Source organism: Parasphingorhabdus sp., assembly GCF_048269865.1.
In the GTDB taxonomy this organism is placed as follows: Bacteria; Pseudomonadota; Alphaproteobacteria; order Sphingomonadales; family Sphingomonadaceae; genus Parasphingorhabdus.
The window spans coordinates 1-57671 of record NZ_JBLWUA010000009.1; the positions used below are offsets into that span (position 1 = coordinate 1).

Genomic DNA, 57671 nt, shown 5'->3' on the forward strand with positions numbered 1-57671 from the left:
CGAGATATTCCAGCGTCTTTTCGTCGATCGGGAAATAGCCGCAGGTCGCGCCATATTCCGGCGCCATATTGGCGATGGTCGCGCGATCGGCGAGCGACAGTTCCTTCAGGCCGGGGCCGTAAAATTCGACAAAGGTGCCGACCACGCCAACTTCGCGCAGCATCTGCACGCAGGTCAGCACCAGATCGGTCGCGGTGATACCCTCGGACAGCGTGCCGGTCAGCTTGAAGCCAACCACCTGCGGGATCAGCATCGAGACCGGCTGGCCGAGCATCGCGGCTTCCGCCTCGATCCCGCCGACGCCCCAGCCGAGCACGCCGAGACCGTTGATCATCGTCGTATGGCTGTCGGTGCCGACGCAAGTGTCGGGATAGGCGACCATCTGGCCATTTTCGTCCGCCGAGGACCAGACCGCCTTGGCGATATTTTCCAGATTGACCTGGTGGCAGATGCCGGTTCCGGGAGGCACGACCTGAAAATTGTCAAACGCCTTCGACCCCCATTTCAGAAATTCGTAGCGCTCCATATTGCGCTGATATTCCAGCTCGACATTATGCTCGAACGCCTTGGGCGTGCCGAATTCGTCGACCATCACCGAATGGTCGATGACCAGATGTACTGGCACCTGCGGGTTAATCTGCTCGGCATTGCCGCCGAGCGCCTTGATGCCGTCGCGCATCGCCGCGAGATCGACCACCGCGGGCACGCCGGTAAAATCCTGCATCAGCACGCGGGCCGGGCGATATTGAATCTCCGCCGGGCTCTTCGCTTCCTTCTGCCAGTCGACCACCGCCTGCGCATCCTTGGCATCGACGGTAAAGCCGCCGTCCTCAAAGCGCAGCATATTCTCCAGCAGCACTTTCAGCGTGTAGGGCAGCTTGTCGATATTGCCGAGCTTCTCCGCCGCCTTGGCGAGCGAATAATAAGCGTAATCGGTGCCGTTGACGGTGAGCGTCGAGCGGGTGCCGAGTGAGTCTTTGCCGGTGGTGGTCATGGTGGAGTGTGGCCTTTCGTTTATGTTTTTTTGAAACCCACACTACGGGGAGTACCTTGCCGGTTGGGGCCATGGCGGAGGTGGGATTCGGTTGTTCGGGTGGGCTTTAGCGCAGGGGGGTGGGAGAGGCAATGGGTGGGTGAACACCCAATCCTAATCGCAACCTATGAAAAACCCGAAAAGTCAGGTAAACTGCCAATTTCACCGAGTATTTCGCCAGCTTGAACGTACAGATCAGAGGTGGCATCTATCCCATCCCGCACACCTTTGATGAATTCCAATAGGCGTCGCCATGCCGGTTTGTCATCCGGCTTTTTTGCAATCTCGGCGACAAGTGCCTCACCTTGCTTCGTCGTCTTTTTTGAATCGAGTTGAACGAGCAGAGCAAGCACTTTTTCCATCACTTGTCTCGTATCACTGGAGTCCATTCCTTGAATGACTTTGATAACATCGGCATCAATGTTGCCGTTATTCGCAAAAGCTCCGATCGTGCTATTGTTGAAATTATTGTTCGTGATGGACACTGTGGGCCTCCCAATTAACCTAGATTCTTGATCGTTGTCATTGGAGTAGAGGTCGAGCCCCTCTTGTTCCCATGAAATTTTTTTGAGTTCTCTATATATTTCGGTTTGGGCGGATGCCGCCTCTAGCCTCATTCTCACCGGGGATTTTTTTGCAGCTCGCTTATAAAGTTCCACCACTAAAGCCGCATAGTGTCCATCCATATATGCATATGAAGCCATATGATCTTGCAAAGCAGCACGAATTTCGGAATCAGTTTCTCTCATCATCCAATGGCGCACAATCTTTGAAATCTCCGGGACATAATTATCCCTCAATTCCAATGCAATTTCTAACCTAACATTTTCATCATCGTCGCCCACACAAGTATCGAAAAAATCGAGTTCGCGTCGAAGATTGTACTCGTCTGTGACTAATAACCGAGCCATCCATTTCCTAACCTGAGGTTCACTAGATTCATACATTGAAGTTGGAACCTGTAACGACGAGAAACCCAGCTTGAGGCGTGCCTGAGCCCAAATCGAATATTTGCTAACAGAGGGCGCATCGTGGAGATTCAATTGACTTAAAGCGGTAAAATTAGTGTGCCTTTCATGAAAAAGATGCTCTGGCGCTTTTCCAAGTCCGGTCAATACAACAGCCGCTCTGAATTCGGCCGCTGAACCGTTTTCTAAGGGAATTCTGGTTTCAACAAGGCGCTTCTTTTGCTTTTGACTAAATTGAGAAGCGGCAATCAGCAAAGTACCATCAATTTCGAGACCGCTGCTGTTAATCTTTTCATTTGCCACTTTGTCAGTATTTGATGCAAATACGTATGCCACAATTGAGGCTAAAAGGTCTGGATCCTCATCAGCATCTTTCACCATTCCCAACACCACATCAACACAGTCTTTGGCGCCTAAATCGGTCAAGGCGTTCACAGCCCATCGCCTACAGGTTGCAGACGGCCGATAAAGGCAAAGCCGAACCGTAGACTTGACTGCAGTCATTTCCACGAACACGAAACCATCAGTTAATTTTTTGCAGAGCCATTGAAGTGCTTTAACAGCAATGCGATCATCCGAGTTGTTCAGTTGAGCGACAAGGTACGCTTCTTCTTCCGAAGAGAAAAAGAGGGGTTTCTGGCTGCTCACCGTCTCTTCTTCTCTTGGAGCCAATTCAAAAATTGTTCCGTCCAAGGATCAAAATTGTGCTTAGGTATGTTACACGAATCCACCCAACCCAGTTCATTAATTGCGAGGCGTTTTGTCTCCGGATAAAAGAACTCTGGACTTGTAATTTTTACAATGCCCAACAAGGCATGATGATTTGGGCGTTCGTAGAAAAGGCATCCCGAAAATTTCGAGTTATTTTCAAAATATGGCAAATCTCTGGAAAATTCTAAATCTAAGTCAATCGCTGCCGCTGTTAGTCCGGCATTGATCACTCCGTGATTGTCAAACTCGAAAAGAGTCATATCGTCATGTTCGACCGGCACTGTAAAACCCAGCGATCTCTTATGTATAAAATCACTCCGCTGTTCGCGAAAAGATCCTCTATCGAAACCCAAGAAACCATTTTTCCGTTGAAAATATGTAAATGAATAAAACGGGATCAGAGAGTTATCGGGTTCGGCAGTGAGATCGCGATAGACGAAATCTCCGCGCTTTATAATTCTTTTTAGTTGGGCTGGGGAAATGAAACCACTTCGGTTTTTACCTGCAATGGACCAAATCAGTTCCCTCTGAAAATGGACTATATTTCTATTTTTTAATTCCAGCTTTCTTCGGCGAGCAACAATCGGCTTTCGAAATTCTTGAGGGATGCTCCGATCAGTCATAAACTTACGAAGGAAAAACCTGCCCGGTCGATTTCTATAAAATCTACTTTTGTCCCGGAATTGAAGAATATCTTCACTAAGCCTTGCACCTAGAGTTTTGTGCTGGGTTTTTCCATGAAGATGAGTAGGCACGAGATAACGAAGATATGCTTCACGCATTATCTCTTGGGTAGACATCGGAACACGACAAGAATCTAAAACTTTCTCAGCTATTTGCAGGTAAGAGTCACTGTTGTTTGACATAGAATCACCCAACTATATCAATACTTGAAAGTCTACTAAAATTATTCGGATTTTTTCCACCCCCACTCACTGGGAACGGTCATGGATTACGGTGACAGTTTACTAAATGCACCAATTAAAGATGGGACGGGACCGTTCTGGGCGCTTGGCCTTATGGCTGCGGGCTTGGATATTGTGATTATCGCCTTGGGATGACGGTACAGGTATATTTTCCTCCCAAGGAAGCTTTCAGCCGGGTCGGGAAAAAACAAAAGTCGGATTCATAATAGTTTGCCTTTCGGTCATAGCGGACATTGTAGCGTTTATAATGGACCGTCATGTCAGACATCGCGTATCTGTTGAACAGCATCGGATAACCCAGCTCTTTCGATCCGGAGCTTTGAATCTGTCGGAAGCCTTGTTTGCCGATATATCTAAGCAGGCCAGCGTCAAACTCGTTAGACGGGAACAGCCCCCCGACGATTACTCCGCCTGCCACGTAAAGGCAGGATTCCCGCCTCGGGTTCGCGCGATATTTCGGGAAATATTCCCAGCAATGCAGCTTTACCTTGCCATCACGGGTCGTCGTCACGCTGGATTTTGCTACGCCCTTTGGATAGGCAACGGTGAATTGCGACTTATCATGATAGATCATGTCGCGGTAGGTCGGCACACCCGTGTCTGCCGGTGTTTGCCCAAATATAAAACCGTAAAATGTTGCTTTCCCAGGCACCAGAAAATCATCTTTGCCGGATAAATCCGGAATGATGCCGGTTGCCTTCACCTTCTCCCCATAGATACCGACAAGTTTGCCGAAAGCCTCAAGCCCGGAGATGTTGCGCCCACTCTCTTGCTTTGCCCGTTGGGCGGCGACGACCGGACTGGCGTTGGTACGGGCATCGTCCCCTGATTCTAGATTGTCTAGACGGGCCTGAATTGCCGGAACGGGAACGTTACCCCCCCGATAGGGCCAGCCAAGATATGACTGTGTATAAAGTGAAAATTGCTGCCATGCTTTTGGGTATCGCGCGTGGTCTATGCTCGGCTGTTCGCGCAAGAAAACGGCAGAGAATGATTTCTGGAAATGACGGATCACCACATTTTTCCAGTCGTTATTGAATAGGTTGTCAAAATTGTTGATTTCTCGCCGCGCGTGATTCCCGAATGGCAAGGCTGACTTATATTCGAAAATATGGGAATCCACATTACAGGCCTCGGCTGGACCCGATTTCCAACGCTGAAGATCGCTTTCCGTATCCTTGAACGAATTTTCTAGCCATTTAGAACAGAAGAAAATGATGGCATTGAGTTCCTTATAGCCCTGCTTGGTAAAGTCGGAGGAAATAGTTTCCTTGCTACAGGTCTTGCGGCTCTGGCAGCTGTTGTAAGATTGCGCCCGCTTCCAAGCCTGGGCATTCAAAGCCTGCATCTGCTTCAGGCCTGCTGCGGAATAGACGGCATAAAGGTCTTTTTCCTGCGCCATCGCCGGGCAGATACAAGCCATGGCGGCAACTGCCGACAGCAGGCGGAGAATCATTCCGACGGTCTTGCAATATCGTCCAATGATCTTGCCCATGCCTTATATCCCCTCATCCACTTGCATCGGCACAGTAAGAACTAAGAAGAGGAATTGCAAAAATTGAATTATGGTGACAATTTACTAGAATTACGGTGACAGCGCACCAATTACCCAACCCGACAAATGACATCAGCGGTGCTGGCGTTTTTTGTTCGCTGGATCGCTCGGTGAGTCCCCGGCCTCGCTTCGCCCTTCGCGGGGATGGCAAGGGCCTGCGGATGGGGTGGTGGCCGTTAGTGGTGAGCCTGTCGAAGTGCACCTCTCGTCGCAAAGCGCCCTTCGACAAGCTCAGGGCTGACGGCAGTTCGCTGGCAGGGTGTCTCGACTTTGCTCGACACGAACGGTTGTTATTCGTCATCCTGAACTTGTTTCAGGATCTCGGGCGGCGGTGCGTGATCTCGAGGGGTCCTGAAACGAGTTCAGGATGACGACTTGTGCTACAGGGTGATGCGCGGTGGCCGGGTGTCTCGACTTCGCTCGACACGAACGGGGTTGGGTAAGTTCGTCATCCTGAACTTGTTTCAGGATCTCGGGCCTCGGTGCGTGATCTCGAGGGGTCCTGAAACGAGTTCAGGATGACGATGTGTGTTGGCCCCGGCCCCGCCTAGTCCACCACCGCCATCAGCTGCGAGGGAAACGGCGCTTGCAGCGCTGCGGCATCATCGCCGGATAGCCAGCGGTCGTAATCCTCCGGCTGCAGGATCACCGGCATTGCCTTGGGGTGGACCGGTTTCACCACCGGATTGGGTTCACAGGTCAGAAAGGCGTAGCACGCGCCCTCCTCCTGCTGGCGCCAGATACCGGCGAAGCAGGACACCGGCTGGTCGTTGACGGTAAACCAGACTTCCTCCCGGCCGGCGCCCGGCTTGGGCTCGGCAAACTGGTGAAAGGGGACCAGGCAGCGATGCTCGGCCTTGTTGATGATATTGCGGTAGAGCGGGCTTTGCAGGTTGCGGACATTGGTGGTGTTCATCTTTTTCGTGGTGCCGGGGCGCTTGCCCTTGCCGACCCAGGGGAAGCCCCAGTGCATGGTCTCGGCGACCTTTGCGCCATCCACCACGCGCACGATCGCGCCCTGTCGCCCGGGCCAGACATCCTCTGCCGCGTCATCGAGCCGGAAATGGCTGACATAATCCGCCCAGCTCTCGATCGTGTGGAGCGCGCCGGGGATATTGCGATAGTGGTTGCACATTGGGGGGTTATGGCACCAATTGCCCGACCCGACAAATGACGGCAGCGGTGCTGGCGTTTTTTGTTCGCTGGATCGCTCGGCGGGTCCCCTGCCTCGCTTCGCGCTTCGCGGGGATGGCAAGGAGCTGCGGATGGGATGGTGGGGGTTTCGGTTTGGCTTGTGTCTCGACTTCGCTCGACACGAACGGTGGGTGAGATGCTCCCTGCCCTTACTGGTGTGCCCTGCCGTAGGGCGGGGTCCAGACGATCGGACAGGACTGTTCTGGGCGCCGCCCTTCGGCGGCGAACAATTTTCCCGATCCAACACCCTTTCCTACAGATTGGGGGTTCTGATATGGGTTTGGCATGGCAAAGAAGAAAACGAAGGGGCGCGATGCGCGCGGTCCCTCGTCATCCTGAACTTGTTTACCTACCGGTGGCCTTCGGCTCAGGACCCCGCACGGTTCGCGCTTGTGGCCCGGGGTCCTGAAACGAGTTCAGGATGACGAAGATGAAGAAGATGACGAAAACACCCGTGAAGAAAGCCCGCAAGCCGCGGCATGATGGCTGGACCGAGGAGCGGCGGAGGATATTTCTGGCGGTGCTGCGCGAGAGCGGCTGTGTGATGGACGCCTGCCGGGTGGCGGGGGTGTCGGGGACGTCGGCGTACCGGCTGCGGCAGCGCGATCCGGAGATGGCGGCCTTGTGGGACGAGGCGCTGGAAAACGGGCAGCGCGGGCTGGTCGCGGTGGCGCATCAGCATGCGGTGGTCGGCAAGGAGACGATCATCTACCGCAATGGCGAAGAGGTCGAGCGGCGGCTGGTGCCGTCGGATTCGATCATGGCGCTGCTGATCAAGCGCGGCGATCTCGGCGGGCGGATCGGGTCGCGCACGGCGGACAAGGTGATTACCTGGGAGGAATGGCAGGACGGCGTGCGCTTTGACGACGAGGGCAGCAAGGTCAGCGAGCGCGAGCAGCAGGAGGCGGTGCGGCGGTCGCTGGAGGCAAAGCTGGGCGCGATGCACGACAAGCTGGTGGCCGAGCGGCGGCAGGAGCAGGCGCAGCTGAGGGCCCGGGAAGCGCGGGCGGCGGCGCTGGAGGCGAAATATGGCGGGGGTGATGGGGAGCGGTGATCGGTGCTGTGCGCTGGACGCCGTTCGTCTCGAGCGCAGTCGAGAGAGTTTTTGGGCGTTTGGCCGCGTGTCTCGACTTCGCTCGACACGAACGGGGTGGTGGGTCATTTCGTCATCCTGAACTGGTTTCAGGATCTCTATCGGCAGCGCTCAATCTCACGGGGTCCTGAAACGAGTTCAGGATGACGAGTGAATGGGTTGGCTCCCTGTGCTTCGCGCTTGACGCGGAGCTCTGGCGTCGCTCACTGATGGTTTCTTGCCGCGCGGGGCTCCGCGTCGAGCGCGGAGCACCCTCTCCAATGCTCGCTCTCTAATGCACCACACCGAAGGGCACTTTTGCCCAGACGCGCTCGTGGAGGAAGTAGAGCGCCAGTTTGGTGAAAATCTCGAGGCCGCCGATCGAGAGGGCGGTCTGGACGCTGCCGGTGAAGAACCAGGCGAGCAGGATCGTGTCGAGCGTGGCGATGGTGCGGAAGGTGAAGGTCTTGGTAGTGGTGCGGCGCAGGCTCTCCTGGCGCTTGCCGTCGACGACCGAGGTGCCCCACTGGACCCAGGCCCAGAAGCGCTCGTGGAAATAGTAGAACAGGATCTTGGTGACGATCTCGGTGATGGCGATATAGCTGGCCGCCTTGACCGCCTCCCCCTGCGACTGTTCGAGGCCGAAGAACGGGCCGATATAGGTGATCATCAGATAGGAGAGCAGCAGCGTGTCGAGCGAGCCGACGGCGCGCCAGGAGACCGCCTTGGCGATCGAGCGCCAGGTCTTGATCTCGGGCGGCTGTGTGCGCTCTGGCTCCGGAGCGAGCGCGGGCATTTCCGGGCTGGCGGGCGGTGCGGCGGCGGGGTGGTCGGGGGAATTGCTCATCGACAGCCTGTGGCGGAGAAGCGCGGGCTTGTCGAGCGGTTGTTGGGGTGTGCTCCGGGCTTGACGCGGAGGCGGACCGGGCCGCGGCGTTGGCGGTTAGTCGCCCAGGGCTCCGCATCTAGTGCGGAGCACGGGGTTGTTTGGCGCCAGAGAAACGCGTCCTCAGCCGCGTATCGGTCAGATTCCGCCGTCGGTGACTTCGTAGCCGGCCGCTTCCAGGGCGGCTTTCAATTCGGCGCGGCAGGTTTCCAGATCGTGGGCTTCGGTCGAGCGGACGACGAAATTGGCGCCAACGGTGCCGTTGCGGAAGAAGGGATAGCTCCCGATGACGCAGCTCTCGTGCGCCCTTTCGGTGTCGCCGAGAATGTCGGCGATCTCGCTTTCCGGGGCCCAGGCACCGAGCGTGGCGGACAGCAGCGGTGCGCCGCCCTCGAGCGTGCCGGTGAGCGCGTCGAGCATGCCGGCGGTGATATGGGGCACACCGGCCATCAGATAGCAGTTGCCGATGCGGATGCCGGGGGCGCCGGACATGCGGTTCTCGATCAGTTCTGCACCGGCGGGCACGCGGGCCATGCGCAGGCGGCCTTCGTTGAGACCGCCGCGGCTTTCGTAATAGTGCTCCAGTATCGCGCGCGCCGCGGGGTGGATCACCACATCGACGCCGAGCGCCCTCGCAACCGCGTCGACGGTGATGTCGTCATGGGTCGGGCCAATGCCGCCGGTGGTGAACAGATAGTCGTTGCGGGCGCGCAGGATATTCACCGCTTCGGCGATATGGTCCTTGTCGTCGGCGACCACCCGCACCTCCGCGAGGCGGATGCCCTGCACATTGAGCCAGCTGGCGACCTGCGCGATATTCTTGTCCTGGGTGCGCCCGGAGAGGATTTCATCACCGATCACAATCAGCGCGGCGGTCCAGATTTTTTGATCATTCATGCCGCGTCTATAGAGCGAAGCCGCGCGATTTGGGAATATGTTATTTCGGGCGAAGCGCGGCGGCGGCAGCGACCGGCTGCCGATAGTCGGAGCGCGGCGGCCGGGCGATGCCCTGCAGCGGCACGTGCAGCCACACCGGCTCGCTGCCCAGCCGCGCGTTGAAGCGGACATTGAAGGTGAACGGGTCGGCCTGGGCGGAGAACAGGTCCGGGCCGTAGAGCGGCTCGACCTGCTGCGGCGGATAGCCCATCAGGCCGAGCAGCGTCGGAAAAATCCGGTAGTGCGACAGCCGGTCCCGGCCCGCCTGCGCCGCCTGCGCCCAGCGCGCCTCACCAGCGGGATCGCCGATGATGACCAGCGGCACCACCCCTTCCTCGATCTGCGGATCGGGCGTGCAATGCGTCGCAGCGCCGCCGTCGCCGCGCTCGTGGAAGCTCTGGCCATGGTCGGCGGTGTAGACGATGGTTGCATCGCCGATGCGGGCTGCGGCAAACAGCCGGTCGAAAAAGCCGCCGACATTCCACAACAGGGTGTTGCGATAGCTGTTGCGATAGCGCCGCCAGTTGTCCGCACCACCGCCGAGCCCGTCGCCGGCCATGTCGCTGACATCGGGATAATGGCCGCGCTCCAGCATCGGGCGATAGCGCGCTTGGCTGAGCGGGAATTTGTCGCTGACCGGAAAATGACCGCCGACCTTGTTGACCAGGATCAGTTGCGGCTGGCCGTCGTTGAGATAGGCTGCCAGCCGGTCGGCGACCGCATGATCGCGGTCGACCACCGGCACCGCGTCAAACTGGTGCCAGTCATCGATCAGCGCGCGCTCCTCATCGTCCATCCGGTTCTGGTAGCTGCCATCGGTGCGCTGGGCATCGATATAGACGGTGCCGAGGCCCGCCGCCCGGGCATAGGCCCATATCGACGGCTGCGCTCGCACGGTGGTGCGATAATTGTCGCGGGTGCCGCCGAAGCGGAGCGCGACATTGCTGCCGACGCTGCAATGGTTGATCGCCGTGGCTAGACCGAAATTGTGGATCGGGACATTCCCCCCGCCTGCCCCACCGGCACCGAGACCGGAATAGACGCCATCCTCGCTGTTGATGTCGAGATAGGCACCAGCGATGCTTTCGTCGATGATCAGCACGATATCGGACGCGGGCCCGGGACCCTGCGGCGTCATCTTCACCGGCTGGCGCGGGCCGTGATCGGTGGTCGCCTCGTCATAGGCGTAGAGCATCGCGAGGCTGGCGCCGCTGTCGGCGGACGGCAGGCCATTTGCCCCCTCGCCGCCGCGGAAGAACAGCAGTACGGAGAGGCCGGCAAGGATCGGTAGCGCCACTATTCTGGCCGCGCCCACAGCAATGCCGCGGGCGCCCTGCCCTTCATCACCGCCCTGCGGCTTCAGCCCCACGCCGAGCAGCAGCAGCATGGCCTTGCCCGCCGCGAGCAGCAGGTTGCCGCCCTGTTGTTCGACCGCGCTGCCGATATCGCCAGCGCTCTGAATCATGGTGATGAAGCTCTCGTAGCTCATGAAATCGCCGACCGCCCATTGATAGCCGTCGACCAGCAGCGAGGCCGCCGCCAGCAGCAGCGCCAGCGGCCAGCGCAACCACCCGTTACGGAACAGCGCAATCCCGACCAGGCTGATCGCGCACAGGACGAACAAGCCGCCAAAGGCGATCAGGCCGACCGGCTGGATTTCCGGAGTCGCCAGCATGACCAGCCGCCGTGCAATCTCGCCGCCGCCGAGCAGCAGCGACCCTCCGATCAACAGATATTTCGCGCGATTTTTCATCAAGATCCTGAATTTGCCCCTGTTTTCCGGCTGATGCTTACGCAGAGTTGGTTAATATCGCCCGAAGGCGGCTGATTTTTTGGGGTCTCGCCAAATCGCACCGGGATGCTTATATAGCCCCCATGACAGACTATATGACCGTAGAAGACACCACCCCGCAATCCCGCACCGGCGCGATCAAGCTGCACGGGCCGGAAGGATTTGAAGGCATGCGCAAGGCCGGCCGGCTGGCCGCCGAGATTCTCGACGCGCTGGTCCCGCTGGTCGTGCCTGGCGTGACCACCGGCGAGCTGGACGATTTCGTGCGCCAGCAAACCTTTGCCGCTGGCGCCGTCCCGGCGACGCTGGGCTATCGCGGTTTCACCCACAGCTGCTGCACCTCGATCAACCATGTCGTGTGCCACGGCATCCCCGGCGACAAGAAGCTGAACGAAGGCGATATCATCAATATCGACGTGACCCCGATCCTTGACGGCTGGCACGGCGACACCAGCCGCATGTATCTGGTCGGCAAGACCCCGATCAAGGCGAGCCGGCTGGTTCAGGTGACCTATGAGTGCCTGATGCTGGGTATCGAGCAGGCGAAGCCGGGCAACCGGATGGGCGATGTCGCGCACGCGATCCAGAGCCACGCCGAAGGCCACCGCTATTCGGTGGTCCGCGACTTCTGCGGCCACGGCCTCGGCCAGATGTTCCACGACGCGCCGGAAGTGGTCCACGCCGGCAAGCCCGGCACCGGCCCCGAGCTGCGCCCCGGCATGTTCTTCACCATCGAGCCGATGATCAATATCGGCAAATATGCCTGCAAGATGCTCGATGACGGCTGGACCGCCGTGACCCGCGACCGGTCGCTAACGGCGCAGTTCGAGCATAGTATCGGGATCACCGAGGACGGGTGCGAGATCTTTACGAAGAGCCCGACTGGGTTGGATTGTCCGCCTTATTAGGTTTTGGTTTTGGTGGCCGCACCACTAGCGCGTGGGATCGGTTGCCCTGAACGAAGGCGGTTGCGTCTCTGATGCCGAAAATGATGCCGGTGAAGTCTTTGTGCTTCATGGCTTTGACTCCTTTATCGAGCGTTGCGAATTGTATGACAATACACCTGTTTCTTGGTTTTGTTAAATTCAATACAAAGTACGCTGTCACCCTAATATTTGTAATGCCATAATAATATTTACTAGCTGCATCTTATTGCAAACCAGTTCCAAAAACTGGAATGAAATTGGTAATTTTGTGGCCCAAATTTGAAACTTACAGTAGGACGGTATTTTGAAACTTACAGTTGGAGGGTAGTTTGAAACCAGGACGTGTACAGGCTCACGTCGAAAATATTTACGGTCGGCCACTTAGCAGTGAAGAGGAGCAGGTTCTGCTACTCGCAAATATCGGCACTCCTTATAAGAGTCGGAAAAAGACTGCAAAATATATGTTTAGAACCGTTCGAACTTATATTTCTGAAAATTGAACTGCATTGATAGTGCAATCATATCTTCGTTGTAGAGTCTCTTAAAATAGAATACACTGCACCCATAGTTCCAATATACTCTTGGATTGTCACCATCAAAATTTAGGAACGAGGTTACTAAGAAACGCTCAAAGTTGCATTTATTATAAGTTAAAATCATCCTGACTGCCAAGAGCGTAAATATAATCGCGACCACAGGAGAATTTATGGCTTCACATCCTTACATTTCAGGCCCCGGAAATGTCGCGCAGATGATAGCATTCCTGCGCAAAAATTTTCCAGCGACAGTTACCTCAGAAACTGTCAAGAAGTTCGGACTGGCCTCTAACAACGAGAGCTATGTCATCAATGCCCTTCAGTTCCTCGGACTCGTCGACGAGGAAGGCAAGCGCACGACCGAGGGCCACGACATCCTCGTACTCCCGGACGACAAGTTCCCTGAGGCTTTCGAAGCACTCGTCAAGAAGGCGTATAGCGACCTGTTCGAGCTGCGTGGAGATGACGCCTGGACGATGACGAAAAGCGAACTGACCGCATACTTTCGGACGACCGATAAAACGAGCGAAGTTATTGGCGGGCGTCAGGCTAGTGTATTTCAGGTGTTCCGATCTCTCGCTGGCCATGAGAACGTGGAGGAAAAGGTTGCGCCGAGGACACCCGCCAAGGCGCGGGAAAGGAGGGCAAAAGCAGCGCCCCCTCAGGCCAAGACAAAGCCCGCAGCGAGCGTTACTACCAAGGATAAGACCGGCCTCGGTTTGTCAGACGGTCGCAAGGACATGGCACTTACAGTGCGGATCGAGATTAATTTGCCAGCCAACGGCTCGAAGGAGACCTACGACAACATCTTTAAGAGCATCCGAGCGAATCTGTATGTCTAAGCCTTTGGCGGCCTTCGAACGAATTGCCAGAGCCGCAAGCAATCTGTCTTACAGGGCGGAAGAAGAGAGCGAGCGGTATCACCCATTCGATGAGCGCAACATCCATCCCGAGATCAGCAAGGTGTCGCAAAAGCTCTTCAACAACGGGCATTACTCACAATCAACTTTTGAAGCATTCAAATACCTCGACAACCGAGTGAAGAAGCTGTCCGGCATAAACGAGAGCGGCCAGAAGTTAATGATGGCCGCATTCACCGACACGAATCCGAAAATCCGCCTGACACCCCTTTCCACACAGAGCGAGATTGACGAGCAGCTGGGCTATAGGTTCATCTTTGCGGGCTCCATGTCGGCAATCCGAAACCCACGTGGTCACGACATTACTATTGACCCCATTGATCGCTGTCTTGACCACCTGTCGTTCGCATCGGTTCTGCTTCGTCGGCTGGAAGAGCGGCAGCCCTAAATGAGCAACTCCGAAGCCATCCTTCCCGCACCTTCTGGCACGCCAACTCCTGAGCCAACGGTTACCGATTTGCCCGCTGTTCTTCCAAGCAGTGACCAAGCTCAGGCGGTTGTGGAAGTGCCTGATCGTCAGACTGAGACGATCACACCGAACGACACTCCTTTCTATTTGCAACCCGTCCTATTAGCTGCAATCGTCGCGTTGATCGGCACACTAATCGCGCTGTGGATGAACAAGCTCTTTCACAAAGAGCGCCTAAGGTTTGAAGAAAAGCTGGCCGACAAGAAATATGCTCACGATGTCCGACTAGAGGAGCGTAAGTTCAGCCACACTGTTGGGATAGCAAAGTGGCATCGCCAATCTGAGTTCGCCGAAGGACAGCTTGCGGTATTTTACGAGGCCCGCGCGCGCCTGACGAACATTCGAAGTCCGGCGTCTTATTCGTCGGAAAATAATGATCGAGCAGGGAGGGATTCGGAAACGGAAGCTGTTCGGAACGCTCGAGACTCATACTATCCAGTGCTGAGCAGGGCCAATCTGTCATCCGAGTTCTTCAACGATTTCTACGCTGCCCGGTATCGCGCCATTGCGCTTTTCGGTGAGGAAGCGGCCGCGCCATTTATTGAAATTTGGCAGGCGCTTCACAAGGTCCGAGTCGCCGCCTCTATGTTGATGCGAGAAGACATGCATGGAGAGCACCGCGACATCGCCCGCAACCGGCAAAGAATGGAAGAGCGGATTTGGGAAGGGCTTGCTGAAGGCGATCCCATCGCAGCGGAGATAGAAGCGGCGATTGAAAAAGCGGAAGCACTCTTCAGGCCCGCCATCATCAACGCGCCTGAAACGCCTAAAAGCGACTAGTGCTTGAAAAAAAACTTGGCCGTGCTGGCGGATACGACGCAAGCTCGGCGCGACATCCTCCGCGCTTTGGCCGAGCTGTGGATTGGTGAGCAGGGACTGGAATCAGGGCTGCAACTGGTCGCGGTAGCGGCGGGCCTGCTCGATGCCCAATTCGGCGACGGTTTATTCAGCTATTTCGGCCAGATTATTTCCGGCGCGCCGGCTCAAGCGCAGTTCAGCCATGGGTGGCGCGGTCTTCGGCGGCGGTCCAGATGGCGTCCAGCGACTGGTCGCTGGGGCCGCTGTCCAGCCCTTCGGCTATCGCCTCCCTCAATTTCGCCAGCCGGTCCTGTTGCGACTGGTCGCGCTTGACCAGATCGCAAATATATTCGCTGTCATTGGTAAATTCGCCTCGCGCAATCCGGGATTTGATCCAGGCGTCCTGGTTCTCGCTCAGGCTAATGGTTTTGCGGACGGTGGCCATCGGGGAATCTCCTTGCGGTCGGTCATCATATTATTGGTGCAGATCGGGGTCGTAAAGAGGCATGGGCGGGATCGCTCCGACTATCCCGGAAATCCAAAACTAACCCGTGACGTCTGGACCAACTTATGGTTCCTATGCTCGGGAATCGAAAGGACCAGATATGATGATCGGATTTATTGCCGCTGTTTCAGCGGCAGTGGCGGTTGCTGCGGGCGCTTTTGGAGCGCATGCTGCGGCGGGGCAACAGGAAGCGGCACCGGCCCCGAGCTGCGCCCCGGCATGTTCTTCACCATCGAGCCGATGATCAATATCGGCAAATATGCCTGCAAGATGCTCGACGACGGCTGGACCGCGGTGACCCGCGACCGCTCGCTAACGGCGCAGTTCGAGCATAGTATCGGGATTACGGAGGACGGGTGCGAGATCTTTACGAAGAGCCCGACCGGGTTGGATTGTCCGCCTTATTGAGGGGTGACTAACCGGTTCCCAGCGCCTTTTGCACCGCCTCGGGATCGTCTTCGATCACGGTAAGCAAGGCGCGCGCAGGGGCATCGGGCTGACGCCTTCCCTGCTCCCAGTCCTTCACTGTCCCGAGCGGCAAGTGATAGGTTTTTGCAAATTTGGCCTGGGTCATCTTGATGCGCTTTCTGAGCGCCTTGATATCCGGCCCCGCCACCACGCGCGCACGCGCCTGCTCTCCCTGAACAAAGGCGGTCGCATCTTCAATGCCTTCCATGATGCCGCTGAAATCGTCGTCCTTCATTTTTTCAGTTCCTTCTTGAGCTTTGCAAGGGCTGCCTTGAAAGCATTTTTCTGTTCGCCGGTCAGACTGTCGTCGTCGGTCTTGTCGATCATCCACAGCTGGAAGACCGGATTGGCCTCGTCAGCGAAAAAGCTGAACACCCGGTACCCACCGCTCTTGCCCGTCGCCGCTTTGGCGACGCGCCCCTTGCGCAAGCCGCCGATGCGCGGCTCGATCTTGCCGAAGCCCGGCTGCGACTGATACAGATCGTAAATCGCATTGAGCTCGGCCTCGTTAACATCGAGCGCCTTGACCCTCTTCTGGAAAGCAAGCGTTGCGACGACAGTATGGACCGGCGCTTTATCCATGCAGGATATGTACGGCAATGCCGTCCTAAATGCAAGAAGAAAGACGGCAATGCCGTACATGTTCTGCACCGGTCGCTGACTATGCAGTTCGAACATATTTATCGGGACTACCGAAGACGGGAAGGGGGCTTCTATCCGGAAGGCTCAGACAACAATCAGAGATGGGATCTGGCTTGTTACGATTCTTCGCGCCGGCCGCGAATATTTTGTAATTGAGGAAAAGAAGTTTTTAATTAATTTTTAGTCCATGGCCTATAATGCCGCAACAATGGCTGATATGAAAAATAACGCTCTGGCCAAACTTCTTAGCAGAAGCGAGATAGCCAATGAAAGCGCGGCGGCTGAGAGCATTCAGGAAATTTTGGTTGCTTTGCGTGAGCATCTGAAAATGGACATAGCGTTCGTTTCTGAATTCAAAGACGGTCGCAGGGTATTTCTTAGCGTCAACTCTGCTTCCGGCGAAGCTCCTATCAAAGCGGGTGACAGCGATCCAATTGAAGAAAGCTATTGTCATTTGATAACAGAGGGACAATTGCCCGAGATCATCATGGATACATCGTTGATCCCGAAAGCAGACAGTCTCGCCGTGACATCCGCTTTGTCCATCGGAGCGTATCTGGGTGTGCCGCTTCGGTTCAGTGACGGAAGGCTGTTTGGGACATTCTGCTGTTTATCCCATCGACCAGATATCACGCTTCATGATCGCGATCTCAGCTTAATGAAAGTTTTCGGGCCGATTATCGCCGGCATTCTGGAACGCAGAAGCGAAGAGCAGAAACGTCGGAATACGATAACCACCGATATTAGCAAGATGATTGATTCTCGGCAATTCATGACGGTTTATCAGACAATTCACAAAGCGTTCGATGGAAGCCCAGTCGGCCTTGAGGCTTTAACAAGATTCGCTGATTCCGAGGTACGATCACCGGCCGATTGGTTTGAGGAGGCCAGCGAAGTCGGCCTTGGCGTGGAATTGGAATTGGCGCTGATCCGAAATGCTGTTGCCGGCCTTCGCTATTTTCCAAATCACATCTATCTGACGTTAAATGCTTCGGCGGAGACCATAATTTCAGGAAAATTGGACGAAATTCTGAGAGGTGTCCCGCAGGAACGATTGGTCATCGAACTAACAGAACATGAGGCGGTCGAGAATTATACCGAACTTCAGAAACATCTTCAGCCGTTGCGCGACAGAGTCAGATTCGCGATTGATGATGTAGGTGCCGGATTCTCAAGTTTGCGGCACATTCTTATTCTGGAACCCGACATTATCAAGCTTGATGCATCACTGATCCATAATCTGCACGAGGACCCCAAGCGGATTGCATTGGTACAGGCTCTCGTGACCTTTGCAAAAAGTCTGGACATCATTTTGGTGGCCGAAGGTGTGGAATGCGAAGATGAGCTCAACGAGCTTCGCAAATTGGGAGTCGATAAAGTCCAGGGTTATTTTTTCTCCCGTCCGATGCCTTTGCTGGCGGCAAGCCATTTTCTATGCTTCGACCCAGACATTCGTGGGCCACAAACTGCGGCCGATCAGGTAAAGAGCACAACGCGCGGGGTGGCAGTTGATGTCAACGACCCTAACCTTCCAGTCGCTGAAAGTACCAACTTTCGACCGCAAAAAGGCCGACTGACAAGCAAATGTTGAAGTTGCGCAGAGCTGAGTTCAAAATGGCATAAAGTCAAACCTGACGGCAGTGAATCCAGTTCGGAAACAACAGTGTTCCCATGAGATTTTCTGCTTCAATTGAATTACGGTGACAGTGCACTCCATTACCCAAGACGTGCATTGTCATCGGCACTGGGCAATTGCTGCGACTGTCACGAAAATCCAAAACTAACCCGTGACGTCTGGACCAACTTATGGTTCCTGTGTTCGAGAATCGAAAGGACCAGATATGATGATCGGATTTATTGCCGCTGTTTCAGCAGCGCTGGCTGTCGCTGCAGGCGCTTTTGGAGCGCATGCTGCGGCGGGGCAACAGGAAGCAGAATGGTTGCGGACGGGCGGCCTTTATCAGTTGACGCATGCCATCGCGGCCCTGGCCATCATGGGCGTGGCCAGAGGGCCGGCACTATTGCTTCTGGGCGGCTCCGCCCTGTTCGCCCTGACCCTATACGCGATGGCGTTCGGCGCGCCGCGATGGCTGGGCGCTGTAACGCCCATTGGCGGGACCATGCTGATTGCGGGATGGTTGTGGGCTGCCTGGATATATCTCCGCGGCTAAAACGCGCCAGCAAGGCAGCCTTGGCGGCATCCGGCGCTGATTCAATGGGCTGAGTTGGCCCGCCTTCCCGGTGGCAACGGTAACGCCTGAGCAGCCTCCTGTGATCAACGCCCGGTCAGATACGCCAGGGCTTCCTGACAGGGTTTCTTGCCCGGAACATGAAAGAAACGCGTGGGATCCATCCGTTCCGACGAGGTGGTCGCCGACGAAATAGTGGATTTTCTGAGCGGCCGGTTGGGAATCTTGTGCCCCTGAAACAGCGTCAGTCCGGCAAAGGTCTCACCGCCGCGGGAGCGCACTGCGCAAGCCGCAATCGAGCCGTCCAGGAACCCTTTTGTCGGAGCCTGCAGATTCTGTTTTGAGAACATGCCCTCCAGATAGACGTCGTCCGTGAGGTCGAGCAACAGCGACCACCTGCGGCCATCCGATTTGAAAAAAGAGACTTTGCCGCTATCGACCCCGGTCTCCTCCGCTTGCTCCCCGCCCCATGGCGACAGCCCGACAAGGGTAGCCGCCAACGTCTTCGGGATGACCGTGTAGACATGGAACATTCGCAGCGGCAGATAGGTCGTGCTGATCGGACCAAATGGCCGTGTCATCTTGGCCAAAGACCGTGCAGACCGCCGGCAGATATCCGGGTTTGTGGTTAGCTGATTGGTGACAGGCTCCGGTATGTCGCCGATATAGTCGCTGTCGGCCGCGTACCGTCCGCGACTATAGACAAACCGACCCGAATTGTCTGGCACGGCCGTTATACCGCAGTGATCGACAAACATCACCGGCGCCCGCAGCTGCACTTCATGGCGTCCGGCCGATAAATTCTGGCCAAGGTCAAAGACCTCACCCTGTGCATCGGTCAGGTACACGAACAACTCGCCGGGCAACTTCCTTTCGGTGACTTGCTGCGTGCGTGCATTAATTTGTGAACGGCTGGCGGCTTCCACCGATAGCCGCAATTTGAGGCCTGAACTCACGGAGATACTGGTAACATCCGGTGCAGACGTCTCCTGCAAAATACGGCGGTCAGGGCGCTGAGATGCCGGAATCAGATCGCTTTCAAGGCCGTAACTCCGAGCAAAGGCAATGATGTTCTGGATCGGGATTGCGCGACCGACGGCCCCCTCTGTATCGACAATCATCCCCGCTATTGCGTTGCTATCATCGAGCAGTGCGCCGCCGGACATGCCTGGCACAACGGCTGCTGACGGCGTCTGTATCCGCATATAATTGATGTCAGGCTGCAATATGCGCGCGCCGGTAAATATCTCCCAGTTCATGCCTTGCGGCTGCCCCATAAGCGATGCGACACCCGAGCCGTTGCTGGGTTCCGCGAGGATGGCGAACGCGCTTTCATCGAAGCGCGGCACACGCGGTTCGTTTTCAACCGCAATCAGCGCCAGATCGAGTTCAATGTTGGCAACCTTGCTGAGCGGAGTGGCGCGAAAGCGCTCCCCCCGTCTCGAGAAGAACTCAAGATCAACCGGCTGAGGGCCCAGTTCGGAGAAAAAATCGCCATTGGCATAGAGATTGTGGGCCGCTGTCGCGATGATCGTGCGCTGCGCATCCTGCGCGATCACGATCCCGGCACCAAATGCAGCTCCATCAGGCCCTTCCTGGTACAACATGACAACCAAGGGGCGCGGGTTGTTCTGTTCAGCCGTGTCCTGTGCGTTTGCGACCGATCCGCTGGCAAACAACGACAAGAAAACCAGTAGAATCAATCTTTCCATCACGTCACATCTTCCTTTTCCCGTAAAAAGAACCCAAGCTGCAATCCGCCCAAAAGCGTAAGAATTGCGCCAACGATCCTGACCAGCGTCGAATTAGCGGCCTTGTCCAGCATCGTCGGCCGCAGATTTTCTATTCCGCCCACCCGGTCCAAAAAAATGTCAGAGGCGCGACCTTCGGCTGTAAAGCGGATTCCCCGATCGGTTAGTTGCTGCTGAACCATCAAAGCTTCGGTGACGCCTTCCAAAACCAGCTTGTCTGAAAGGCCAAGCTTGTTCTCCAAAGCTCCGAAATCCTCCAGCCAGAGCTCACCCTCCCGGATCGTGCCAACCGTTTCAATTCTAGAATCGTCAACCTGAAGCTGTTCGACAAAAGCCAGACTTTGCGGTGAGGCAAAGGGAAGCAGATCGGCGTCGTCCGACAAGCCGTCCAGATAAACTGTGGCGAACGATGCAGGCTGAATATCGATCGCCAGCGATATAAAATCTTCCCCAGCCTGCGGCGGACAATAGGGTTGTTCAACAGCAGCGGGCAAAACCAGCTTGATTGTATGAGAGCGGGCTTCCCCGGAACTGGCGGGCAAAACCAGCGTTATGAGCGCGCCTTCCTTCCGGAGAATAATCTCACGTTGCTCGGCAAAATCCACGGCGGACACGGTTATGTCCTGCCCTGCAATGTGGAACGAATTCGAGCTTTCCGCCGAATCATCGACCGCGTCACATTCTACGCGCACGGAGCCGTCGATATCTATGGAATCGACCAGAAAAGCGCCGGTCGGGCTTGGCCGATCAAACGTCAGGACGACACTTTCGGCTTCGGCCGAAAGCGCGAATCTGGTGTCATGGGGCCTGATCAAACTTAACATCATCAATATTGCCGCAAGCCCAAAAAGCGCGACAATTGGCCACACTTTGACGATCCGGGCAATGCGGTCCAATGGTCTAACGCTGCTTACTTGCAACGGATATCAACAGTCGTTCGGTCGACATCCCGACGGTGCCGTCAAGAGAGACCCCTGTGATCCGGATCGTCCATTTCCCTTCCTCCAGGTCTGGAAGGGGAATGGGGTACGTGACACCGCCGGAAAAACGGCGGGCCATCGTGACAACCTTGGGCTCTCCTCCTCCATCCCGCGACAACCGGTATTGGATCCTCGACAGGGTTGAGTCCGGTTTCAACAAAATAATATAGTCGGAAAATTCTTCCGGCTTGCTCGACAAGGCAACCGGAATCAGGGCGCGCGCGTCTGACTGGCAATTCTCAGTACAGGCCAATATACCGAGCTCACTCGCGGTTGGCTTGTTGATCGCACGCGCGATGAGCGTCGTAGGCCAGCTATACAGACGCGAAGAACCAGGGAGCTGCGTGTCCATAGCATAGTAGGTATTGAAACGTGTGAAATTCAGAATGATCGCGACGTCTGACGCATTTTGCGAACCGTGGGTGCCAATATTCAGATGATCCAGATCGGCGAGCGAGCGCTGCGAAAATTTTCCGGCGTGAAAGCCCACCACACGAACCGTTCCGCCGCTAACCGGCCTCACATACATGCCTTCGCAACGATCTCCTCTGCTGCGATAGGAGAGCGGCGATTGCACGTTGGACTTCGCTCCGGCCAACAGACATGACTCACGCTCGCTCGCGACCGAGGCATCAGTCCAAAGGCCGACCACAGACATAAAAAAGACAGCGGCGAGAAGACCAAAACCATGCTTATTCTTCCAGCTTTTCAATTCCAAAAATCTTGTCATCTAAGCACAAATGCTCCGCTTTTTGTCCGAATTTCCGCCCCTTACGTTGGGTTAAAAATATAAAAAAATCAACTATAAGGGGGGAGAAATACTGAAAACTCGGCAAACTTGACGGGGAACAACCTGCAAAATCAAAAATTGCCATAACAGCACCCTTTCATCTTCATCGGGTGATCCTTGGAAAGTACACCGGCACAGCAACCCTCAAAAATGCTGCTCAAAATCCATGCTTTGATGCAGCACGCGCGCTACAAGCAACTGATCGTCCATAGCCCTGTCAAAGACAACATGCGCCTACCGGCAGATGCGGCGCATGCCGGGGGCTACTTCATCGGCGCGGCGGCCGAACTGCAGGTGGGCGAGCAGGGAGCGCGTGCAGCTGGCCGAGATCCCGGCGAGCGTGCTAGATGCCGCATTCGACGATGGTGTAATCGGCTATTTCGGACAGATAAATTGCGATGCACCTTCTCAGGCGCAGCTCAGACATGGGCGGCCCGGTCTTCGATGGGTTTCCAGATTGAACCCGGCGGCTGGTCGCTAATGCCGTTAGTCGTCCCCGGCGTCGATCTTCAGCTGTAGCTCATTGCGATGCGCCGGTTGGTCAGTTTCCCGCCATATTGTTTCTGCAGGAGAACCTTATGTTCCATGTCGTCGAGTATCGCGCCGGAGAAATCGACGCCACATTCGTCTTCCATATAATTCAGCCCGCCAGGCGTATCGACATTGATCTCCATCATCTTGTTGCCCACAATGTCGAGGCCACAAAAATACATGCCGTCGGCAATCAGCTTGGGCGCCGCGAGACTGGCGACTTTCAGCATCTCTTCGGTCGGCGCAATCATCTTGGAACCGCCGCCGGCCGATATGTTGGAGCGATGATCGTCGGTCTGGCTGAACCGGTGGAGACAGGCATAGGTGCCGTCGACCTGCAGCGGCTTTCCGTTGATCGTAATCATGCGGACATCGCCATCCGCTGCGGCGGGTAGATATTCCTGCACAATCGCATAGCCATCCCGGGTCACGGCTTCGACGATCTGGTTGAGATTCTGCTTGTTATTGTCATCGATGATGAACACGCCTTGCCCGCCGGAGCCCTGAAGCGGCTTTATCACCGCCTTGCCGCCCTGATCTTCGACAAATTTCCGCACTTCGTTTTCTTCGCGGGTGATGCAGGTTGTCGGGCGCAAGGCCTCCGGAAAATGCTGGAAATAGGTCTTGTTGACGGCATCGGTCAAATGACCGGGGTCATTGAGGACGATCACCCCCTGGGCTGCGGCAAGTTGCGCGAACAACAAGGCGGAAGGCGGGGCCCAGCTGCGGTCGGTCAGCTCTTCGGCAGGATCGGAGCGCAGCATCATGATATCATAGTCGCCGACCGAAATTCTCTGCTTTTCCCCGCCATCCTGCAGATGCGCGAGAAAGGTGGTGTCCGATTTGAATTTCTTCTGCTCCGAGACAGTGGCCATCGCGCAGATGCTGCCATCGGAATCATAAATGAAATCGCCGAGGCTGATCAACGCGACCTCATGGCCCCGGGCGACGGCTTTGCGCCCCAGCCTGATCGTCGTGTAGTCGTCTTTTTCGGTGGCGATATTGTTGATGACGAAGATGATTTTCATGGCGCGGGGTGCTCCTGGTAGAGGGCGGTGATATCCATATTGCGGACGTTCTCCAGCCGCTGGACAGCGCGCGGCTTGCTTATATAGCGAGGCAGTAATGCGGGCGGAACGAGCATGCCGCGTTCCAGCAGTTTTTCCAGTATCGGCAGCTGCTTGAGGGCAAATTTGCCGATAAACAGCGTTTCGAAGTCGCCGCCATGGTGGAGATAGGCCAGAAGCTCGACCAGACCTTTCAGATATAAGGCATCCTTGGTCAGCCCGCCGCCGCGCACCGCGCGGATGGCGGTGTCAAAGGAGCGGAATTTGTCGAAGCCAAATTCGTCATTCAAGCGCGCGAAAATTTGCACGACCGGCACTTCATTGACCGCCATGTCGGCAGCGACAACGCGCGCAGCCAGCATTCTCAGTCGTTCGGGCGGCAGATAGCCGGACAGATACTCGCCCATTACCGCCAGACCTTCCTGCAGGGCATCATAGTCGGGCAGACCGCACCGCAAGACGTTCAGCGGCTGGCGCTTGCCATTATGCCAGGTGACGGAGTGGGTACCAATTTCATGTTGAATGAGCGGATCGATCCGCGCTTTCGCTGTACGGTAATCATGCGCGACATATAGATCGCCACTGGAGGTAAACAGCGTACCGCCGCTGTTCGGGTTCACTTTTACTTGAAACCCGAAATCGGGATCCTGCCCGTGATAATATTCCATTTCGAGCGCGGCAGCTTTGACAAAATCCTCTGCGCTGCTGTCCCTAGGTGCGGTTTCGATTTGCGGAACCTGTTCGAGTATCCGGAGCGCATCATCGAGCAGCGTGCTGTCAACGGCGCCAAACAGGTCGATACTCGCGATGATGATACCGTCGCGTGCGCGCATGCGGACCAATTCTATCTGGCGGTCAATTTCGCGTTGCTTCTCGATCAGCAATGTTTCGATCAACGGATCATCGATATCATGCACCGGCAATCCCAGTAATTTCCGGCGCAATGCTTCCAGGTCGATATCCACGTCCTGATATTCCAGTGCCGGCATGGCGTTGTAATTGCTCTCGCAAAAGGCATCCCACAGAGCGCCCATGTTGCTCGGGGTCAGCCGCGTGAGCCAGTCCAGTTCCGCGTCCAGTTCAACCAGCGTCTGATCAATAGCTTCGGCGGGGCCGGACATTGCAAAGCCAGACGAATTGTCTTTATGTTGAACCTGCGCGGTCATCGTGTCTCCTTCAGCCATGTGTCGGCTTCCTGAACTGCGGCCGTCAGCCCGGCACGCAGATGCTGCAAAGCCAGAATATTCGCGGTGTCGCCCCACTCGTCCATGAACACTTTCTTATATTCCAGGGTCATGACGCAGGCTTTTTCACCGTAGATATCAGCGAGCCATTCGGGGAAATTGCCGCCATCCGGAAAACGCTTGTTTTCGCGGACATCGGGCGTTTGTCCCAGCAAGGGAACACTGCGCAGCTTTTTCGTCATCCGCTCCAGAAGCTCGCCATAGACAGATTTGTCGAGGGTGGTGGCGCCGATATCAATATCGGGATTTTCAGGCCGTGGTTCGCGCTCCCCGTCAGGCCCGTTGCGGCGATGGTTATAGCTGTGCAAATCGAGTATCAGAATGCGGCCATATTCAGCGATCAGCTGATCACATTGCTTGCGCGCCATGTCGTAAAACGCGTCATGAATTAGCCGCGAGTTTTCCATCTGCTCCTCTGGCAGATCATCAGCCCAGATCTTCAGGCCCCACGTATCATCCGGATTGGCGGAAATGCAGCGGTCCCGTGCCCGGTTCAAATCGCATTCGAACCGAGAGCGGTTTGCACGGATCAGATTGTCGGCAACGGTCAGAAAATAATCGGTCATCGGATCTTCTTCGCGAAGACGATCTTTTTCCCCGATCGCGAGCCACGGCTGCAATTCCATTCGGATGTTATGACCGGCATGAATCGAAGTGACCAGAATTTGACCGCCACCGCATACCTGGTTCCAAGGCGGTCCGTTTTCCGGATCGTCGAGTAGGATATTTGGCGTCATCAATAGGTTAACTTGCGACCGCTCAAATGGTTCCACTTGCCGGCGCCGCCTGCCTTGTTATGGACCATCTACTGGCCTTTGTGCTGATGGTCTTTAACGGCATTTGGCCAACTGCAGATTCCGGTCAGCTTGTTGGCCGACCGGAATGTAACGATGGTTGGGCGCAAGCAGCGCATCAGGGTGTTTCGCTCCAGCCAGCTTTGTCTGGCAATATCGCATTCATCCTTCTACGCACTTTCCTCACCTCCCCTAAAACAGGTACTAGACCTATGGCCCGCAAACATTCGAAACATGGCGGCTATCGGGATCTGCAGCCCGAAGAAGACGAGGCTCCGCCAGAGATTCCGGCGTGCTGGCTGTGCGGCCGGCCGACAGGTACCACGATCGTCTGGCATCACCCGGTACCGAAAAGCCGGGGCGGGCGCGAGGTGGTGCCGATGCATCCGATCTGCCAGCAGATGTTGATCACCCAGTTCACCAACAGCGAGCTGCAGCGCCACGGTATGGATGTCGAGGGGCTGCTCGCCGATCCGGCAGTGCGCAAATTTGTCGACTGGGTGGCGAAGAAGGACCCCGATTTCAACGCCACCATTGCAAAGAAGCCGCGCTGAGCGATCCGTCGCTTGATGGCTTTACATTGACGCTGCCGGCGTTGCGCCGCTGCAATTTTGCTGCTGACAGATCCGTCACCGGCCTATAGGGCCTTGCGCCTATGCAGTCCTTGCGCGCCCTGATTCGAGAGCATCTCTTCCTTGCCAAGGCGCTGATCGTGCTGGCGTTTTTCCTGAAAGCTGTCGTTCCCTCCGGATACATGGTCGCGGCTTCCGGGGACGGTTTCATGACCGTGACCATCTGTTCCGAGAGCACCGGCGGTATCAAGCAGATGCAGGTTGCCATTCCGGGCAAGGCGCCGGGCAGCGGTCATGCCGACGACGGCAAGCGGGGCGAGCATTGCGGCTTTTCCGGTCTTGCCAAGGTTGCCATGGGCGTGGCCGACCTCATTCTGCTGGCGGCCGCCTTTGCCTTTCTGCTGGTGCTCGGCCGGCTGCCGGTCACGCGCCTGCCCTTCCCGCTTTTATCCCATCTCCGCCCGCCATTGCGCGGACCACCGACAGCTGTCTGACAATCTAAGCTGATGTGTTGGTCCCACCGGCCCGCGCCCGCGGTGCGCGCCGGACTGTCGGAGAAATTCCATGTATTTAAATATGAAGCGCCCCCGTGGCCGCGCCCTCTTGTCTGTTCCCCGCGTCCTCAGACAATCCACCATCATCGCTCTGCTGGGCGGCGGTTGCCTGACTGCGCCCGCCTGGGCGGAGGATGATGAATCCGCCAGCGGCGACCGGTCGACGATCGTCGTCACCGGCCAGAATTTCGTCGCCGGAGACGAGATCAATGCCACCAAGGATGGCGGCGATATCCTGACCACACCGCAAGCGATATCGGTGGTCGAAGATGATTTTATCGAAGCGCTGAACCTGCGCACCGTGGCCGAGGCGCTAAACTACACATCCGGTGTGCGGTCGCAGAGTTTCGGCAGCGACACCCGGATCGAATATTACCAGATCCGCGGCTTTCGCAACGAGAACCTGTACAAAGACGGGCTGGTGCTGACCAATTCAGGTGCGTTCCTGTCCTGGGCGACACCGGCCGAGGGGATCGAACGGCTGGAAGTGCTGAAAGGCCCGTCCTCAGTGCTATACGGCGGCGGCAGCGCCGGGGGCATGGTCAATATCGTCAGCAAGCAGCCGGATGGTCGCAATCGCGCGGTCGTGAAGGTCGGAGCCGACGAATATGGCAGCTGGTACGGATCGGCGGATGTCGGCGCGTCCCTGTCGGATACGCTGGCGATCCGCGCCAACGCACTGGTCCGGCGGGGCGACACGCAGGTGGAGCTTGCCGAAGACAATCGCAGCTTCGGTGGGCTGGCGCTGGGCTGGACACCGTTGCCGGGCGTGAGCCTGACGATGCGCGGGAGCTATACAAGGGATCGGTCGCAGCGGCCGACCGGCTTTCTGCCCTATGCCGGCTTTGTCACTCCCCTGCCCGACGGGCGGCGGATACCGGTCGACCTGTTCGTCTCCGACCCGGCTGTGGACCGCTATGATCGCGATCAGACCGAAATCGGCTATACCCTGGAAACGCAGCTGAGCGATGCGGTGCGCTTCGTTTCGAACGGGCGCTATGCCGAGATCGACCTGATCTATGCGGGGCTGTACGGACAGTTTTCCGGCAATCCGGTGATTGAGGGTGACAAGGTCTATATCACCCGCGGCAATTCGTTTCAGGATGCCTGGCTCGACAATGTCACGGTCGACAATCACCTCGACGGCCGCTTTGCGACCGGGCCGCTCACGCATGTCGTGCTGGGCGGAATCGATTATGCCTGGTCGCAGACGCAAAGCGCGCAGGCGTCGGGCGGAGCACCCCGGCTGGACATATTCGATCCGGTCTATGGCGTGACGCTGTCGGCGCTGGGAGCACCGAATGTAACCGAACAGAAGCTGGGCCGGACCGGCCTGTATGTGCAGGATCGGATCACGCTGGGCAATCTGACCGGTCTGTTCTCGCTGCGGCACGACTGGATCAGTTCCACCAGCATCCGCAACGGCGGCCCTCCGACCCTGCAGGATGACGAGAAAACGACCTATCGCGCGGGACTGAGCTATCTGACCGGAAGCGGGCTGGCGCCATTTGTGAGCTACGCAACCTCGTTCACGCCGGTCTTCGGTATCGATCAGGCCAGCGGAACTGCTTATGCGCCGGAGACCGGTGAAGCCTGGGAAGCGGGGATAAAATATGAGGCCCGCGGTTTCCCGCTGCTGGCCACCGCCTCGCTGTTCTCGATCCGGCGCGACGGCGTGCTCACGGCAAATCCCGTCCCCGGCTTTCCGCGCAACCAGAGCCAGAGCGGACTGGTCCGCTCCCGCGGTGGCGAGATCGAGATCCAGACCCGGCCGCTGGAGACGCTGAACGTGACCGCTGCGCTCACCGTCTTTGATATCAAGAATATCGAGGGCGATCCCGCACTGATTGGGCTGGCACCACCGGCCGGTCCAGAGTTCTCGGCATCGGCTTTCGTCGACTATACCCTGCCAGAAGGCAGCTTCCTGCCGGGCCTGGGGTTCGGAGCCGGAGTCAGACACACTGGCAAGAGCTATGCCGATACCAGCAATAATCTGGTTGTCCCGTCCGCCACCGTGTTCGATGCCGCGCTGCATTACGACTTTGCGAACCTCAGGCTGGCGGCCAATGTGTCGAACCTTTTCAACAAGGCCTATGTTGCCGCCTGCCCGTCGGCCGGGACCTGCTATGCCGCTAACTTGCGCCGGGCTACGATCAGCCTCGCCTACCGCTTTGGAGACCAATGATGAAACTTGACCGACGCCAGATACTCGCCCTCGCTGCGCTTGCCGGAGCGACAGGAGCCATAGGTGCCCCTCCGGCTGCCGCGCATGACAAGACCGGTAAAATGCCGCCGATCCCGGAAGATGCGCCCAAGATCGCGATGCTGGTCTTCCCGCGGATGGTGGCGCTGGACCTGATAAACCCGATGACCATGTTCAAGATTGCACGGACCAACATCATGCTGGTCGGCAAGGACAAGCAGCCGGTCAACACCGATGTCGGATTGCCGATCGCGGCGACGCACAGCTTTGCCGACATACCCGATGACATCGATGTGCTGTTCGTGCCGGGCGGCACGATGGGGACGGTTGATGCGATGCGGGACCCGGAAACTCTGGAATTCGTCCGGCGGACGGGAGAACGGGCCAAATGGGTGACGAGCGTGTGCACCGGCAGCCTGCTTCTCGGGGCAGCCGGACTGTTGCGCGGCTATGATGCCACATCGCACTGGACGGTGACGCATCTGCTGCCGCAGCTCGGCGCGAACCATGTCGACGACCGCGTCGTCATCGACCGCAACCGGATGACCGGTGGCGGGGCGACGGCCGGACTCGACTTTGGCCTGTCTCTTGTGGCGCAGCTCGCCGACGAAGAAACCGCCAAGCGGGTTCAACTGATCCTGGAATATGCGCCGGCGCCACCCTTCGATAGCGGCACGCCCCAAGGAGCCGGGCCGGAACTGGTCGAGGCATTTCAGGCCGCTACCCCCTGGATGCAGGAGCAAACCCGGCTTGCGGTTGAGGAGGCTGCCAGGCGCTTACCCACTTCCTAGGCTTCCGCATCGACGGGAGGGGGGACAGCTAAGAACGCTTGGCGCCTCCCCCGTCTCGCGGTTCGGCGTCCCTCGCTTCCTGCGCGGCTAGTCGTCCCCGCGCACGGGAAACTCGGCCGATTCCTGCTGCGTGTTGAGGGCACGGATTGGATAAGGGATGACGATGCCTTCCTGCCGGTAGCGGGCGTGCAGCGCCTTGATGAATTCCGACTTGATGAAGAAGCGGTTGAAATATTCCTGGGCGCGCAGCATCACCGTGAAGTTGATGCTGGACTGGTCGAACGTGTGATAGACGACGAAGGTGTCGTAATCGGGAACGCCCCATTTGTGGGTCTTCAGAATGTGACGGGCAACCTCCAGAGTGATCTGCTCGACCAGTTCCAGATCCGAGTCATAATGGACACCGACCTCTACCGGGACAGACAGCTCTTTCGCCGGGTAATAATAATTGATCAGCTTCGACTGGGCGAGGACGCTGTTCGGCATGATGATGATATTGTTCGGCAGCATCTTGATCCAGGTCGAGCGCCAGCCGATTTTCTCGACAAAGCCCTGTTCCCCGGATTCCAGTTCGATGAAATCGCCGACCCGGATCGGCTTGTCGGCAATCAGCTGCACGCCGGAGAAGAAATTCTCCAGCGTCGGTTGCAGGGCCAGCGCGACGGCAAGCGAGGCAATCCCCAGCGAGGCAATGATCGGCGTGACCGAGATGCCCAGCGTCCCGAGCATCACCAGTATACCAATGCCCAGAATGGCGATGCGGATCGAACCTTTGATCAGGCTGTTGCTGTTTTTCAGCAGAGCGGATTTGTCGGAATAGCGGTCCAGCGATCCGATCGAAAGCCGGTCGAGAAAGACGATCAGCGCCAGAGTCAGCAGCAATTGCGCGGTGATCGCGCTGATCGACTCCAGCCGCTCGCCGCCCAAACCAAAATGATCCCACGCATGCTGAAGCAATACGAGCAGGAGCGCGACCACCACCATCGTCAGTGGCAGTCGCAGCGCTTCGACCATGATCGTGCTTTTGCCCGGCTGGCCGCCTGCCATCACTTTCGAGGCGGAGACCAGGATCAGATATCGGAGCGACCAGAGAATGGCGAAAGCGGTGGCGAGCAGCAGGGCAATGCAAACGGACGGTGGCAATCCGTTGAGAAACGAGAAAATATTGTCGATTTCTAGCATTGAGACGAAAGCATATCCTCATCTGCTGAACAGCGGATCGGCACAGCCATATCCGCCGGTCCATTGACCGTTGAAAAAATCTCTCCTCAATCGAAATCATTATTGGCGGGCCGTACCCGTCGTCTGAACCGAGCCTGCCGAGGCTCTGGCGGTAATCCGACCACGGCATGTGTCGGTCGGTCACCGGTCAAACCAGCTGCGTCATTGGGCCCAAAAGGACCGAACTGTCGGCAAGGCTACACCGGCAGCTTGTCCCTGTCAAACCGGCCACCGGCAAAGCGCCGGGCCAGCGGGAACCAATGGCATAAATAGCATTCGACTTGCGGGCGAACAGAGCCATCGCGGCAAAAGTCCGGCTTGATCGTCGAGCCGCGCCACGCCCCTGTCCGTTTCTGTCAAGTTGACAAGTCACCCCCCTTCTGCCGTATTAAGTCATTGAAGTAACGGGGGGATTCGGGGTGAAATTATTGCAAATTCTTGTGGCTGCGGCGCTCAGCCTGAGCCTGGCGGCGCCGGTACAGGCACAGGATCCGATGGTGCCGGTCCATGCGATGCGCCATGCGCAAAAGGGTGATGTCGAAGCGATGCGCGCCCTGCTCGCCGAAAATCCCGACTATGTGATGCAATCGTCTCTGACGACCGATGTGCGGGCTATTACCGAACTTCTCGGCATGGCGGCCATCGCCCCGAATGCAAGTCTCGCTATGATCGAGCTGCTGGTGGAAGCTGGGGCTGATCCCGATGCCCGCCCGGTGCTGTCGAACGGCCAGCCGGCGCTGACCCCGCTGCTCTATGCGCTCGCCGGCACGGTCTATGACCGGCCGGAAGGTGAGAAGATGTTCCGCGATCAGGTGAAGCTGGGGTCCATCCCCGATGTGCGCGCGACGCCGGAGGAGCGGCTGCGCATAGTCCAGTATCTGATCGACAATGGCGCGGACCCGACGAGCAAGATGGCAATGTCCAACGCGATGGTTGCCGGTCCGGCCTATATCAAGCTGCTGGTCGCGGCGGGTGCCGATCCGAACCCGGTGAACGACAACGGCGTCTCCACGGCCGCGATTTTCCGCAAGACCCTGGAGCTGTACGAGAAGCGGCTTGCGCTGCTGGAGGCGCACCAATGAGCCGGCTCCGTTTGCGTCGCCGCCTGGCCGCTCTGACGGGTATCGCGGCGATTAGCTTGGCTGCGCCGGTTCATGCCCAGCAGGGCCCCTGTGTCAACGAGATGGCCGATATTCAGGACGCGCACGCGACCAAGGACCAATATCGCTATGGCGATGGTTCGCTGGAACTGCTCAACCTGTCAATGGCCGGGCGACTGACGGCGACCGGTCTTGCCGACCTGATCAAGCGCAAGCCGAAGCTGAAGGAGGCGGTGACCAAGGAAACCCACGGGACTACGCCGATCGGGTCGGTGTTCCTGTCTTGCCTGACCGCAGGCCAAGGGCCGTGCGGGATCGATGTGCTGGAACAACTGATCGGGCTCGGCGCCGACGTCAATAAGGAAGGTCCGGCCGGCGTGCGTCCGATTGACCAGCTGGTCTACGGTGACGGCTTTATTTTCGGGAATGCGGAGCTGGATCAATATCAGACTCCGGAAACGCTGGCAGGCTATTGCCTGCCGCGCCAGACAAGCCTGCCCGAACGGCTGGAGCGCCTGCGCTGGCTGATCGACCAGGGCGCGCGCAGCGGCAATATCAACCCGCTCGGGCAACCGATCATGATGGACGCTGTGAAGCTGGGACCGGACTATATGGCCGAGATGAAAAGGGCCGGGGCAACGCTGGGCAACAGCGTGGAACTGATGCGCAAGGAGATTGACCGCCTGAAGGCTTCGCTGGCAAGCATCGAGGCCGCAGGCGGCCAGTGAGGCGCCCGATAACACGCAATCTGCTGGCGATGGCCAGCGCATCTGCAGCGGCGCTGCTACCGTCCCTGGCCAGCGCCGAGCCGATCGACATGAGTATGGTGGTGCAGATCGCCCCGACGGTGGTCGCGCATCCCGAACTGAAAGGCGTGCCGGCAGGAAAGAATTCCGATGCGGCGTTCCGTGCGGCGGTCATGGCAGAGGTAGAGCGCCGGTTCAGCAACGTGGCGGAATTCTCTCCCGACCTGCCGGCAAGCAGCTTCATCCGCGCCCAGATGTTGCGCGGCCAATATGTGCCGACCGGGCGCTATATATTCCAGAACAAGGATCACGTCTGCGTAACGCTGACCTCGGAATTCATCACCCACAAGGGCACCGAGACCTGCGACAAAAATCTCGGCAAGGCTGTGCGCAAGTCGTTCGACCTGCTGGCCAGAGACCTGCAGCCGACATGGCGTGCGCGAGCGGCCAGCGGTCTGGTCTATGACTGGGCTTCGTTTCTCGAGTCTACGTCGCTTCGGACCGCATCCGGAGAAGCGGCGGGTTATGTCGGGGTAGCACCGACCGATCCCGCGCTTGCCATCAGCTACCGCGCCGATCCGAACGGTCAGATGGCGCGCAATGCCAGAAAGGGCGTGCGCGAACTGCTCGCCGGCTATTTTGCGGGTACCGCGAGCGGCGCGCCCAAGAAGATTTTCAAGACCGCGGACCTGATGGCGGTGATCCTGTCGGACAGCGCCAATATGGAGCGGCACCGGGCGATGCTGAACCAGCTGATAGACGACACGCCGTCCCGCTATCGTCTGTGGCCCTATATCATGATGCGGGCGGTGACGATCGGCGCGCCGGTCGACCTGATCCAGCGGATCGCGGCAAGGCGCTACGATTTTGCCGCCTTTACCGATCCGCGCGGCAATACCCCCCTGCACATTGCGCTGACCAATGGGGATTTGGCGTTGGCGGAACTGTTCGTGAAAGGCGGGGCGGATGTGAACGCGGCGAACAAGCAAGGCCATCTGCCGATCCACTTCGCCGCAATTTCAAGCGTCCCGCGGGGCGATTTTGCGCTGATAGACCTACTGCTGGATGCCGGTGCGAAAATAGACGGCACAGACCCCAATGGCGTGACGCCGGTGCTGGTGGCGATGCAGGCCCGCAACGAGACCGGACGCGGACTGGCGCTCGACGCGCTGCTCGAGGGATTCATGAGCCGCGGATGGGATCCGGCGGGGGCAGCCCCGCAGGTGAAGGCGGCGCCAATATATCTGGCTGTCGCCGGAGGGTCGGTGGAAGCGACGAAGCGGTTGCTGGCGACCGGTGTGGAGGCTGAGACGAAAATAGCTGGCCAGCCGCGCCTGCTCGACCTCGCGCTGGAGGAGGAGCATGCCGGTGTCGTCGCGGCGCTGCTGGCGGCAGGGGCCGACGGCAACCTCCCCGACGACAGCGGTCGCACGCCGCTGGACCGGGCCTATCCTGATCCGAGCCGTACGATGTCCAGCGCCCAGCGCAACCTGGTCCGCGTGCTGGTCGCCGGCGGGGCAGACCCTACCCGCACCGACGCCAGTGGGCGAACAGCCGAAATGCGTTACACTCAGGGCCGCGAGCGCTTTCTGGAGCGGCAGCGGCAGATCGCAGAACGCAAGGCGCGCGAAGAACGCGAGCGGCGTGAGCGGGCTGCGCGGGCCGAACGCAGGCGTCTGGCGGAGAAGCGCCGCAACCGGGTCGACTGGCTGGGCATGGCGTCGATGGTGCTCAGCGGTGTGGCGTCCGGGCTCAATGAATATAACAACCAGGTAAGGGCACAGAATATGGCGCGCGAACGCGCCCGCACCCGCGAGAATCTGGCCCGTATCGAACGACAGGCAAGCTGGAATCGCGAGCGCGAAGCCCGCAAAGCAAACCGCAATGGCAGCCGGGTACAGAACGCAGCGGGTTCGCGCCAGCGGGCGGCAGGATCCTCTTCTGCCGGAAGCAGGTCCGGCAGCGGGACCACATCCCAGAACAGCGCCCCGTCCCGGTCAGCATCATCGGGTTCATCCGGCAGCAGCCGGTCCCAGCCGCAGAATCCGTCGTCGATGCGTCTGGAGTTCTGCGGTCGCGATGCTGAGGATTCGCGGATGTTTCAGGAGATGCAGGCAGAGCTGAAACGCCTCTTTGCGATCGACGAAACCGGTATGTCCTTCAAGGAGAAATCAAAAATAACCGGACAGATGAACGCCGCGCACGGACGCTATGCCGCCTATGAGGAGCAGCGCCGGCGGGAATGCAATCCGGGCGGAACCAAACCGTCGCGGGTTATCCGCGAATAGGCCGGTGGCACGGAGCTAAACTGGCCGCCAACCGGTCAAACCAGCTGCGTCATAGGGGCCCGGAAGGCGGAGCCAGCGCCGAGGCTATACCGGTGGTTTCAGCAAGCAAAATGATGGACTCACCTATCCCTGTAATTTGGGGCCCGCGCAGCCTCTGCCCGGCCAGGCGATCAGGCCGCGTTCATGCGGTGCACCGCGGTCTCCACGCGATTGCGGCCGCTTGATTTGGCCTGCCGCAGCGCGTTGTCGGCCATTTTCACAAGATCTTCTGCGCCACAATGCTCGGGCAGACTGGCGACGCCAACCGACACGGTGATCGGCCCCAATTCGTCGCTGCCATATTGGATCCTGAGATCGCTGATCCGCTCCCGAATGTCCTCAGCGCGCGCCAAAGCCGCGTTGGACCCGACGCCCGGCATCAGCAGCACGAACTCTTCGCCGCCGTAGCGGAAGGCGGCCTTGTCGTCGCGCGTGAGATCCCGCAACGTGCTGCCCACCTCGCGCAGCACGGCGTCGCCGGCATCATGGCCAAAGCGATCGTTGAACTGTTTGAAATGATCAACATCGATCATCAGGCAACTTATCGGCTCGTTCAGTCGTTCGGCCTCGGCGAGTTCGTGTTTCAGCACCGCATCCAATTGCCTGCGGTTGGCAAGGCCCGTGAGCGGGTCAGCCATCGCCATCTCGCGCAGCGCGTCCCGCAAACGCATATTTGCCAGCGCCAAACCGATATTCTCGGAGAGCATGCGAAGCCGGATTTCAGGAACTTCGGCCATCTCTTCTTCCGGGTTGACCGGCTCAAAATAGAGCAATCCAAGCGTCTCCTGCTGGATAGTCAACGGAAGACAGATGGAATCGATCAGGGGATCATTACCAAGCTGCAGATGTTCGCAGGGGACGTCTACCGCCTTACCACCCGGCCGATGCGGCAGGCCGCGACGCAAGCCCCAACAGGACAGCGCCGAAAATTCGGATCGCGAATAGCCAGGCGAGAGCCAGGAGCAAGCCTCCACCATGGCGTTGCGCGATGCGTCGAGCAGGTAGAGCCGTCCGGCGAGGCCCGGCACGATTTCGGGGGCAAATCGCTGAATGACTTCCTTTAGATCAGCCATGCTGTCGCACCCCTGCATCCGCTGCGTCATCCGGGACAGCAAATCTCTGGTCAAACGCTCGGCGTCGCGCTCAACCTCAAGCCGCTGGCGCTCGATTGCGTTCTCGCGGTAAAGTTCGATAGCATCGGCCATATCCCCGATCTCGTCAATCTGATCATTGGTCGGCGCTTCAACTGTATAGTCCTGCTCGGCCAACCGCTTCACCACATCACTCAGTCGCACCACCGGTCGCAGCACGCGGCGTTTAAATATGAAGTATAACACAAACAAAAAGAGCAGGCCGGTCAAGGCAAGGACGATTTCCGATACCGTCTTCCATGCACGAGCAATTGCCGCCGCTTTTTTCACTTCAGCGCCAGTCCGCTCATCCAGCCGATACTGAAACCGATCAATCATCGCTTCGACCCGGTTGAGCTCTCGCTCATATTCGGCCCCGAACATGATTTGCCGGGCCCTGTCCGTATCACCGCTTTGTTGTGCCGCCAGCGCAGCAATTTGCTGAACGTGGAGGCTGTCGACCCAACGCAAGGCCTCTTCGAGCGACTTAAGTTCATCAGGTCCGGCCCCCGCGTCATCGACATCACGCAAGCGGTCTTCCACTTCCTTCAGCTCCGCTGCAGTCCGTTGGTAGACCGCGAGATGCGTGGGATCCTCGGTGATGACATATTGGCGCGCCTGTCCGGTCAGCGCAAAAGCGTCATGCTCCAGATTATGTGTTGCCTTGTCCAGCCGATAGCGCTGCGCTTCGGCAGCACGTTCCTGATCCAACGCGTTGGAAGCCATGAGCATCGTGGTGCCCGAGATTACGGTCAGGACTACTGTCGTACCATAAGCCCAGTTTGTAATAGTCGCTAATTTCATCACTACGTTCTAGCGTTTAATTACATCGGAAACGTTAATGGCGGCGCGGTGAAGCCGGTGTGGAGGGTTCCGGTGCATGCGACATCCAGCAGTCTGACCCGCCGGGCAGGATCGGAGGTTTTATTCCGGGCGCACTTGGCCTAGCTGCTGCCGCCGACTTCAACCGATTTGCCCAGTATCGCCTCGACATAGACGCGCTGCACCGTCACGAACAGCACGATGGTCAGCGGCGCAGCGAGCAGAACGCCGATGAAGCCGAACAGCAGGCCGCACGCCAGCACTGCGAACAGCAGCACCGCCGGCGGCACATTGACCGCCTGTTTCTGGATCATCGGTTGCAGAAAATTGCCCTGCAGCTGCTGGATTCCGAGGAACAACAGCACGGTCCACAGCGCGGTCATCGGCGAGACCGTGAAGGCGAGCAGCGCGGCCGGCACGCCGGCGATCACCGGACCGACCATCGGGATCACATCGAGCAGGCCGGCAACCACCGCCAGGCCACCGGCGGCAGGGACGCCCAGCAGTTCGAGACCGAGCCAGGTCAGCGCACCCACCACCAGCGAGGAGACCGCCTGGCCCATCATCCAGCCGCGCAGACCCTTGCCGCTGTCGTCGAGTGCTCTGGCGGTGGTCGGTTCTGCGCGAGCCGGCATCAGCATCAGCAGGCCGCGACGATAGGTTGCCGGATCGCTGGCGAGAAAGATCGCGCCAACAACGACCAGCACGAAATCGGCAATGCCGCTGCCCGCAGCGAGAGCGAAGCCACCAGCGCTGGACAGGATCCGGGATATGTCCTGGCTGCCGGTCTCGACCAGTTCGCGCGCCTTGTCACCCATGCCATATTGGTTGAGAAATTGCTCGACGCTCTGCACCGCTTGCGGAACGGTGGCGCGAATGGTTTCGAATTCGTTGGTGATTTGCGAGCCGAACAGCAGGAAGGCACCTGCGAACAAGGCGAACAGGCCGGTGACAGAGAGGGTCAGGCCAAGCCAGCGAGGCATGCCGGTGACGCGGCAAAGCCAGCTGGCAATCGCATCGAACACCGCGGCGATCACGACCGCCGCGAACACCAACAGGAAGAAGCGGATCAGCTCGACCGCAAGCCAGGCAAGACCGCCGATCGCAACGATGATCAGAACAGCAGTGGCTATCTCGCCAGCGCTGCTGCGGGTCGGCCGCGACGCGTCTGGTCCCGAACCGGGGGTTGTGTCGGATTTTTCTGGCGTGTCTGAATTATCTGGCATGACGCATATTAGCGAGCGAATGCGGCGGTGCAAGCCCGCAGCAAGGACAGCGGCGCTGGCCGACCGCCCCCCTCTATAACCCTTGACCAGCTGCTGCCTATTTAGCTAGTCAGTTAAATTACGCGGTCGGGTTACCGTCCGGTAGTTTTGGGAGACGGGTTATGCGCAGGCTGGGTTTGTTGTTGATGCCATTGATGCTGGTGGCTTGCGAAAGTCAGACCAGCGCGCCGGAAGCCCCGGAAGAGACGGTGGAAGCCGGTTGGAACAGCATCGGATTTGATGCCAAGGAACAACGCTACAGCCCGCTCGACCAGATCAATGACAGCAATGTGGACAAACTCGGCATCGCCTGGTTCAAGGATCTGCCCGATGCGCGCGGCCAGGAAGCGACCCCGATCGAGGTCGACGGCAAGCTGTATATATCCACCGCCTGGTCGAAGGTCTTTGCCTATGATGCCAAGTCCGGCGAAGAGCTGTGGTCCTATGACCCGGCGGTTGACGGCGCCAAAGCGGTTGATGCCTGCTGTGACGTGGTCAATCGCGGCGTCGCGATCAGTCGCGGCAAGCTGTTTTTCGGCACCATCGACGGTCGGCTGATCGCGCTCGACGCGAATACCGGCGCGCGCCTGTGGGAAACCCAGACCACCGACAACAGCAAGCCCTATACGATCACCGGCGCACCGCGCGTGGTCAAGAATATGGTGATTATTGGCAATGGCGGTGCCGAATTCGGCGTACGCGGCTATGTCTCCGCCTACGATACACGGGACGGGCAGCTGAAATGGCGTTTCTACACTGTGCCCAATCCGGAAGGAAAGCCGGATGGCGCAGCGAGCGACGAAATTTTCGCCAAAGCGGCAGCCCAGACCTGGGGCGATGGCGAGTGGAAGGAATCCGGCGGCGGCGGCACCGTATGGGACAGCATCGTCTATGACGAAGATCTCGACCAGCTCTATTTCGGCGTCGGCAACGGCAATCCCTGGAACCACGGTCTGCGCTCCGGCGGTGAAGGCGACAATCTGTTTCTGTCCTCGATCGTCGCGGTCAATCCCGATACCGGCAAATATCTCTGGCACTATCAGGAAACGCCGGCGGAAAGCTGGGACTATACCGCCACCCAGCATATCATCCAGACCGAAATGCCGATCGACGGCAAGATGCGCAAGGTGCTCTACCATGCCCCGAAGAATGGCTTTTTCTTCGTCATCGACCGGCTCGACGGCACGCTGATCAGCGCCGAACCCTTTGTTGAAGGGATCAACTGGGCGGAAGGCTATGACCTGACCACGGGCCGGCCGATCGAGAATCCCGACGCGCGTTTCTACAAGACCGGGAAGCCTTTTATTGCCATCCCGGGCGCTCTCGGCGCGCATAACTGGCATCCGATGAGCTACAATCCGAACACCGGGCTGGTCTATATTCCGGCGCAACAGATTCCGCAGGGCTATGAAGTGCCGGTCACGGAAATCGACAAGAAGCGCGAGCGGCTCGGTTTCAATGTCGGCATCGGCTGGTCGATAGCCCAGCTGCCCGATGACAAAGAGGTCTACAAGGCGGCGATTGCCGCGACCACCGGAAAGCTGGTCGCGTTCAATCCGAAAACCGGCAAGGTCCAGTGGAGCTTTGATTATCCGGCGGCTTGGAACGGCGGCACAATGACGACGGCGGGCAATCTGGTGTTCCAGGGCACCAGCACCGGTTTCTTCAAGGCCTATACGGCAGATACCGGAAAGGAACTGCTGCGCATGCCGATGCAATCGGGGATCGTCAGCGCGCCCTCCACCTATATGATTGACGGCGAGCAATATATTGCCTTCCTCACCAGCAAGGGCGGTGCCTTTCCGCTGGTCGCCGGGGTCGCTGGCGGAGTGACGCGGCAGGTCCCCAATATCCCGCGGCTGGTGGTGCTGAAGCTCGGCGGCAAGACGAAGCTGCCGCCGCTGCCGGACAAGGGCGAAATCACCTGGGACCCGCCAGCAGAGACCGGCACGCCGGAACAGATTGCTGCAGGCAAGGGACTGTATGGCCGCAACTGCATCGTCTGCCATGGCGACAGCGCGGTCGGCAACGGCTTTACGCCGGACCTGAGAATCAGCGGCGTTCTGGGCGACAAGGACGACTGGGCATCGGTGGTCACCAGCGGCTCCCTGAAACAGCACGGGATGGTCGGCTTTGCCTCGCAGCTCAGCCCCGAGCAGGTCGAGAATATCCGCCACTATGTGGTCAACCGCTCGAACTGGACCAAGGAGAACCTGCCGGAGATGACGGCACCGACCGTCCGCTGACTGTGGCGGGCGTTCGAGCGACGAATGACTGCCCAAATTATGGACATTTACCCCTGTAAATGCCTGTTTTTTGGGCGGCATTGTCAGCCGCTGGATTAACCATTAGCACTAGATCCAAGCATTCCGGTGATTCTGTTCACGAATCAATTCTGGCATGGTAATTGAAAGGAATCGGGCAATTGTGCCCGGCTGATGGCCGGCTCTTGCTATGCAAGGGGAATAGCCAGAGCAGAGGTACACGGGGACGTTTAAAAATGAAAAAAATAGAAGCGATAATCAAGCCGTTCAAGCTGGATGAAGTCAAGGAAGCGCTGCACGAAGTGGGCGTTTCCGGAATCACCGTCACCGAAGCCAAGGGCTTTGGTCGCCAGAAAGGCCATACCGAGCTGTATCGTGGCGCGGAATATGTCGTCGATTTCCTGCCGAAGGTGAAGCTGGAAGTGGTCGTCGAGGATGGTCTTGCAGACCGCACCGTCGAAGCGATTTCCGCCGCAGCCCAGACCGGTCGCATCGGTGACGGCAAGATTTTCGTCATTCCGGTTGAATCGGCGCTGCGCATCCGGACCGGAGAGCGCGACAACGACGCCATCTAGATTTTTCCTTTTCGCCAACAATCCAATCCAACAAGAACCAAGGGACCAAAATATGGGCAATTCAGCATCCGACATTACCAAAATGATCAAGGAAAACGATATCGAGTGGGTCGATGTCCGGTTCACCGATCCGCGCGGCAAATGGCAGCATCTGTCGATGTGCGCTGAGGTCATCGACGAAGATGTCCTGGAAGAAGGGTTCATGTTCGACGGCAGCTCGATTGAAGGCTGGAAAGCGATCAACGAGTCCGACATGATCCTGCGCCCCGACCTGGACGCGGTCTATATCGATCCGTTCTCCGCAACCCCGATGATGATCCTGGTATGCAACATCGTCGAACCGGGTGACGGTTCGCTCTACAGCCGCGATCCGCGCTCGACTGCGGTTCGGGCAGAAGCCTATCTGAAGTCGACCGGCATCGGCGACACCATCTATGTAGGACCGGAACCCGAGTTTTTCATGTTTGACGATGTCAAATTCGAAAACGGCTATGATCGCTCCAGCTTCCAGATCGACGATATCGAATTGCCGACCAACAGCGGTAAAACCTACGACGTCGGCAATATGGGCCACCGCCCGCGCGCCAAAGGCGGCTATTTCCCGGTTGCTCCGGTCGACAGCTGCATGGACATCCGCGCCGAAATGGTTGCGACCATGCTGGAAATGGGCTTGCCGATGGACAAGCATCATCATGAAGTCGCCTCGGCGCAGCACGAGCTTGGCATTACCTTTGGCACGCTGACCCAGACCTGCGACCGGACCCAGGTCTACAAATATGTCGTGCAGCAGGTTGCCCATGCCTATGGCAAGACCGCAACCTTCATGCCGAAGCCGATCAAGGACGACAACGGCAGCGGCATGCACACGCACATGTCGATCTGGAAAGATGGCAGCCCCCTGTTCGCGGGCAATGAATATGCCGGTCTGTCGGAAATGTGCCTCCACTATATCGGCGGCGTGATCAAACATGCCAAGGCGGTCAACGCCTTCTCCAACCCGACCACCAACAGCTACAAGCGACTGGTGCCGGGCTTTGAAGCACCGGTGTTGCTCGCTTATTCGAGCCGTAACCGTTCCGCATCCTGCCGTATTCCTTATGGCGCGGGTGACAAGGCGAAGCGCGTAGAGTTCCGCTTCCCCGATCCATTGGCCAACCCTTATCTGTCAGCGGCAGCCTTGCTGATGGCGGGTCTCGACGGCATCGAGAACAAGATCCACCCCGGCGACGCGATGGACAAGAATCTCTATGACCTGCCACCGGCAGAGCTGGCCGAAGTGCCGACTGTCTGCGGTTCGCTGCGCGAGGCGCTGGAAGCGCTGGAAGCAGATCACGAGTTCCTGCTCAAGGGCGATGTCTTCTCCAAGGACCAGATCGACGCCTATGCCGAACTGAAATGGGAAGAAGTCAGCCGCTGGGAAACCCAGCCGAGCCCGGTCGAATTCGACATGTATTATTCGAGCTGATACCAGCGATCAGATTGCAAACAGCAAGCCCGGGGCAAGCGATTGCTCCGGGCTTTTTTGCGTCTGGAGCTCGTGCGTGCGGCTGTGATCCGCACCGCCGTTCCGGCTGGCGCTCGCTATTTTAATAACAAATAACGTTGCACTGTTGACAATGATAATGATTATCAATAGCGCGCTCCTATCGCTAACTGATGGGGAATATTTGTGTCTGATTCTAAAGTCTCTCGCCGCGCCGCTTTCGGCACCGGTTCAATCGCCGCTGCCATGCTGATGGCGGTGCCCGGCACCGCCTTTGCCGCCGAGGATACAGGGGCTAACGAAGCCGCAGATGAACAGATTGTCGTCATCGGCAGAGGGGAAGAGATTGATCTGGCGACCATGCGGGGCCCCCTGATCGACGCACCACAGACCATCAATATCGTGGACAGAGAGGTTCTGGATGACCGGCAAGCGACGACGCTCGCCGATGCCCTGCGCAATGTCGCGGGCGTAACCACTGCGGTCGGTGAAGGCGGCACAGTCAATGGTGACCAGTTCTTCATTCGCGGTCAGGCAGCACGCGACGACATTTTTACCGATGGCCTGAGAGACTTCGGCGCCTTTACCCGCGATGCGTTTAATTATGAATCCGTGCAGGTGCTGAAAGGATCGTCCTCCACGGCATTGGGTCGCGGCGTATCCGGCGGAGCGATCAACACGCAATCGAAGCGGGCGCTTGCCGAAGACAGATATAGCTTCAATGTGGCAGGCGGAACCGATGATTATCTTCGCGGCACGGCGGATGCCAATCTGGCCCTGAGCGACAGCAGCGGTCTCCGGCTCAATCTCATGGGCCATACGGCCGACACGGCAGACCGGGACGATATCTATTCCAATCGCTTTGGTTTTGCTGCGGCGCTTGGCTTCGGGATCGGAAATGACACGAATTTCGACCTGATCTTTTTCCATCAGGATGAAGACAAGCGCGTGGATTACGGTGTGCCGATCATCCGCACCAGCGATCCGACCGATATCGAGCGGCCGGCGCCGGAATTCGGGGTACCGCGCTCCAACTTTTATGGCTTTGCTGCAGACCGCGACAAGGTCACGGTCAACACGCTGACGGCGCGCTTTGCCCATCAGGCCAATGACTGGATCAGCCTTACCAGCGACACCAAGGTTGGCGTGTACACGCGCGAATTCCGGCAGACGCCGACCAGTTGCAATGATGCCTGCGGTGATGCCCTGCTGGATGGTGATCCGCTCACCGTACCAACGGTTTCAGCGAGTGCACGCGGTCTTCAGGACCAAACGACACGCGGCATTCAGAATGTCTCTACCGCTCTGATCGAAAAATCTCTTGGCAGTCTGCGCAATGAGCTGATCATCGGCTGGGACGTTTCCTACCAGACCAACAAGCGTTCCGATACACAGCGGTCGGCCAGCACCGTGTCTCGGCCGCTGCTCAACCCGTCAGCGGTGGGAGCGCCTGTCTATCCTTCGGCAGTTTACCGGTTCCGCGATTCAGAAGCGACGGACATCTCGCTGTTCGTTGACGAGCGTTTGTGGCTGACACCTCAACTGTCGATCAACGCCGGCGTGCGCTATCAGCATTTCAAGACCAAACAGGATACGGTCGAGCTGACGGGTAGTCGCGGAGAAGCGCTAACGTCGTGCAACGGCGCCACCGGCAGCTTTACGACCTGCTTCACCCAGGCGGAAGCCACGAGTGACTTGTGGAGCCCGAAGGCGTCCATCATCTGGGAGCCATCAGACAATGCAAGCGTGTATCTGTCGTACAGCAAGGCTGCGGTGCCACCGGGCAATTCGCTCAGCAATGGTAGCCTGTCCACGCCTGCGGCCAATGGCGGTGTCGACAGAAATGACCTAGATCCCGAAAAGACCGAAACATTCGATCTGGGCGTAAAAGTGAATCTGTTCGGTAACAAGCTGCTGGTGCAAAGCGCGATCTATCAGATCAACCGCGACAATGCGCGAGAAGTCGATCCTGTTACCAACGTGACTGTCGTTTCTCGCGAACCGAAACAGCGCCTGCGCGGATTTGAACTGGGTGCCAGCGGGGCGGTAACTTCCGATCTGCTGCTGACGCTGAACTATTCCTATGTTGATGCGGAGATCACCGAAGCCTTCACGCGCTCCGGCGACCCGGATACCGCAGCTCTCGGACAGCAGGTTCGCTATGTACCGAAACATTCCGCTAGTCTGTGGGCGGCCTATAAGCCGGTGGGGGGAAGTCTGAAGGGTCTGGAAGTTGGCGTTGGCGGGAATTACCAGTCGAAAGTATTCCTCAACAGCCAGAATACGCAGGTCGCGCCATCCTATGTAGCGGTGGACGGGTTACTGGCCTATGATTTTGGAAATTACCGGATTGCAGTTAACGGTTATAATCTGACCAACAAGCTCTATTATTCGCAAGTGAACAGCAGCCGTGTTGTTCCTGCTGCTGGCCGGTCATTCCTGGCAAGCTTTGGAGTTTCGTTCTGAACCGGCGGTTCCAAGAAGAAAGTGATTAGATGCTGTTACACATCCCGTCCGTCCTGAAGCCTGAAGAGGTACAACATCTGCGCAAGACTCTTGCCGAAACAGAATGGGTGGACGGGAATGTGACGTCCGGCGCACAAGCGGCGCTGGCGAAGCATAATCTGCAAGTGCCAGAGGACGCACCGGAAGCCAAAGCCCTGGGCGAGATCATCTTGCGCGCCCTCGGCAGCAATGCGATGTTCAATTCGGCCGCCCTGCCCCATCGCGTCTTCCCGCCGTTGTTCAACCGCTATGACGAAGGCATGGGCTTTGACAGCCATGTCGACAATGCAATCCGCTATATCGGTTCCGCGCGGCAGCGGATCCGGACGGACCTGTCCTCCACCTTGTTCCTGACCGATCCGGAGGATTATGATGGCGGCGAGCTGGTGATTGAAGATCATTATGGTGAGCAACGGGTAAAACTGCCTGCAGGCGACATGGTCCTCTATCCCGCCGATAGCCTGCACCGGGTCGAGCCGATTACGCGGGGCAGGCGGTGGGCGTCATTCTTCTGGACCCAGTCGATGGTGCGCGATGACAGCGACCGGGCCCTGCTCTACCGTTTTGATCAGTCGATCACCCTCGCCCGGCAAGAATTGGGCGACAAGCATACCAGCGTGCTCGGACTGACTTCAACTTTCCATAACTTATTGCGAAAATGGGCGGATTTATGACGGTGACTTCCACGACGACGAAAAAGAGGAACCAGTCCGGACTGCTGTTTGTTCCGCGCCAATGGCAGCGGGCCGCTGCCATCCGCTGGTTGAAACGCACCCACGCATGGACGGGCTTTTGGGGTGCATTGCTCTTTTTGATGCTGGGCGTGAGCGGCATATTGCTCAATCACCGCAGCATCTGGAAAATCGAGACCGGCGAGCCCATCGAAGTGAGCGCAATGGATATCGCCGTTCCGGCCGGATCGATCAAGGACGAGGCCGCACTGGGCAAATGGGCCCAGGCCGAATTCTCCCTGAATAGCGAACCGCGCCCGCCGCGAGGGAAAGGTAACCGCAGGGGAGAGAACAGGGATCGGGAATCCGCCAAACGGTTTATGGGCAAGGAACGCGCGGAAGCAAAAAAATGGGAATTGAGCTTCAACCACGCCAATGGCCGTCTCACCGTCGAACATGTGAAGGGCTCCGCCAGCGTGTCGGTCAAGCAAACCAGCCAGAACCTCTGGGGCTTCCTCAAAAATCTGCACAAGGCCTCTGGCGTCGGCCTGGCTTGGGTCTTGTTGATGGACACGATAGCAGGAGCGCTTATCGCCATGAGCATCACCGGGTTTTTGCTGTGGACCAGATTGCACGGCAGTCGGCTGCTTGCCGGAGCCATTGTGGGTGGCAGTCTCGCTCTTTCCGTCACCGCACTCTGGCCATTTATGCTATAGCTTTTTACCCGCGGCGCCTGACGCTTTCGCTATGTGTTTTTGTGCCGGAACCAGAAGCTCCATACGGCGAGACTGCCGAGCAACGTGAGAGTCAGGCCGGTGAGCGTCTGCAGCAGTTTATAGGCCCATCCACCGACCTTGGCGGCGTGCAGCGGATAAGCGAGATTGAAGGTCTTTAGCCCCACCGGATGCCGGTTCGCATCGCGGGAGTCGATCAGCCGAGCGGTGGCCGGATCGAACCAGAGCAAAGTGCGGCCATTGGGCAACCATTCCGACGGCTGCTTCATTCTGAGAGCGACCAGATCACTCGGCTCTCTGGGGAAGCTGGTGATACGCAGTTCCGCCTGCGGGAAGCGCTGTTCGGCGGTTCGGTATATGCTCGCCCAGTCGATGTTGTCCGCCGGTCCGCCCTTCACCTGTGGCGGCGCGGTGGCGGCCTGTATGTCCTCGATCGATGACAAAGGCGAGAGCAGGAAATAGGCGACGGGACGCAAGGTCAGCATGACCCCGGTCAGCATGGTCAGGACAAGCAGCGGTGCCATCATGGTGCCGAGATCGCGATGCTGGCGAATGATGGCGCTGCGGGTCATGCGCGCCGGCCACAGGCGCAGCTTGAAAGTTCTCCGGGTGCGCCACCACAGGATCAGGCCGGTTACTACAAAAGCGAGGCCGATCAGCCCGGCGATGCCGGCAAACAGTTCCCCGGTATCGCCGATCAGCAGATGGTGGTGCAGATCAAACAGAAATGTCTCGGGCCTGTCCCAGGATGAGTTCCATCCGGCGAGGAACCGGCCCGACTGGTCCGCATAGAAGCCGCCGCCATCGGTATCGGACAGGCTGTTCAGCGCCAAGCCGTCATGCGCGAAGATGATATTCCGCGGCGTGCCCGAAGCCGATTCCAGCATGGTACCGGTGATGGCGGCATAGTGGGCCGCGCCGGATATCGGCGCCGCATTGCCTCCGCCCAGCGTCAGTCCCAGATATTGCTCTTTCCAGAGCAGCAGGGTTCCGGTTGCTCCCAGCAGGGCGAGGAGCAACCCGATCAGGCCGCCGGTCCAGCGGTGCAGCCAGGCCAGCAGCCGCATTAAAAGCGCCAGTCCCACCCCAGCGTGATCGTGCGTCCGCGGCCGGCGAAGAAACGATCATTGTCGGTGGTACGCACGGTGTCACTGTCGTAACTGATATAATATTCGTCGAACAGATTCTGGGCGGCCAGGCTGAAGGCACCCCAACCGGTCTCGTAACGCAGCAGCGCGTTGACGATGGTATAGCCTTCAAAATCGGCGCTGGCCGGTTGGCCTTCGAAGCGGCGGGAGAGATAATATTGTCCCTGCACGCGTGCCGACAAAGGGCCGCTCGCATAGTCGGCCGAGAGGTTGAGCCGGTCAGGCGAGATATTGCTGCCGTCGAGCTCATCATCGACCGCGCCGTCACCGTCGGTATCCACTCGCCCGCTGAGATTGCTGTAGCCGACGCCCAGTTTCAGGCCCGGCAATGGCGTTTCGACACCGAGATTGATTTCCAGCCCCTGGATCTCCACCGCCTCGCGGCGCACGTCGAAAATGCCGTCTGCATTGAGCACCAACCGCTGGCCGAAATCGCTCGACGACCAGAAATAGGTCACACTCGCATCCAGTGGCCCGCGCTTGACCTCCAGCCCTAGTTCGCGGTTGTCGGAAATGATCGGAGTGACGTCGAGAAAATTGTCGATGCTGACGCCGGGAGTCGTGATCCCGCGCAAGATCCGTCCGACATCGGGCACCGTATAGCCTTTCGAATAGCTGCCATAGGCGCGAATGCCTCGGACCGGCTCGATGATGATGCCTGCGTTGGGCAGCCATTTGTCAAATTCCGGACTGCCACCGGACACCGCAGTACTGCCAGCACTCGCGATGGTGGTGAAATCGTCCACCTTCAGCTGGACATTTTCCCAGCGGACGCCGCCAGCCAGTGTCACCAACCGGTCAAACAGGCCCAGATTGACCTGGCCGAAGGGTGCAAGGCTGCGAAATTGGGTTTCGGGCACCCAGGCACGGTCGGTCTGGACCAGAACCTGCTCGGTGCTGTCGAACAAAGTGTCAAAACCGGCCGTCACGGTCAGATCGCGGAGGATTTCGCGCTCATAGGTGACCTTCCCGCCGATTTTGCGCGAGCGGTTGGCAGACTGTTCGAACAGGTTGCCGGTCGGGTCGATGGCCGGATCCTGGAAGGTGCCAAAAACGCCGCCGCCAAACACGTCGCGCGACCGGTTGAAGAAGGCCTGCAGCGTAAAGGTACCGCCAGCGAGATCGTCATCCGTGAGCGACAGCGACACCAATTCGTTGCGGTTCGACGGTGGATCGCCGGGTGTGGAACCGCGCACCGAGGTGGATGGAATATTGGCGGCGCGATCACCGCTGACGCTGACATAATTGGCATTGCCCTCAAGGCTGAACCGGTTAGCGACCAGTTCGAGCCGGGCGCTGTCCGACAGCTGGTAACCGAAGCGGCCGAATATCGACCAGCTGTCGCTGTCCTGGATATCGCCCTGCGTACCATCGACACCGACGCGGTTGCCGTCACCGTCAAAAAAGATCCCGCGGCGTTCCACGGTTGCACCGAGGCTCGCGTCGAAAGCTCCCGCCCGGTAGCTGACCAGACCGCCCGCCTTGCCGCCGAGCCCCTCGCCCTGGAAATCGTCACCGCCCGAGCCCTGCAGCAGCACCCGTCCGCTCAGGCCATCCTCGGAAGGGGCTCCGACCAGCACCTGATTGATAACCCCGCCGGTGGCGCCGATGCCCTGCAACGCGTTCGAGCCGTAGATCAGCTCCACCCGGTCGACAAAAAACGGATCAATCGTATAGCCATCGCGCGAACCGTCGCGGATCGGGGTCGACTGCGGCACGCCATTGATCGCGAACAAAGGGGCACGGCCGCGCAGGCTTTCGCCCGCTCCGCTCAGCTTTTGCCGGGTCGGAGAAAAGGAAGGCGACAGGGCCGATATCGCGTCGACCGTAGAACCGCTGATAGAAATCTGATCGGCCAGTTGCGCGCTATCGATGACATCGACCGTGATCGGCAGGGCACTGACTGGCAGCTGGCTGCGGGTCGCGGTGACGATGATCGGCTGGTCGTCATCATTGGTACGGGCACGGTCCGACGATTGCTGTTGCGCGACTGCCGGCGTGCCGACAATGGCCAACGGGAGGATCGCCAGAGGCGTCAATGTCCAAAACAAGTTCTTCATCTGTCTGCTAGCCCTATTTCCTGATTCGTTTGAACGCGGCGATTAGCCAGCAATTAATGCTATTGCAATTCATTCTCACACCTAGCGAGGAAAGTTTTCTGCCAGGGTCGCGTCTTTGTCGGGCTGATGGCTGGCGAAACACTGCTGGATGCAATGCAAGCCATGCTCTACGGCGCTCCACCGCCTGGCGTCGCCAAGCCGCGGTTCATCGGACGCGCCGATGATCCTTGTTCAACGGCACCTACGCGCTCTGGCGCCTTTGCTTACGTGTTTCTGCGCCGAAACCCGCGGCTCCATCCGGCGAGACTGCCCAGCAGAGTGAGACCCGGTGAGCATCTGAAGCGGTTTACAAGCCGATCCACCGGCCTGTTGCCGCGTGCAGCCGACAGGCAAGATTGAAGATCTTCAGAGCGACCGGACGCTGGTTCGGTTCGCTACGCGCTGGCAGCCGATCACACCGTCCTGCTGATGGGCGATATGTTTTCGAAGAACCAGATCGATCCAGACGTGAGATGAGAAGAAGTCAACCGCTGGGGGAACCACGCCGAAGTCCGGCGAGTTCGACAGATACCGTTCGTACTTATTGTTTTGCTTTCGATTGCAAATATGAAGCTCCGGCCAAGCGATTGCTACGACTTTGTGGTGGTTATACCCGGACGACTTTTAATATCGAGTCAATTTGTGTATGCTTGGCCGTCGCTAAACTAGGAATATCTCGCGGATCGAAAGCAATTCGCAAATAGATTTTCAGGAGGACAATAATGGCAAAGTCTAATCTACCGTCTGACGCGGAACGAGCCAGAATTTCCGAGCGGTTGTCTGAGGCCGAGACTTACGGCAAACCAAGAAACGTCTGGGTCGAAGACGGACATGTATTTGTCGAAGGCCATAACGGGGACGTGATCAGCATGACTCCTGAAGTTGCCATCGAAATGGGTCGCCTGCTCGGCAATGCCGGGGCGGATTCGCTCATGAACAAGATCATGGACCCAAGAGGACCGGTCGAGCCTGCATAAAGGTCTGCAAATCGACAACGGGATATACCGAAATAGAGTCATGTGTTGTCTATTTGAACGACATTTGAATTAATCAATATGTTAACCTTCAGTGCCCATAGAGTAAGATCACCAGTGGAGAGCACTTTTGAGATTAACAGCTAAGCTGCCTTCGCAGTTAATACCAGATCTGCAGGCTGAACAATTTCGGAACCTTTGTAAGCAAGTCCCTACACTTTACGGCGTGCTGTTAATCAACACGATCGTCTTATGTTATTCAGTATATGGTGCGGTACCGGCGTTATTGTCGATCGTGGTGCCGGGCATCTTTCTGTCACTGGTGGTAGTTCGCGCGACAATCTGGCTAGCCCGAAAAGATGACTCGCCCGGCGAAGAACGTATCACCAAATATTTACGGTCGACTACTGTGATCGCAGGCGTTGTCAGTATAGGGCTTGGCGTGTGGAGTGTGGCATTGCTGCAGTCGGACGGGGACGGACATTTCGTAACGCTGTTTATAGCTTTTGGTGCAATTGCATGCACCTACTGTCTCAGCAGTCTCCCCAAAGCCGCCTTCGCCACTGTGTTTTGCTCGACTACTCCGGTCATCTTCGAATTGCTGACGTCCGGCGTCCATATAGAAATAGCCGCAGGCGTGAACCTGCTGCTTATTTTTCTCCTGATCCTGCGTCTGGTGATGCATCAGTATAATTACCTTATCGAGAGCGTCACATCTCGCTCACAGGTCAAGGCGCTCGCATATTCAGATTCGCTGACTGGTCTGCCCAACCGCCGCGCTTTCACCGAGTGTCTCGAACAAACCGTCAACTCCGCATCCAAAAATGGCGAGGCCGTAGCCGTCGCACTGATCGATCTTGATGGCTTCAAAGCGATCAACGACACGTTCGGGCATGCCTCTGGCGATGACGTCCTGATCCAGGCCGGCGTCCGTTTGCAAAAGATATGTCAGGACTGTCAAATGGTCGCCAGACTGGGCGGTGACGAATTCGCCGTGTTGATGGTGGCAGACGAAGCGAGTGAGAAATTCGGTGACATAGGCAATAGACTGGTTCTGGAAATGAGCCGCCCATTCTCCTTGTCAGATTCGAACCTGCGGTTATCGGCATCTGTTGGACTTGCTAGCCCTTCCGAGCGGGATACATCCGCACTGGCGGTCATGTCGCGAGCCGACGTCGCCCTCTACGAGGTAAAAAACCGCGGCGGCAAGGCAATGTCCTGGTTCTTGCCCACCATGGCTGAGCGTTTGAAGCGACGCATCATTATCGAACAGTCACTCCGGGAAACCAATCCCGCGCCGATGATCGAGGTTGTCTTTCAACCAATCTTCGACGTGCAGACCAAGAAAATTGCCTGCTTCGAAGCGCTAGCACGTTGGAACCACCCGCAACTTGGACTAATTCCACCGCTCGAATTTATCGAAATCGCAGAACAAACGGACAGCATTGCTGCACTGTCTGAGCAAATTTTCGACGCTGCCATCCGCGAAGCAACGGGCTGGGACCCGGCAATAGGACTTTCCATCAACCTGAGCGGGGTGGATCTCAGCCGAGCGAGCACGCCATTGATGATTTTGTCGCTATGCAACCGCTACGGTTTCGATCCAGCGCGGCTTGAGGTAGAAGTGACCGAAACCTCGCTGCTGTCGGACTTCGATACGGCTCGTGAACAGCTCGACCTTCTGCGTAAGACAGGGATCCGGATTGCTCTCGATGATTTTGGCTCGGGGTTCGCGTCGATCACATATCTGCAGCAGATAAAATTTGACCGGGTGAAGATCGACGGCGAGTTGATCGCCGATATTATCCATTCTCGGGATGCACGGCGGCTGGTCCAGGGCATTATACAATTATGCTCGGCAATTGGCGCGCCCTCAACCGCCGAGAAGGTAGAGGGCAAAGATCAGGTTGCCGTACTGGGGGGATTGGGATGCGATCGGCTTCAGGGCTACTATCTCTCTCCTCCGGTAAGCAAGGATAAGGCGCGGGATCTTGCAAACAGCCAAAAGCTTGCTGCCTGACGCTCTATTGATGCTGTTATCGTTTCGGGAAGCCATCGAAGCGCCGGAGACGGAACAAGCCCCGCAGACTGCCGGAAACGCTTGTACTTGCCATGCCGCTTTACTCCCCGTTGCCGATAGCGCTAATAATCCTTGCTGACGCGCACGTTGGCGCTTTGGCGGCCGAGGGTTGAGATGCTCGAGAGGATCGAAAGCCAGCGGGTGATCTGATATTCGAGCTGGGTCGCGCTATAGCCCTTGCCGTCGGTGATCAGCTCCACATAAGCGCGGCGAGTGATATATTTGCCTGCCGCGATCGACGTTCCAGAGCCGGTTTCGGTGTCGGAGGGAAGGATGCGCAAGCGGTCGAGACCAACGGCCTTGCGCAGCTGGTTTATCGGATCCAGCCCGCCGCCGCTATTGAGCGAGGCCACCGCTGCCGCCAGCTGCACCGCTTCGGGTGCGGACAGATCGGCGATCGATGCGCCGAACAATATCCGCGAGAGCAGTTCGTCCTGCGGCAGCGCCGGGATGCTGGCAAAGGCGATTTCCGGTTCATTGCCCGTGCCGGTGACCTTGATCGTGGCATTGAGGCCAGTGAGGTTGGCCTCTGCCTCGATATCCAGATTGGGATCGACTGGCTGGTTGCCGACAAAGCGGATTGTGCCGCGTTCCAGGCGGAAGCGTCGTCCGGCGAAGGTGTAATTGCCCTGGATCAGATTGGCCGCGCCGACCATCGCAAAATTGTCGACCGGCCCATAGATTTTGAGATCGGCGCTCCATTCGCTGTCCAGTCCCAGCCCCTCGACCCGCAACCGGTTCGGGACTCTCGCGGACAAGTCAAAGCGCCAAGGCCGATCGCGAATCCGCACCGGCCGTTCGTCGGCACGACGATTGATCTCGCGCGTCCGGATATCGGGGAGATTGGCAGACGCACTGGCCCGGCCAAAACGGAAGAAACTCCGGTTCAGGGTCACTTCACCGGAAATCAGGCCGCCGTCCGTCCCACTGCGAATCTTGATCGGGCCGGTCACGGTGGCGGAAAAATCATCGCGTGCAATCAGGGCAGCGCGCTCGGCATTCACGTCCATCGTGATACCGATACCTTCGCCTCTAGCGACCGCAAAGTTGAAACTGCCGGCACCGCTCACCGTGCCGCCGCCAGCGGTAACGCCAGTCAGATTGGGTAAAACGAGACGCGAGCCGTCAAACCGGCCAACCGCCTTGATATTGGAAACGACGGTGCCCGTCAGAGGGCTTTCGAGGCGCGCGTTACTGGTCCTGACTTGCCCCCTGATCTTAGGATCGGCGAGACTGCCCCCGACATCAGCACTGGCCGCGACCGGTCCTGTCAGGTCAAAGGTTTCGACACCGGTAAGCCGCCAGAGGCTTTCCGCACCGCCGTTGAATCGCGCCTGGGCAAATAGCGGCTTGCGCAACAGCTCATCCTGCCAGCGGCCGCTACCGAGCCCCGTCACCCGCCCCTGAAAACGACCGAGAGTTTTGCCGTCCGGAGATCTTATTATGCCTCGCGCTGCTGCATTGCTTTGGGATATGGAAATGTTGAGGCCGAGATCCACCGGGGCAGAGGTCAGGATCAGACCGGACCGAGTTAATCCCTTGACTGTAAGTCTGGCATCTCCGACCGGCACTCGGGCGCCCGACTGGGTTAAGGTGACCCTGCCCTCGACGGTCCCACCGAGCCCGAGGGCGGGATAGCCGATATCGAGCAGCGACAGCGGCATCTTTGTCATGGTCAGCTTAAGGCGGGATTCCCCGCTTCCCCAGCGACCGGACAGTCGGGCGGAACCGCTGCCGTAACTGATCGTGGCCGGAGAGGCCGTCCACCCGTCATCGACACGGCGAAGTTCGAGCGGGCGCACCAGCCGCAAATTACGGCCTTCAAACTGGCCGGCACCCGTGATCCGGTAGCGATCGGGCGTGATATCCGCTTTTGCCAGAAACTCGAAGGTGCTGCCGCGGGTTCCGGCGATGTTGAAGGTTGCTGCGCCGCTGCCATCGGTCAGCTTGGCGTTGGCGGCAATCCGCCCGACGATCAGTTCGCCTCGGCTGATGCCCTGCGCGCGAAGGGTCGCATCGACGTTGGAGCGGCCATCGATCAGCACGATATCCGCATCGAGTACGGCGCTACGGATGAAGACCGGCGGATTGCCATCAAAGCGCGCATTTTCGGCCTTGAGATCGGCGCGGATCAACTGCTGCCCGTTGCCCGGCCGGAACAATATATCGCCATTAACGCCGCCGCCGCTGACCGTCAGCGTGCCGTCGAGGCCGGCTGCGGTGGGTTTGATCCTGCCGGTCGCCAGCGTGTCGGACACCAATATCCGGTCAACCTGAACCGCCGTATCCTGACCAGCGGTAATCAGCACGGTCCCGTCGCTGCTGAATGGTCCCAGCGTCGAACCACCGGACGCCGTATAGGCAAATCCGTCGGGTACCGGCACAAGCTTCAGACTGACGGCCGACAGGCCCGCAGCAGGTAGCGGACTGTCGAGCAGGAGCGCGATATCCGGCCGCGCCAGTGGTCCGTCGAGCTGCAGATCAAAGTCACCGTAGCTGTCCTGTGTGCCCGAACCCTGAATAGTAAAGGTCGCGGCTGCGGTCTGGCGTCCCGATCCGCGAAAGGCAATTTTCGGAGCGGTGACGGTGAGATTGGAAAAGCGCAAACGACCGTCCGGGCCGAGCGAAAGTCCAGTTTTCAGTTGCGGCAGGCCGCCGGCCAGTTCCCGCAGAAAGCCGATATCAAAGCGGCGAAGCCTAGCATTGACCTGCCCGTCGAGCGCAATTCGGCCAGGGCCGGGTCCGAGATTGATGTCGGCCACGATATCGGCCACGCCGACGCCGCGCACGGCGAAGCCCGGCGCGACAGCCGCAATATCAATGGCAAAATCCCCGGTCGACGGCTGCATTTCGAGATCCAGTGCTCCCTTCGCCGTGTTCGTCGCGACCCGAGCATTCTGGGCAAACAGCCGGTCGTTTTCGAGCCGGAGCACGGCGGATCCGGTAAAGCCGGAAAGCAATTGCTGCAACAATTCGCCATTTCCGATCAGGGTACTGACCGAAAGGTCGACCGGGATGTTCCAGCCTTTGGCGTCACGCTGTCCCTCGCCTGCCCCGCGCACATTGGTGAGCAGGGTCTTGCCCAACGCCAATTGGGGCGCGGTCAGCAGATATTGGAAACGCAGGGCGGAAAATTTTCCGTTCAGCAGCGCCTTCAGCTCAAAATCCTGCGCTTTCATATTGGCAGATAACGCCGAGGGATTGATCAGCCTGGACTCGATCCGCATGGCGTCCAGACTGTTCCGGGCAAGGTCAACGCCGCCGTTTGCGGTCAAGGACACGGCAGCCGAACGCGCTTCCAGATCCAGACTCACCAGACGGCTCTCCAGACTGGCCGTTCCCTTAAGCGTCAGATTGGGCGATGCCAGTTTGGCAGCAAGGCCGCGCGGCATCAGCGATCCGTCGAGCCTGCCCTCATAAGCGAACAGTCCTTCCTTCGCCTCCAGAACAATCTCGGCCAATGGCGTGCCATCGCTGAGCGCCTGGAGTTCGCCGTCCCATTGCCGCCAACTGCCATCGCCCTTGAGCGCGACCGTGAGATCTTGCTTGCGCCCGAACGCATTGGCGAGGACGCCGTCCGAGGGCGCGATGATCTCGGCATCGATATCAAGCTTTTGGCGCTCCGGTTCCGCGTTCAGAGCCAGAAACAGCTTATCGCCGCTGGCCGTCGTTGCCGCATCGAGATGGACCATGGCGCGCCCGGCCCTGATGTCAGCAGAACCCGAGAGATTGGCGAATTGTTCCGTGCCGGCGAGTGCTTTTCCGAGGACCAGATTGTCGGCCCGGAAGGCCCCGACATAGATATCAAAGCCAGGCAGCAACGGCTTATCCTCGCCGCTGTCGGTCAGGGCCGGCAGCCGGTCGAGCCGTCCCTTCTTTATCTCTGCGTCAGAAATATTGAGTTCGTTGAATATCCAGGCCAACGGATTCCAGTCGACGACGACGGTCTCGGCGCTGAAGAAACGGCCCTTCGGGTCGCTGAGCGTCAGCCCCTGGACTTCTGTATGGCCGTAGATTGATCCATCGATGGCCGCGATACCGATCCGCAATCCGTCATCCGGGGCCAGCGATTCCACCTGTCTGATGATGAAGCGATGGCCGGATGCGCTGTCCAACCAGATCGCGGTACCGACCAGCAGGCCGATCACAAGCGCAGCCAAGGCTATCAGGCTGCGCACCGGCCAACGCCATGTCATCAGCTTGAAGCGCGGTTTGGCGGCATTCTCGGTCATCTAGAAAGCCTGCCCGAGAGACACATAGACGGCGATGCGAGAATCGCCCGGCTGCGGATTGATCGGGGTTCCGACATCGATCCGGATGGGCCCGAAATCGCTGTAATAGCGGACGCCGAGACCGGCCCCATAGCGCAAACCCGACATGTCCGGAGCGCTGCTGGTATAGACATTGCCAGCGTCGATGAACGGCACCACACCAAAATTGCCACCAAAGAAGCCGGTCTTTACCCGCGCTTCCAGTGAGAATTCGACCAGCGACCGCCCGCCTCCCGGGTCATTGTTGGAATCGCGCGGGCCGATGCTCTGATAGCCATAGCCGCGCACCGATCCGCCTCCGCCGGAATAGAGCCGGCGAGACGGCGCGATCCGGTTGTTACCGGCCCCGACGATTGTCCCCACCCGCGCCCGGCCGGCCAGCACGATCTTGTCCGAAACCGGGAAATAGGCGCTGCCGTCAAACTGGCTGCGAACATAGAAAAAACTGCCATT

At 58.3% G+C, this 57671-nt stretch carries 50 protein-coding genes and 1 pseudogene (1 of these 51 running past the window's edge); 25 read left to right on the forward strand and 26 right to left on the reverse strand.

The features are described from left to right. The 5 genes from ACN0WW_RS12740 to ACN0WW_RS12760 form a co-directional block, all read right to left on the reverse strand. On the reverse strand, nt 1–994 hold a 994-nt coding region (locus ACN0WW_RS12740), incomplete at its 3' end, for an aconitase family protein (RefSeq protein ID WP_417613075.1). Between the two features lie 164 nt (nt 995–1158). Next, the gene (locus ACN0WW_RS12745) at nt 1159–2649 is read right to left on the reverse strand and encodes a hypothetical protein (protein ID WP_417613077.1); all 1491 of its coding nucleotides are present in this window, start codon (nt 2647–2649) and stop codon (nt 1159–1161) included. Next, a complete protein-coding gene (locus ACN0WW_RS12750) occupies nt 2646–3578 on the reverse strand; it encodes a winged helix-turn-helix domain-containing protein (RefSeq protein ID WP_417613079.1) in 933 nt (310 codons plus the stop codon). The genes ACN0WW_RS12745 and ACN0WW_RS12750 overlap by 4 nt, the downstream gene beginning before the upstream one ends. A 178-nt stretch (nt 3579–3756) precedes the next feature. Next, on the reverse strand, nt 3757–5133 hold the full coding sequence (locus tag ACN0WW_RS12755) for a hypothetical protein (protein ID WP_417613081.1): 1377 nt from the start codon (nt 5131–5133) through the stop codon (nt 3757–3759). 607 nt (nt 5134–5740) lie between these two features. Further along, nucleotides 5741–6328: an SOS response-associated peptidase gene (locus ACN0WW_RS12760; protein WP_417613083.1), complete on the reverse strand. Its 588-nt coding sequence runs from the start codon at nt 6326–6328 to the stop codon at nt 5741–5743. 480 nt (nt 6329–6808) lie between these two features. Between ACN0WW_RS12760 and ACN0WW_RS12765 the strand changes: the two genes are divergently transcribed. Next, nucleotides 6809–7441, forward strand: coding sequence for a hypothetical protein (locus ACN0WW_RS12765; protein ID WP_417613085.1), 633 nt, complete (start codon nt 6809–6811; stop codon nt 7439–7441). A 310-nt stretch (nt 7442–7751) separates the two neighbouring features. Here ACN0WW_RS12765 and ACN0WW_RS12770 read toward each other — a convergent pair whose 3' ends face one another. From ACN0WW_RS12770 to ACN0WW_RS12780, 3 genes are all read right to left on the reverse strand, one after another. After that, entirely contained in the window at nt 7752–8306 is a 555-nt protein-coding gene (locus tag ACN0WW_RS12770) for a DUF2061 domain-containing protein (protein ID WP_417613087.1), read from the reverse strand. A gap of 177 nt (nt 8307–8483) precedes the next feature. Beyond that, on the reverse strand, nt 8484–9242 hold the full coding sequence (locus ACN0WW_RS12775; protein ID WP_417613089.1) for a competence/damage-inducible protein A: 759 nt from the start codon (nt 9240–9242) through the stop codon (nt 8484–8486). 40 nt (nt 9243–9282) lie between these two features. Then, on the reverse strand, nt 9283–11034 hold the full coding sequence (locus ACN0WW_RS12780) for a sulfatase-like hydrolase/transferase (protein WP_417613091.1): 1752 nt from the start codon (nt 11032–11034) through the stop codon (nt 9283–9285). Nucleotides 11035–11156: 122 nt separating this feature from the next. Here ACN0WW_RS12780 and map point away from each other — a divergent pair, with 122 nt between their 5' ends. The 4 genes from map to ACN0WW_RS12800 all read left to right on the forward strand — a co-directional run bounded on the left by map (nt 11157) and on the right by ACN0WW_RS12800 (nt 14704). Further along, on the forward strand, nt 11157–11981 hold the full coding sequence (gene map, locus ACN0WW_RS12785) for a type I methionyl aminopeptidase (protein ID WP_417613093.1): 825 nt from the start codon (nt 11157–11159) through the stop codon (nt 11979–11981). A 724-nt stretch (nt 11982–12705) separates the two neighbouring features. Continuing rightward, nucleotides 12706–13377, forward strand: a complete 672-nt coding sequence (locus tag ACN0WW_RS12790) for a DUF5343 domain-containing protein (RefSeq protein WP_417613095.1) — start codon at nt 12706–12708, stop codon at nt 13375–13377. Then, a complete protein-coding gene (locus ACN0WW_RS12795; RefSeq protein WP_417613097.1) occupies nt 13370–13843 on the forward strand; it encodes a TIGR02391 family protein in 474 nt (157 codons plus the stop codon). The genes ACN0WW_RS12790 and ACN0WW_RS12795 overlap by 8 nt, the downstream gene beginning before the upstream one ends. Next, a complete protein-coding gene (locus ACN0WW_RS12800) occupies nt 13844–14704 on the forward strand; it encodes a hypothetical protein (RefSeq protein WP_417613099.1) in 861 nt (286 codons plus the stop codon). A gap of 214 nt (nt 14705–14918) precedes the next feature. Here ACN0WW_RS12800 and ACN0WW_RS12805 read toward each other — a convergent pair whose 3' ends face one another. Beyond that, on the reverse strand, nt 14919–15167 hold the full coding sequence (locus ACN0WW_RS12805) for a type II toxin-antitoxin system ParD family antitoxin (RefSeq protein ID WP_417613101.1): 249 nt from the start codon (nt 15165–15167) through the stop codon (nt 14919–14921). 252 nt (nt 15168–15419) lie between these two features. Here ACN0WW_RS12805 and ACN0WW_RS12810 point away from each other — a divergent pair. Then, nucleotides 15420–15635: pseudogene (locus tag ACN0WW_RS12810) on the forward strand (type I methionyl aminopeptidase); the annotation flags it as partial. 7 nt (nt 15636–15642) lie between these two features. Here ACN0WW_RS12810 and ACN0WW_RS12815 read toward each other — a convergent pair. Together ACN0WW_RS12815 and ACN0WW_RS12820 are read right to left on the reverse strand one after the other, a co-directional pair. After that, nucleotides 15643–15930 carry a helix-turn-helix domain-containing protein gene (locus ACN0WW_RS12815; RefSeq protein ID WP_417613103.1) on the reverse strand — a complete coding sequence of 96 codons (288 nt, stop codon included), beginning with the start codon at nt 15928–15930 and terminating at the stop codon, nt 15643–15645. Further along, entirely contained in the window at nt 15927–16337 is a 411-nt protein-coding gene (locus ACN0WW_RS12820; protein WP_417613105.1) for a type II toxin-antitoxin system RelE/ParE family toxin, read from the reverse strand. The genes ACN0WW_RS12815 and ACN0WW_RS12820 overlap by 4 nt, the downstream gene beginning before the upstream one ends. Nucleotides 16338–16545: 208 nt before the next feature. Between ACN0WW_RS12820 and ACN0WW_RS12825 the strand changes: the two genes are divergently transcribed. Both ACN0WW_RS12825 and ACN0WW_RS12830 read left to right on the forward strand, forming a co-directional pair. Further along, on the forward strand, nt 16546–17928 hold the full coding sequence (locus ACN0WW_RS12825) for an EAL domain-containing protein (protein WP_417613107.1): 1383 nt from the start codon (nt 16546–16548) through the stop codon (nt 17926–17928). 253 nt (nt 17929–18181) lie between these two features. Beyond that, entirely contained in the window at nt 18182–18508 is a 327-nt protein-coding gene (locus tag ACN0WW_RS12830) for a DUF423 domain-containing protein (protein WP_417613412.1), read from the forward strand. A gap of 104 nt (nt 18509–18612) precedes the next feature. Here ACN0WW_RS12830 and ACN0WW_RS12835 read toward each other — a convergent pair whose 3' ends face one another. The 4 genes from ACN0WW_RS12835 to ACN0WW_RS12850 form a co-directional block, all read right to left on the reverse strand. Next, entirely contained in the window at nt 18613–20238 is a 1626-nt protein-coding gene (locus ACN0WW_RS12835) for a S1 family peptidase (protein ID WP_417613109.1), read from the reverse strand. Continuing rightward, nucleotides 20238–21104 (reverse strand): hypothetical protein, encoded by an 867-nt coding sequence (locus ACN0WW_RS12840; protein WP_417613110.1) that lies wholly within the window; start codon nt 21102–21104, stop codon nt 20238–20240. Before ACN0WW_RS12840 ends, ACN0WW_RS12835 begins: the two co-directional genes overlap by 1 nt. 73 nt (nt 21105–21177) lie before the next feature. Continuing rightward, nucleotides 21178–21975 (reverse strand): hypothetical protein, encoded by a 798-nt coding sequence (locus ACN0WW_RS12845; protein ID WP_417613112.1) that lies wholly within the window; start codon nt 21973–21975, stop codon nt 21178–21180. Continuing rightward, nucleotides 21950–22132 (reverse strand): hypothetical protein, encoded by a 183-nt coding sequence (locus tag ACN0WW_RS12850; RefSeq protein ID WP_417613114.1) that lies wholly within the window; start codon nt 22130–22132, stop codon nt 21950–21952. Before ACN0WW_RS12850 ends, ACN0WW_RS12845 begins: the two co-directional genes overlap by 26 nt. Before the next feature lie 32 nt (nt 22133–22164). On the opposite strand from ACN0WW_RS12850, the gene ACN0WW_RS12855 reads away from it, so the two are divergent. Continuing rightward, a complete protein-coding gene (locus tag ACN0WW_RS12855) occupies nt 22165–22566 on the forward strand; it encodes a hypothetical protein (protein WP_417613116.1) in 402 nt (133 codons plus the stop codon). On the opposite strand, the gene ACN0WW_RS12860 is transcribed toward ACN0WW_RS12855, so the two are convergent. The 3 genes from ACN0WW_RS12860 to ACN0WW_RS12870 are packed head-to-tail and all read right to left on the reverse strand — an operon-like array spanning nt 22557 to nt 25626. After that, complete coding sequence (locus tag ACN0WW_RS12860; RefSeq protein ID WP_417613118.1) at nt 22557–23606, reverse strand: glutathione synthase; 1050 nt, start codon at nt 23604–23606, stop codon at nt 22557–22559. The genes ACN0WW_RS12855 and ACN0WW_RS12860 overlap by 10 nt on opposite strands. Beyond that, nucleotides 23603–24829: a tyrosine/phenylalanine carboxypeptidase domain-containing protein gene (locus ACN0WW_RS12865; protein ID WP_417613120.1), complete on the reverse strand. Its 1227-nt coding sequence runs from the start codon at nt 24827–24829 to the stop codon at nt 23603–23605. Before ACN0WW_RS12865 ends, ACN0WW_RS12860 begins: the two co-directional genes overlap by 4 nt. Continuing rightward, a complete protein-coding gene (locus ACN0WW_RS12870; RefSeq protein ID WP_417613122.1) occupies nt 24808–25626 on the reverse strand; it encodes an N-formylglutamate amidohydrolase in 819 nt (272 codons plus the stop codon). The genes ACN0WW_RS12865 and ACN0WW_RS12870 overlap by 22 nt, the downstream gene beginning before the upstream one ends. Nucleotides 25627–25895: 269 nt before the next feature. On the opposite strand from ACN0WW_RS12870, the gene ACN0WW_RS12875 reads away from it, so the two are divergent. The 4 genes from ACN0WW_RS12875 to ACN0WW_RS12890 all read left to right on the forward strand — a co-directional run bounded on the left by ACN0WW_RS12875 (nt 25896) and on the right by ACN0WW_RS12890 (nt 29803). Beyond that, nucleotides 25896–26237: a hypothetical protein gene (locus ACN0WW_RS12875; protein ID WP_417613124.1), complete on the forward strand. Its 342-nt coding sequence runs from the start codon at nt 25896–25898 to the stop codon at nt 26235–26237. A gap of 101 nt (nt 26238–26338) precedes the next feature. Continuing rightward, nucleotides 26339–26749 carry a DUF2946 family protein gene (locus ACN0WW_RS12880; protein WP_417613126.1) on the forward strand — a complete coding sequence of 137 codons (411 nt, stop codon included), beginning with the start codon at nt 26339–26341 and terminating at the stop codon, nt 26747–26749. A gap of 70 nt (nt 26750–26819) precedes the next feature. Continuing rightward, the gene (locus ACN0WW_RS12885) at nt 26820–28994 is read left to right on the forward strand and encodes a TonB-dependent siderophore receptor (protein WP_417613128.1); all 2175 of its coding nucleotides are present in this window, start codon (nt 26820–26822) and stop codon (nt 28992–28994) included. Then, on the forward strand, nt 28991–29803 hold the full coding sequence (locus tag ACN0WW_RS12890) for a DJ-1/PfpI family protein (protein WP_417613130.1): 813 nt from the start codon (nt 28991–28993) through the stop codon (nt 29801–29803). Before ACN0WW_RS12885 ends, ACN0WW_RS12890 begins: the two co-directional genes overlap by 4 nt. 87 nt (nt 29804–29890) lie before the next feature. On the opposite strand, the gene ACN0WW_RS12895 is transcribed toward ACN0WW_RS12890, so the two are convergent. After that, entirely contained in the window at nt 29891–30985 is a 1095-nt protein-coding gene (locus ACN0WW_RS12895; RefSeq protein ID WP_417613132.1) for a mechanosensitive ion channel family protein, read from the reverse strand. A gap of 458 nt (nt 30986–31443) precedes the next feature. Between ACN0WW_RS12895 and ACN0WW_RS12900 the strand changes: the two genes are divergently transcribed. From ACN0WW_RS12900 to ACN0WW_RS12910, 3 genes are read left to right on the forward strand one after another with little or no spacing between them, the layout of a single operon-like run. After that, nucleotides 31444–32106, forward strand: a complete 663-nt coding sequence (locus tag ACN0WW_RS12900) for a hypothetical protein (RefSeq protein WP_417613134.1) — start codon at nt 31444–31446, stop codon at nt 32104–32106. After that, entirely contained in the window at nt 32103–32852 is a 750-nt protein-coding gene (locus ACN0WW_RS12905) for a hypothetical protein (protein WP_417613136.1), read from the forward strand. Before ACN0WW_RS12900 ends, ACN0WW_RS12905 begins: the two co-directional genes overlap by 4 nt. Further along, nucleotides 32849–35158 (forward strand): ankyrin repeat domain-containing protein, encoded by a 2310-nt coding sequence (locus ACN0WW_RS12910; protein WP_417613138.1) that lies wholly within the window; start codon nt 32849–32851, stop codon nt 35156–35158. Before ACN0WW_RS12905 ends, ACN0WW_RS12910 begins: the two co-directional genes overlap by 4 nt. A gap of 170 nt (nt 35159–35328) precedes the next feature. On the opposite strand, the gene ACN0WW_RS12915 is transcribed toward ACN0WW_RS12910, so the two are convergent. Together ACN0WW_RS12915 and ACN0WW_RS12920 are read right to left on the reverse strand one after the other, a co-directional pair. Then, nucleotides 35329–37131: a diguanylate cyclase gene (locus ACN0WW_RS12915; RefSeq protein ID WP_417613140.1), complete on the reverse strand. Its 1803-nt coding sequence runs from the start codon at nt 37129–37131 to the stop codon at nt 35329–35331. A gap of 140 nt (nt 37132–37271) precedes the next feature. Continuing rightward, entirely contained in the window at nt 37272–38375 is a 1104-nt protein-coding gene (locus tag ACN0WW_RS12920; protein WP_417613142.1) for an AI-2E family transporter, read from the reverse strand. A gap of 161 nt (nt 38376–38536) precedes the next feature. On the opposite strand from ACN0WW_RS12920, the gene ACN0WW_RS12925 reads away from it, so the two are divergent. The 3 genes from ACN0WW_RS12925 to glnA all read left to right on the forward strand — a co-directional run bounded on the left by ACN0WW_RS12925 (nt 38537) and on the right by glnA (nt 42718). After that, on the forward strand, nt 38537–40660 hold the full coding sequence (locus tag ACN0WW_RS12925; protein WP_417613144.1) for a PQQ-dependent dehydrogenase, methanol/ethanol family: 2124 nt from the start codon (nt 38537–38539) through the stop codon (nt 40658–40660). A gap of 254 nt (nt 40661–40914) precedes the next feature. Next, nucleotides 40915–41253: a P-II family nitrogen regulator gene (locus tag ACN0WW_RS12930; RefSeq protein ID WP_417613146.1), complete on the forward strand. Its 339-nt coding sequence runs from the start codon at nt 40915–40917 to the stop codon at nt 41251–41253. A gap of 52 nt (nt 41254–41305) precedes the next feature. Beyond that, nucleotides 41306–42718, forward strand: a complete 1413-nt coding sequence (gene glnA, locus ACN0WW_RS12935; protein ID WP_417613148.1) for a type I glutamate--ammonia ligase — start codon at nt 41306–41308, stop codon at nt 42716–42718. A 9-nt stretch (nt 42719–42727) separates the two neighbouring features. Here glnA and ACN0WW_RS12940 read toward each other — a convergent pair whose 3' ends face one another. Next, nucleotides 42728–42886 carry a hypothetical protein gene (locus ACN0WW_RS12940; protein WP_417613150.1) on the reverse strand — a complete coding sequence of 53 codons (159 nt, stop codon included), beginning with the start codon at nt 42884–42886 and terminating at the stop codon, nt 42728–42730. Nucleotides 42887–42922: 36 nt separating this feature from the next. Here ACN0WW_RS12940 and ACN0WW_RS12945 point away from each other — a divergent pair, with 36 nt between their 5' ends. The 3 genes from ACN0WW_RS12945 to ACN0WW_RS12955 are packed head-to-tail and all read left to right on the forward strand — an operon-like array spanning nt 42923 to nt 46628. Next, nucleotides 42923–45202: a TonB-dependent receptor gene (locus tag ACN0WW_RS12945; RefSeq protein WP_417613152.1), complete on the forward strand. Its 2280-nt coding sequence runs from the start codon at nt 42923–42925 to the stop codon at nt 45200–45202. Nucleotides 45203–45231: 29 nt separating this feature from the next. Further along, nucleotides 45232–45915 carry a Fe2+-dependent dioxygenase gene (locus tag ACN0WW_RS12950; protein WP_417613154.1) on the forward strand — a complete coding sequence of 228 codons (684 nt, stop codon included), beginning with the start codon at nt 45232–45234 and terminating at the stop codon, nt 45913–45915. Beyond that, nucleotides 45912–46628, forward strand: a complete 717-nt coding sequence (locus ACN0WW_RS12955) for a PepSY-associated TM helix domain-containing protein (protein WP_417613156.1) — start codon at nt 45912–45914, stop codon at nt 46626–46628. Before ACN0WW_RS12950 ends, ACN0WW_RS12955 begins: the two co-directional genes overlap by 4 nt. A gap of 29 nt (nt 46629–46657) precedes the next feature. On the opposite strand, the gene ACN0WW_RS12960 is transcribed toward ACN0WW_RS12955, so the two are convergent. Then, complete coding sequence (locus tag ACN0WW_RS12960) at nt 46658–47713, reverse strand: PepSY-associated TM helix domain-containing protein (RefSeq protein WP_417613157.1); 1056 nt, start codon at nt 47711–47713, stop codon at nt 46658–46660. After that, nucleotides 47713–49854 (reverse strand): TonB-dependent receptor, encoded by a 2142-nt coding sequence (locus tag ACN0WW_RS12965; RefSeq protein WP_417613159.1) that lies wholly within the window; start codon nt 49852–49854, stop codon nt 47713–47715. Before ACN0WW_RS12965 ends, ACN0WW_RS12960 begins: the two co-directional genes overlap by 1 nt. Nucleotides 49855–49980: 126 nt before the next feature. Here ACN0WW_RS12965 and ACN0WW_RS12970 point away from each other — a divergent pair, with 126 nt between their 5' ends. The 3 genes from ACN0WW_RS12970 to ACN0WW_RS12980 all read left to right on the forward strand — a co-directional run bounded on the left by ACN0WW_RS12970 (nt 49981) and on the right by ACN0WW_RS12980 (nt 52887). After that, on the forward strand, nt 49981–50253 hold the full coding sequence (locus tag ACN0WW_RS12970) for a hypothetical protein (RefSeq protein ID WP_417613161.1): 273 nt from the start codon (nt 49981–49983) through the stop codon (nt 50251–50253). A gap of 362 nt (nt 50254–50615) precedes the next feature. Then, complete coding sequence (locus ACN0WW_RS12975; protein WP_417613163.1) at nt 50616–50870, forward strand: hypothetical protein; 255 nt, start codon at nt 50616–50618, stop codon at nt 50868–50870. A gap of 127 nt (nt 50871–50997) precedes the next feature. Further along, complete coding sequence (locus ACN0WW_RS12980; protein ID WP_417613165.1) at nt 50998–52887, forward strand: putative bifunctional diguanylate cyclase/phosphodiesterase; 1890 nt, start codon at nt 50998–51000, stop codon at nt 52885–52887. A 122-nt stretch (nt 52888–53009) separates the two neighbouring features. Here ACN0WW_RS12980 and ACN0WW_RS12985 read toward each other — a convergent pair whose 3' ends face one another. Together ACN0WW_RS12985 and ACN0WW_RS12990 are read right to left on the reverse strand one after the other, a co-directional pair. After that, a complete protein-coding gene (locus ACN0WW_RS12985) occupies nt 53010–57179 on the reverse strand; it encodes a translocation/assembly module TamB domain-containing protein (RefSeq protein WP_417613167.1) in 4170 nt (1389 codons plus the stop codon). Then, nucleotides 57180–57671, reverse strand: the 3' portion of a protein-coding gene (locus tag ACN0WW_RS12990) for an autotransporter assembly complex protein TamA (RefSeq protein WP_417613169.1). Its footprint extends 1605 nt past the window's final position; the window shows 492 of its 2097 coding nt (coding positions 1606–2097); the start codon falls outside the window, past its right edge — the gene reads right to left on this strand; its stop codon occupies nt 57180–57182. It lies immediately after the preceding gene.

What these genes read in the sequence shown, in the direction of transcription:
- ACN0WW_RS12755 (WP_417613081.1), bottom strand. Translation starts at nt 5,133, where the DNA reads ATGGGCAAGATCATTGGACGATATTGCAAGACCGTCGGAATGATTCTC.
- ACN0WW_RS12960 (WP_417613157.1), bottom strand. Translation starts at nt 47,713, where the DNA reads ATGCGGCTGCTGGCCTGGCTGCACCGCTGGACCGGCGGCCTGATCGGG.
- ACN0WW_RS12815 (WP_417613103.1), bottom strand. Translation starts at nt 15,930, where the DNA reads ATGAAGGACGACGATTTCAGCGGCATCATGGAAGGCATTGAAGATGCG.
- ACN0WW_RS12880 (WP_417613126.1), top strand. Translation starts at nt 26,339, where the DNA reads ATGCAGTCCTTGCGCGCCCTGATTCGAGAGCATCTCTTCCTTGCCAAG.
- ACN0WW_RS12780 (WP_417613091.1), bottom strand. Translation starts at nt 11,034, where the DNA reads ATGAAAAATCGCGCGAAATATCTGTTGATCGGAGGGTCGCTGCTGCTC.
- ACN0WW_RS12870 (WP_417613122.1), bottom strand. Translation starts at nt 25,626, where the DNA reads ATGACGCCAAATATCCTACTCGACGATCCGGAAAACGGACCGCCTTGG.
- ACN0WW_RS12950 (WP_417613154.1), top strand. Translation starts at nt 45,232, where the DNA reads ATGCTGTTACACATCCCGTCCGTCCTGAAGCCTGAAGAGGTACAACAT.
- ACN0WW_RS12835 (WP_417613109.1), bottom strand. Translation starts at nt 20,238, where the DNA reads ATGGAAAGATTGATTCTACTGGTTTTCTTGTCGTTGTTTGCCAGCGGA.
- ACN0WW_RS12865 (WP_417613120.1), bottom strand. Translation starts at nt 24,829, where the DNA reads ATGGCTGAAGGAGACACGATGACCGCGCAGGTTCAACATAAAGACAAT.
- ACN0WW_RS12920 (WP_417613142.1), bottom strand. Translation starts at nt 38,375, where the DNA reads ATGCCAGATAATTCAGACACGCCAGAAAAATCCGACACAACCCCCGGT.
- ACN0WW_RS12895 (WP_417613132.1), bottom strand. Translation starts at nt 30,985, where the DNA reads ATGCTAGAAATCGACAATATTTTCTCGTTTCTCAACGGATTGCCACCG.
- ACN0WW_RS12770 (WP_417613087.1), bottom strand. Translation starts at nt 8,306, where the DNA reads ATGAGCAATTCCCCCGACCACCCCGCCGCCGCACCGCCCGCCAGCCCG.
- ACN0WW_RS12875 (WP_417613124.1), top strand. Translation starts at nt 25,896, where the DNA reads ATGGCCCGCAAACATTCGAAACATGGCGGCTATCGGGATCTGCAGCCC.
- ACN0WW_RS12840 (WP_417613110.1), bottom strand. Translation starts at nt 21,104, where the DNA reads ATGATGTTAAGTTTGATCAGGCCCCATGACACCAGATTCGCGCTTTCG.
- ACN0WW_RS12860 (WP_417613118.1), bottom strand. Translation starts at nt 23,606, where the DNA reads ATGAAAATCATCTTCGTCATCAACAATATCGCCACCGAAAAAGACGAC.
- ACN0WW_RS12820 (WP_417613105.1), bottom strand. Translation starts at nt 16,337, where the DNA reads ATGTACGGCATTGCCGTCTTTCTTCTTGCATTTAGGACGGCATTGCCG.
- ACN0WW_RS12765 (WP_417613085.1), top strand. Translation starts at nt 6,809, where the DNA reads ATGACGAAGATGAAGAAGATGACGAAAACACCCGTGAAGAAAGCCCGC.
- ACN0WW_RS12805 (WP_417613101.1), bottom strand. Translation starts at nt 15,167, where the DNA reads ATGGCCACCGTCCGCAAAACCATTAGCCTGAGCGAGAACCAGGACGCC.
- ACN0WW_RS12915 (WP_417613140.1), bottom strand. Translation starts at nt 37,131, where the DNA reads ATGAAATTAGCGACTATTACAAACTGGGCTTATGGTACGACAGTAGTC.
- ACN0WW_RS12750 (WP_417613079.1), bottom strand. Translation starts at nt 3,578, where the DNA reads ATGTCAAACAACAGTGACTCTTACCTGCAAATAGCTGAGAAAGTTTTA.
- ACN0WW_RS12885 (WP_417613128.1), top strand. Translation starts at nt 26,820, where the DNA reads ATGTATTTAAATATGAAGCGCCCCCGTGGCCGCGCCCTCTTGTCTGTT.
- ACN0WW_RS12850 (WP_417613114.1), bottom strand. Translation starts at nt 22,132, where the DNA reads ATGGCAATTTTTGATTTTGCAGGTTGTTCCCCGTCAAGTTTGCCGAGT.
- ACN0WW_RS12965 (WP_417613159.1), bottom strand. Translation starts at nt 49,854, where the DNA reads ATGAAGAACTTGTTTTGGACATTGACGCCTCTGGCGATCCTCCCGTTG.
- ACN0WW_RS12970 (WP_417613161.1), top strand. Translation starts at nt 49,981, where the DNA reads ATGGCTGGCGAAACACTGCTGGATGCAATGCAAGCCATGCTCTACGGC.
- ACN0WW_RS12905 (WP_417613136.1), top strand. Translation starts at nt 32,103, where the DNA reads ATGAGCCGGCTCCGTTTGCGTCGCCGCCTGGCCGCTCTGACGGGTATC.
- ACN0WW_RS12800 (WP_417613099.1), top strand. Translation starts at nt 13,844, where the DNA reads ATGAGCAACTCCGAAGCCATCCTTCCCGCACCTTCTGGCACGCCAACT.
- ACN0WW_RS12930 (WP_417613146.1), top strand. Translation starts at nt 40,915, where the DNA reads ATGAAAAAAATAGAAGCGATAATCAAGCCGTTCAAGCTGGATGAAGTC.
- ACN0WW_RS12795 (WP_417613097.1), top strand. Translation starts at nt 13,370, where the DNA reads ATGTCTAAGCCTTTGGCGGCCTTCGAACGAATTGCCAGAGCCGCAAGC.
- ACN0WW_RS12955 (WP_417613156.1), top strand. Translation starts at nt 45,912, where the DNA reads ATGACGGTGACTTCCACGACGACGAAAAAGAGGAACCAGTCCGGACTG.
- ACN0WW_RS12925 (WP_417613144.1), top strand. Translation starts at nt 38,537, where the DNA reads ATGCGCAGGCTGGGTTTGTTGTTGATGCCATTGATGCTGGTGGCTTGC.
- glnA (WP_417613148.1), top strand. Translation starts at nt 41,306, where the DNA reads ATGGGCAATTCAGCATCCGACATTACCAAAATGATCAAGGAAAACGAT.
- map (WP_417613093.1), top strand. Translation starts at nt 11,157, where the DNA reads ATGACAGACTATATGACCGTAGAAGACACCACCCCGCAATCCCGCACC.
- ACN0WW_RS12985 (WP_417613167.1), bottom strand. Translation starts at nt 57,179, where the DNA reads ATGACCGAGAATGCCGCCAAACCGCGCTTCAAGCTGATGACATGGCGT.
- ACN0WW_RS12975 (WP_417613163.1), top strand. Translation starts at nt 50,616, where the DNA reads ATGGCAAAGTCTAATCTACCGTCTGACGCGGAACGAGCCAGAATTTCC.
- ACN0WW_RS12790 (WP_417613095.1), top strand. Translation starts at nt 12,706, where the DNA reads ATGGCTTCACATCCTTACATTTCAGGCCCCGGAAATGTCGCGCAGATG.
- ACN0WW_RS12760 (WP_417613083.1), bottom strand. Translation starts at nt 6,328, where the DNA reads ATGTGCAACCACTATCGCAATATCCCCGGCGCGCTCCACACGATCGAG.
- ACN0WW_RS12825 (WP_417613107.1), top strand. Translation starts at nt 16,546, where the DNA reads ATGGCTGATATGAAAAATAACGCTCTGGCCAAACTTCTTAGCAGAAGC.
- ACN0WW_RS12775 (WP_417613089.1), bottom strand. Translation starts at nt 9,242, where the DNA reads ATGAATGATCAAAAAATCTGGACCGCCGCGCTGATTGTGATCGGTGAT.
- ACN0WW_RS12890 (WP_417613130.1), top strand. Translation starts at nt 28,991, where the DNA reads ATGATGAAACTTGACCGACGCCAGATACTCGCCCTCGCTGCGCTTGCC.
- ACN0WW_RS12830 (WP_417613412.1), top strand. Translation starts at nt 18,182, where the DNA reads ATGATCGGATTTATTGCCGCTGTTTCAGCAGCGCTGGCTGTCGCTGCA.